The organism is Pseudomonas sp. MAG002Y (genome assembly GCF_019400845.1).
Lineage (GTDB): Bacteria > Pseudomonadota > Gammaproteobacteria > Pseudomonadales > Pseudomonadaceae > Chryseomonas > Chryseomonas luteola.
Window position 1 is genome coordinate 458,944 of record NZ_WOEJ01000001.1, and the last position, 56,764, is coordinate 515,707.

The 56,764-nt window shown below is 55.0% G+C and carries 55 protein-coding genes (2 of these 55 running past the window's edge); 25 read left to right on the top strand and 30 right to left on the bottom strand.

Annotated features, from left to right (window positions below):
• Positions 1–486 carry the 5' portion of a LysR family transcriptional regulator gene (locus GM154_RS02070; RefSeq protein ID WP_010797042.1) on the bottom strand. Its footprint begins 420 nt before the window's first position, so only the first 486 of its 906 coding nucleotides appear in the window; it begins with the start codon at positions 484–486; its stop codon lies off the left edge, out of view.
• A gap of 160 nt (positions 487–646) precedes the next feature.
• On the opposite strand from GM154_RS02070, the gene GM154_RS02075 reads away from it, so the two are divergent.
• Complete coding sequence (locus GM154_RS02075) at positions 647–1,963, top strand: MFS transporter (protein WP_122043464.1); 1,317 nt, start codon at positions 647–649, stop codon at positions 1,961–1,963.
• A 54-nt stretch (positions 1,964–2,017) separates the two neighbouring features.
• Here the strand turns inward: GM154_RS02075 and hemE are convergent, their stop codons facing one another.
• From hemE to GM154_RS02130, 11 genes are all read right to left on the bottom strand, one after another.
• Positions 2,018–3,085, bottom strand: a complete 1,068-nt coding sequence (gene hemE / locus GM154_RS02080) for a uroporphyrinogen decarboxylase (protein WP_122043465.1) — start codon at positions 3,083–3,085, stop codon at positions 2,018–2,020.
• 135 nt (positions 3,086–3,220) lie between these two features.
• The gene (locus tag GM154_RS02085; protein ID WP_219650788.1) at positions 3,221–4,639 is read right to left on the bottom strand and encodes an FAD-dependent oxidoreductase; all 1,419 of its coding nucleotides are present in this window, start codon (positions 4,637–4,639) and stop codon (positions 3,221–3,223) included.
• Between the two features lie 103 nt (positions 4,640–4,742).
• A complete protein-coding gene (gltB, locus tag GM154_RS02090) occupies positions 4,743–9,191 on the bottom strand; it encodes a glutamate synthase large subunit (protein WP_219650789.1) in 4,449 nt (1,482 codons plus the stop codon).
• Positions 9,192–9,405: 214 nt separating this feature from the next.
• A complete protein-coding gene (locus GM154_RS02095; protein ID WP_219650790.1) occupies positions 9,406–11,010 on the bottom strand; it encodes an AAA family ATPase in 1,605 nt (534 codons plus the stop codon).
• A gap of 10 nt (positions 11,011–11,020) precedes the next feature.
• A complete protein-coding gene (gene aroB / locus GM154_RS02100; RefSeq protein WP_219650791.1) occupies positions 11,021–12,124 on the bottom strand; it encodes a 3-dehydroquinate synthase in 1,104 nt (367 codons plus the stop codon).
• Between the two features lie 49 nt (positions 12,125–12,173).
• Positions 12,174–12,692, bottom strand: a complete 519-nt coding sequence (aroK, locus tag GM154_RS02105; RefSeq protein WP_219650794.1) for a shikimate kinase AroK — start codon at positions 12,690–12,692, stop codon at positions 12,174–12,176.
• A gap of 5 nt (positions 12,693–12,697) precedes the next feature.
• Entirely contained in the window at positions 12,698–14,824 is a 2,127-nt protein-coding gene (gene pilQ / locus GM154_RS02110) for a type IV pilus secretin PilQ (RefSeq protein ID WP_010797034.1), read from the bottom strand.
• A gap of 9 nt (positions 14,825–14,833) precedes the next feature.
• Positions 14,834–15,358: a type 4a pilus biogenesis lipoprotein PilP gene (gene pilP, locus GM154_RS02115; RefSeq protein ID WP_010797033.1), complete on the bottom strand. Its 525-nt coding sequence runs from the start codon at positions 15,356–15,358 to the stop codon at positions 14,834–14,836.
• Positions 15,355–15,978, bottom strand: a complete 624-nt coding sequence (gene pilO, locus GM154_RS02120; protein WP_019363987.1) for a type 4a pilus biogenesis protein PilO — start codon at positions 15,976–15,978, stop codon at positions 15,355–15,357. Before pilO ends, pilP begins: the two co-directional genes overlap by 4 nt.
• On the bottom strand, positions 15,975–16,562 hold the full coding sequence (locus GM154_RS02125; RefSeq protein ID WP_010797031.1) for a PilN domain-containing protein: 588 nt from the start codon (positions 16,560–16,562) through the stop codon (positions 15,975–15,977). The genes pilO and GM154_RS02125 overlap by 4 nt, the downstream gene beginning before the upstream one ends.
• Complete coding sequence (locus GM154_RS02130; RefSeq protein ID WP_019363985.1) at positions 16,562–17,626, bottom strand: pilus assembly protein PilM; 1,065 nt, start codon at positions 17,624–17,626, stop codon at positions 16,562–16,564. The genes GM154_RS02125 and GM154_RS02130 overlap by 1 nt, the downstream gene beginning before the upstream one ends.
• A gap of 181 nt (positions 17,627–17,807) precedes the next feature.
• Here GM154_RS02130 and GM154_RS02135 point away from each other — a divergent pair, with 181 nt between their 5' ends.
• The gene (locus GM154_RS02135; RefSeq protein ID WP_219650796.1) at positions 17,808–20,234 is read left to right on the top strand and encodes a penicillin-binding protein 1A; all 2,427 of its coding nucleotides are present in this window, start codon (positions 17,808–17,810) and stop codon (positions 20,232–20,234) included.
• 43 nt (positions 20,235–20,277) lie between these two features.
• On the opposite strand, the gene GM154_RS02140 is transcribed toward GM154_RS02135, so the two are convergent.
• Positions 20,278–21,546, bottom strand: a complete 1,269-nt coding sequence (locus GM154_RS02140; protein ID WP_219650798.1) for a malic enzyme-like NAD(P)-binding protein — start codon at positions 21,544–21,546, stop codon at positions 20,278–20,280.
• A 515-nt stretch (positions 21,547–22,061) separates the two neighbouring features.
• Positions 22,062–22,280, bottom strand: coding sequence for a 50S ribosomal protein L31 (rpmE, locus tag GM154_RS02145; protein WP_010797026.1), 219 nt, complete (start codon positions 22,278–22,280; stop codon positions 22,062–22,064).
• Between the two features lie 161 nt (positions 22,281–22,441).
• Here rpmE and GM154_RS02150 point away from each other — a divergent pair, with 161 nt between their 5' ends.
• From GM154_RS02150 to GM154_RS02175, 6 genes are all read left to right on the top strand, one after another.
• The gene (locus GM154_RS02150) at positions 22,442–24,661 is read left to right on the top strand and encodes a primosomal protein N' (RefSeq protein WP_219650799.1); all 2,220 of its coding nucleotides are present in this window, start codon (positions 22,442–22,444) and stop codon (positions 24,659–24,661) included.
• Between the two features lie 129 nt (positions 24,662–24,790).
• Positions 24,791–26,530 carry an arginine--tRNA ligase gene (argS, locus tag GM154_RS02155; protein ID WP_219650801.1) on the top strand — a complete coding sequence of 580 codons (1,740 nt, stop codon included), beginning with the start codon at positions 24,791–24,793 and terminating at the stop codon, positions 26,528–26,530.
• A gap of 10 nt (positions 26,531–26,540) precedes the next feature.
• Positions 26,541–27,236, top strand: a complete 696-nt coding sequence (locus GM154_RS02160) for an SPOR domain-containing protein (RefSeq protein WP_010797023.1) — start codon at positions 26,541–26,543, stop codon at positions 27,234–27,236.
• 86 nt (positions 27,237–27,322) lie between these two features.
• Positions 27,323–27,850: an ATP-dependent protease subunit HslV gene (gene hslV, locus GM154_RS02165; protein ID WP_010797022.1), complete on the top strand. Its 528-nt coding sequence runs from the start codon at positions 27,323–27,325 to the stop codon at positions 27,848–27,850.
• Positions 27,851–27,869: 19 nt separating this feature from the next.
• On the top strand, positions 27,870–29,213 hold the full coding sequence (gene hslU / locus GM154_RS02170; RefSeq protein WP_010797021.1) for an ATP-dependent protease ATPase subunit HslU: 1,344 nt from the start codon (positions 27,870–27,872) through the stop codon (positions 29,211–29,213).
• Between the two features lie 63 nt (positions 29,214–29,276).
• Complete coding sequence (locus GM154_RS02175) at positions 29,277–29,648, top strand: gamma-butyrobetaine hydroxylase-like domain-containing protein (protein WP_219650803.1); 372 nt, start codon at positions 29,277–29,279, stop codon at positions 29,646–29,648.
• A 3-nt stretch (positions 29,649–29,651) separates the two neighbouring features.
• Here GM154_RS02175 and GM154_RS02180 read toward each other — a convergent pair whose 3' ends face one another.
• Entirely contained in the window at positions 29,652–29,930 is a 279-nt protein-coding gene (locus GM154_RS02180) for a polyhydroxyalkanoic acid system family protein (protein ID WP_019363978.1), read from the bottom strand.
• Between the two features lie 192 nt (positions 29,931–30,122).
• On the opposite strand from GM154_RS02180, the gene ubiE reads away from it, so the two are divergent.
• The 9 genes from ubiE to GM154_RS02225 are packed head-to-tail and all read left to right on the top strand — an operon-like array spanning position 30,123 to position 36,059.
• Positions 30,123–30,893, top strand: a complete 771-nt coding sequence (gene ubiE / locus GM154_RS02185; protein WP_010797018.1) for a bifunctional demethylmenaquinone methyltransferase/2-methoxy-6-polyprenyl-1,4-benzoquinol methylase UbiE — start codon at positions 30,123–30,125, stop codon at positions 30,891–30,893.
• Positions 30,893–31,510, top strand: a complete 618-nt coding sequence (locus GM154_RS02190; RefSeq protein WP_219650805.1) for an SCP2 domain-containing protein — start codon at positions 30,893–30,895, stop codon at positions 31,508–31,510. The genes ubiE and GM154_RS02190 overlap by 1 nt, the downstream gene beginning before the upstream one ends.
• Before the next feature lie 3 nt (positions 31,511–31,513).
• Positions 31,514–33,112 (top strand): ubiquinone biosynthesis regulatory protein kinase UbiB, encoded by a 1,599-nt coding sequence (ubiB, locus tag GM154_RS02195; protein WP_010797016.1) that lies wholly within the window; start codon positions 31,514–31,516, stop codon positions 33,110–33,112.
• Positions 33,113–33,167: 55 nt separating this feature from the next.
• A complete protein-coding gene (hisI, locus tag GM154_RS02200; protein ID WP_010797015.1) occupies positions 33,168–33,569 on the top strand; it encodes a phosphoribosyl-AMP cyclohydrolase in 402 nt (133 codons plus the stop codon).
• Positions 33,562–33,894, top strand: coding sequence for a phosphoribosyl-ATP diphosphatase (locus tag GM154_RS02205; RefSeq protein WP_010797014.1), 333 nt, complete (start codon positions 33,562–33,564; stop codon positions 33,892–33,894). The genes hisI and GM154_RS02205 overlap by 8 nt, the downstream gene beginning before the upstream one ends.
• A 19-nt stretch (positions 33,895–33,913) precedes the next feature.
• The gene (locus GM154_RS02210; RefSeq protein WP_019363975.1) at positions 33,914–34,156 is read left to right on the top strand and encodes a twin-arginine translocase TatA/TatE family subunit; all 243 of its coding nucleotides are present in this window, start codon (positions 33,914–33,916) and stop codon (positions 34,154–34,156) included.
• A 9-nt stretch (positions 34,157–34,165) separates the two neighbouring features.
• Positions 34,166–34,567: a Sec-independent protein translocase protein TatB gene (gene tatB / locus GM154_RS02215; protein ID WP_019363974.1), complete on the top strand. Its 402-nt coding sequence runs from the start codon at positions 34,166–34,168 to the stop codon at positions 34,565–34,567.
• Positions 34,564–35,355 carry a twin-arginine translocase subunit TatC gene (tatC, locus tag GM154_RS02220; RefSeq protein ID WP_010797011.1) on the top strand — a complete coding sequence of 264 codons (792 nt, stop codon included), beginning with the start codon at positions 34,564–34,566 and terminating at the stop codon, positions 35,353–35,355. Before tatB ends, tatC begins: the two co-directional genes overlap by 4 nt.
• Positions 35,352–36,059, top strand: coding sequence for a 16S rRNA (uracil(1498)-N(3))-methyltransferase (locus tag GM154_RS02225; protein ID WP_219650807.1), 708 nt, complete (start codon positions 35,352–35,354; stop codon positions 36,057–36,059). Before tatC ends, GM154_RS02225 begins: the two co-directional genes overlap by 4 nt.
• Positions 36,060–36,125: 66 nt before the next feature.
• Here the strand turns inward: GM154_RS02225 and mdoH are convergent, their stop codons facing one another.
• The 4 genes from mdoH to pip all read right to left on the bottom strand — a co-directional run bounded on the left by mdoH (position 36,126) and on the right by pip (position 41,849).
• Positions 36,126–38,726 carry a glucans biosynthesis glucosyltransferase MdoH gene (mdoH, locus tag GM154_RS02230; RefSeq protein WP_219650809.1) on the bottom strand — a complete coding sequence of 867 codons (2,601 nt, stop codon included), beginning with the start codon at positions 38,724–38,726 and terminating at the stop codon, positions 36,126–36,128.
• Positions 38,719–40,218, bottom strand: coding sequence for a glucan biosynthesis protein G (locus GM154_RS02235; RefSeq protein WP_100217696.1), 1,500 nt, complete (start codon positions 40,216–40,218; stop codon positions 38,719–38,721). The genes mdoH and GM154_RS02235 overlap by 8 nt, the downstream gene beginning before the upstream one ends.
• A gap of 231 nt (positions 40,219–40,449) precedes the next feature.
• Entirely contained in the window at positions 40,450–40,887 is a 438-nt protein-coding gene (gene dtd / locus GM154_RS02240) for a D-aminoacyl-tRNA deacylase (RefSeq protein WP_010797007.1), read from the bottom strand.
• Positions 40,884–41,849 carry a prolyl aminopeptidase gene (pip, locus tag GM154_RS02245; RefSeq protein WP_010797006.1) on the bottom strand — a complete coding sequence of 322 codons (966 nt, stop codon included), beginning with the start codon at positions 41,847–41,849 and terminating at the stop codon, positions 40,884–40,886. Before pip ends, dtd begins: the two co-directional genes overlap by 4 nt.
• Positions 41,850–41,951: 102 nt before the next feature.
• Here pip and GM154_RS02250 point away from each other — a divergent pair, with 102 nt between their 5' ends.
• A complete protein-coding gene (locus tag GM154_RS02250; protein WP_010797005.1) occupies positions 41,952–42,377 on the top strand; it encodes a hypothetical protein in 426 nt (141 codons plus the stop codon).
• A 67-nt stretch (positions 42,378–42,444) separates the two neighbouring features.
• Entirely contained in the window at positions 42,445–43,269 is an 825-nt protein-coding gene (locus GM154_RS02255) for an isochorismatase family protein (protein ID WP_219650813.1), read from the top strand.
• Between the two features lie 47 nt (positions 43,270–43,316).
• Here GM154_RS02255 and GM154_RS02260 read toward each other — a convergent pair whose 3' ends face one another.
• From GM154_RS02260 to ftsY, 8 genes are all read right to left on the bottom strand, one after another.
• Positions 43,317–43,826: a YbhB/YbcL family Raf kinase inhibitor-like protein gene (locus GM154_RS02260; RefSeq protein WP_150348055.1), complete on the bottom strand. Its 510-nt coding sequence runs from the start codon at positions 43,824–43,826 to the stop codon at positions 43,317–43,319.
• A gap of 11 nt (positions 43,827–43,837) precedes the next feature.
• A complete protein-coding gene (locus GM154_RS02265) occupies positions 43,838–44,395 on the bottom strand; it encodes a lipocalin family protein (protein WP_150348056.1) in 558 nt (185 codons plus the stop codon).
• Positions 44,392–44,649 carry a hypothetical protein gene (locus tag GM154_RS02270; protein ID WP_019363965.1) on the bottom strand — a complete coding sequence of 86 codons (258 nt, stop codon included), beginning with the start codon at positions 44,647–44,649 and terminating at the stop codon, positions 44,392–44,394. The genes GM154_RS02265 and GM154_RS02270 overlap by 4 nt, the downstream gene beginning before the upstream one ends.
• A 38-nt stretch (positions 44,650–44,687) precedes the next feature.
• Positions 44,688–44,984 (bottom strand): hypothetical protein, encoded by a 297-nt coding sequence (locus tag GM154_RS02275; protein WP_139208711.1) that lies wholly within the window; start codon positions 44,982–44,984, stop codon positions 44,688–44,690.
• A gap of 113 nt (positions 44,985–45,097) precedes the next feature.
• Positions 45,098–45,952, bottom strand: a complete 855-nt coding sequence (gene rpoH / locus GM154_RS02280; protein ID WP_010796999.1) for an RNA polymerase sigma factor RpoH — start codon at positions 45,950–45,952, stop codon at positions 45,098–45,100.
• Between the two features lie 189 nt (positions 45,953–46,141).
• Positions 46,142–47,152, bottom strand: a complete 1,011-nt coding sequence (ftsX, locus tag GM154_RS02285; RefSeq protein WP_122043496.1) for a permease-like cell division protein FtsX — start codon at positions 47,150–47,152, stop codon at positions 46,142–46,144.
• A complete protein-coding gene (gene ftsE / locus GM154_RS02290) occupies positions 47,149–47,820 on the bottom strand; it encodes a cell division ATP-binding protein FtsE (protein WP_010796997.1) in 672 nt (223 codons plus the stop codon). Before ftsE ends, ftsX begins: the two co-directional genes overlap by 4 nt.
• Positions 47,817–49,268, bottom strand: a complete 1,452-nt coding sequence (ftsY, locus tag GM154_RS02295; RefSeq protein WP_219650814.1) for a signal recognition particle-docking protein FtsY — start codon at positions 49,266–49,268, stop codon at positions 47,817–47,819. The genes ftsE and ftsY overlap by 4 nt, the downstream gene beginning before the upstream one ends.
• 152 nt (positions 49,269–49,420) lie before the next feature.
• On the opposite strand from ftsY, the gene GM154_RS02300 reads away from it, so the two are divergent.
• From GM154_RS02300 to GM154_RS02325, 6 genes are all read left to right on the top strand, one after another.
• Positions 49,421–50,788 carry a pitrilysin family protein gene (locus tag GM154_RS02300; protein WP_219650815.1) on the top strand — a complete coding sequence of 456 codons (1,368 nt, stop codon included), beginning with the start codon at positions 49,421–49,423 and terminating at the stop codon, positions 50,786–50,788.
• Entirely contained in the window at positions 50,785–52,242 is a 1,458-nt protein-coding gene (locus GM154_RS02305) for a pitrilysin family protein (protein ID WP_219650816.1), read from the top strand. The genes GM154_RS02300 and GM154_RS02305 overlap by 4 nt, the downstream gene beginning before the upstream one ends.
• Before the next feature lie 2 nt (positions 52,243–52,244).
• Positions 52,245–52,817, top strand: a complete 573-nt coding sequence (rsmD, locus tag GM154_RS02310; RefSeq protein WP_074823203.1) for a 16S rRNA (guanine(966)-N(2))-methyltransferase RsmD — start codon at positions 52,245–52,247, stop codon at positions 52,815–52,817.
• 10 nt (positions 52,818–52,827) lie between these two features.
• A complete protein-coding gene (locus GM154_RS02315) occupies positions 52,828–53,853 on the top strand; it encodes a hydrolase (protein ID WP_219650817.1) in 1,026 nt (341 codons plus the stop codon).
• Between the two features lie 212 nt (positions 53,854–54,065).
• The gene (gene coaD / locus GM154_RS02320) at positions 54,066–54,551 is read left to right on the top strand and encodes a pantetheine-phosphate adenylyltransferase (RefSeq protein ID WP_010796991.1); all 486 of its coding nucleotides are present in this window, start codon (positions 54,066–54,068) and stop codon (positions 54,549–54,551) included.
• 116 nt (positions 54,552–54,667) lie between these two features.
• Positions 54,668–54,919: a YfhL family 4Fe-4S dicluster ferredoxin gene (locus GM154_RS02325; RefSeq protein ID WP_010796990.1), complete on the top strand. Its 252-nt coding sequence runs from the start codon at positions 54,668–54,670 to the stop codon at positions 54,917–54,919.
• 84 nt (positions 54,920–55,003) lie between these two features.
• Here the strand turns inward: GM154_RS02325 and GM154_RS02330 are convergent, their stop codons facing one another.
• The 3 genes from GM154_RS02330 to GM154_RS02340 form a co-directional block, all read right to left on the bottom strand.
• A complete protein-coding gene (locus GM154_RS02330; RefSeq protein WP_074823208.1) occupies positions 55,004–55,366 on the bottom strand; it encodes a multidrug transporter in 363 nt (120 codons plus the stop codon).
• A gap of 88 nt (positions 55,367–55,454) precedes the next feature.
• Positions 55,455–56,267: a prolipoprotein diacylglyceryl transferase gene (gene lgt / locus GM154_RS02335; RefSeq protein ID WP_010796988.1), complete on the bottom strand. Its 813-nt coding sequence runs from the start codon at positions 56,265–56,267 to the stop codon at positions 55,455–55,457.
• Positions 56,268–56,291: 24 nt separating this feature from the next.
• On the bottom strand, positions 56,292–56,764 hold the 3' portion of the coding sequence (locus GM154_RS02340; protein ID WP_219650818.1) for a sulfite exporter TauE/SafE family protein. It continues 310 nt past the right edge of the window; the window shows 473 of its 783 coding nt (coding positions 311–783); the start codon falls outside the window, past its right edge; the stop codon is at positions 56,292–56,294.

Here is a 56,764-nt window from a genome sequence, read left to right on the forward strand (position 1 = left end):
AAACAGCTCTATCGAGACCAGCGCATCCGACATGGTAATAGGCCGGATCAGTCCTACCTGAAGCTTGCGATCCATCAGCGCCTCGGTCTGCTCTCGGCTGCTCATTTCCTGCAAAGCCAGATGTACCGCTGGAAAGCGCTGGCGAAAATTGAAAATAGAACGTGGAACGGTAGCTATAAAGGGCGCGGAAACCGTAAAACCCACTTGCAACTCACCCAACTCTCCGCGTTGCGCTCGCCGTGCAATGTCGGTGGCCTTATCTACCTGCGCCAACACCTGCCGAGCCTCATCCAGAAAAAGCCGGCCAGCCTCAGTCAATGCAACACGACGATTCGTGCGCTCAAACAGGCGTGCCCCCAGCTCTTCTTCCAAAGCTTGTATCTGCTGACTCAGTGGTGGCTGTGAAATACCCAGGAGTTCAGCCGCTCGACCAAAATGCAACTCATCTGCGACGGCTACAAAGTACCGTAAATGTCTTAATTCCATAGCGCCTCGATTGATATTTAATACATATCAAATCGGTCGAATAATATATTGGAAAGAATAAACATCAGCTCTTATTCTTTCAGTAACCAATAATAAATTTCAGATTGTGCAGCGCTTTCGCTGCGCCGTCCTTTCGTTCGTCCAGATTTTGAGGTTTAACGTGAGTAAGTCTGCTTTACCTGCTCGTCACGAGCATGCCCAACCTGAAGAAGAACCTGCGCCTATTCAGGCAGCACGTGAAGCTGCCAACCAAGCAGTAGAAGATGCCGATTTGTACATTGAGAAAGGCACTCGCCAGTTCATCCATACAGCCCTTGCACTTTTCTGTGGCGGCTTCGCCACGTTTGCCCTGCTGTACTGTGTACAGCCCATGATGCCCATTTTTTCCGAAGCCTTTGGTATAACGGCGGCCAAAAGCAGCCTCGTGCTCTCCGTATCAACTGGGCTCATGGCGGTCGGGCTACTGGTTACAGGTCCTATTTCAGATGCCATCGGCCGCAAGCCGGTCATGGTGGTCTCACTCTTCGCCGCCGCTTTCTTTACGCTGCTTAGCGCCATCATGCCCACCTGGGAAGGTGTTCTTGTCACGCGGGCATTGGTTGGTCTATCGCTATCCGGTCTGGCCGCCGTTGCCATGACCTATCTGTCTGAGGAAATCCATCCCCAGCACATCGGCCTATCCATGGGGCTGTATATCAGCGGCAACGCGCTGGGTGGGATGAGTGGGCGCGTCATCAGCGGCGTTTTGGTGGACTTTGTCTCCTGGCGGATTGCTCTAGCAATCCTGGGCAGTCTGGCGCTGATTGCCGCTATCGTATTCTGGCGGCGTTTGCCGGAGTCACGTCACTTCCGCCCAACTCCCCTGAAGCCTCGCACACTGGTCAATGGCTTTACCCAACACTTTCGAGACGCTGGGCTACCTTGGCTCTTTCTCGAGGGCTTTCTGTTAATGGGCGCCTTTGTCACGTTGTTTAATTATATTGGCTATCGCCTGTTAGGTGAGCCTTATCATCTCAGTCAAGCCGTTGTGGGCGTCTTGTCGGTCGTCTACCTGTCAGGTATTTACAGCTCGGCCCAAGTGGGCTCGTTAGCGGACAAGCTTGGCCGCCGCCGCGTTTTCTGGGCAGTGATTCTTCTAATGCTGGGCGGCGTGGTGCTGACACTGTTTACACCCCTACCGCTGGTTTTGGTAGGCATGCTGCTGTTTACCTTTGGCTTTTTCGGCGCTCATTCAGTCGCCAGCAGCTGGATCGGTCGTCGCGCTCGGCAAGCAAAAGGGCAAGCCTCATCTCTCTACCTGTTCTGCTACTACGTGGGCTCAAGCATCGCAGGAACATTGGGCGGCGTGTTCTGGCACGAAGCGGGATGGAATGGTGTCGGACTGTTCATCGCCACACTTCTGGTCGGAGCGCTGGCTGTTGCGCTACACCTGGCTCGCCTGCCAGCTCTTCCTTTGAATGTGAAAGCCGCTCGATGAGCGGCTTTGCCTTTTTGATAGACCGGACGCATGGCCCGGTCTTTGTCGACCGCCTTATGCCTCGTGATAAGGCGCCGAGAGCTCATGAACAGCTTCGATGAAGGCACCTGCATGGGCAGGGTCTACCTCCGGCGTGATTCCGTGCCCCAGATTGAAAACATGCCCGGAGCCTTTACCGTAGCGAGCCAGAATCCGCGCCACCTCTGAACGGATCGCGTCAGGCTTGGCATACAGTACCGCCGGGTCCATATTGCCTTGCAGCGCCACCTTGTCACCCACACGGCTACGGGCATCGCCAATGTCGCATGTCCAATCCAGTCCCAATGCGTCTGCGCCAGAGGCCGCCATGCTCTCCAACCAAAGACCGCCATTCTTGGTAAACAGGATGACAGGAATCTTGCGGCCTTCACGCTCACGAATCAGGCCATCAACAATCCTGCGCATGTAGGCGAGAGAAAACTCCTGATAAGCCGCCGAAGATAGATTGCCTCCCCATGTATCAAAGATCTGTACCGCCTGGGCACCTGCCTGAATCTGACCATTCAGATAGGCGGTTACCGAGCGGGCCAGTTTATCGAGCAGGTTGTGCATGGCTTGCGGATTGTCATAAAGCATCGCCTTGCTACGCCGAAAGTCCTTGGATGAGCCTCCTTCGACCATGTAAGTCGCCAACGTCCAAGGACTTCCTGAGAATCCGATCAGAGGCACACGCCCATTGAGCTCACGGCGAATGGTGCGGACCGCATTCATGACATAGCCCAGATCCGCTTCCGGGTCAGGTACCGGTAAGGCTTCGATATCCGCAGCGGACTCAATACGCTTTTTGAAGCGGGGCCCCTCACCTGTCTCGAAATAGAGGCCTAATCCCATGGCGTCCGGGATGGTCAGAATGTCTGAAAAGAGGATGGCGGCATCCAGCGGATAACGCTCGAGCGGCTGCAGTGTGACTTCGCAGGCCAACTCAGGATTCATGCACAGACTCATGAAGTCACCGGCACGGCCACGCGTAGCGCGATACTCCGGGAGATAACGACCGGCCTGCCGCATCATCCAGACGGGCGTCACATCAACGGGTTGCTTGAGCAAGGCACGGAGAAAACGGTCGTTCTTCAAAGCAGTCATGGAAAATATCCGTCAAGAAAGTACTGTCATTTTCTCAGACACAAAAATAAAAGGCACGGAGAGATCCGTGCCTTTTATCTATCGAGCCCTTAACCGCTTTGCCCTTGAAATGCAAAGCAGCTTATGGCTGTTGCTTCAAACGCCCAGGTAATCCAGGATACCTTCAGCTGCAGTACGACCTTCGAATACTGCAGTCACCACCAGATCCGAACCTCGCACCATATCGCCGCCCGCAAAAATCTTGGGGTTGCTGGTTTGATGCTTGAACTGACCGACAGAGGGAGCGACTACACGGCCCTGATTATCCATTGCAATCGCATGTTGCTCGAACCACTCTGCGGGGCTTGGGCGGAAACCGAAGGCGATGACTACCGCATCTGCCGGCAGGATCTCTTCGGATCCCGGAATCGGTTCAGGGCTGCGACGGCCTCGGGCATCCGGCTCGCCCAAACGCGTTTCGACAACCTTAACGCCTTCCACCTTGTCTTCTCCAATGATCGCAATCGGCTGGCGATTGAAGAGGAACTTAACGCCCTCCTCCTTGGCATTCTTCACCTCACGACGCGAGCCCGGCATATTCTCGGCATCGCGACGGTAAGCACAGGTTACGCTCTTGGCGCCCTGGCGAATCGAGGTGCGGTTGCAGTCCATTGCGGTATCGCCACCGCCCAGAACCACAACGCGCTTGCCTTTCATATCGACAAACTCGTCAGCAGACTTCTCGAAGCCCAGGTTACGGTTGACGTTAGCCACCAGAAAATCCAGGGCATCATGCACCCCTGGCAAATCCTCGCCAGGGAAACCACCTTTCATGTAGGTATAAGTTCCCATCCCCATGAAGAGAGCATCGTATTCCTCGAGCAGCTGCTCCACTGTGATGTCCTTGCCTATCTCGGTATTGAGGCGGAACTCTATCCCCATACCGGTAAAGACCTCGCGGCGGCGCGCCATCACGCTTTTTTCAAGCTTGAACTCGGGAATGCCAAACGTTACCAGACCGCCAATTTCCGGATTCTTATCGAACACGATAGGCTTAACGCCGTTGCGGACGAGAATATCGGCGCAGCCAAGACCCGCAGGGCCTGCACCAATGATGGCAACCCGCTTGCCGGTTGGCACCACCTTGGACATATCCGGCCGCCACCCCATGGCAAAAGCGGTGTCAGCAATATATTTCTCTACCGAACCGATGGTAACGGCACCGAAACCATCGTTCAGGGTACACGCGCCCTCACACAAGCGGTCCTGCGGACACACACGACCACAAACTTCGGGCAGCGTATTGGTCTGATGGACCAGCTCGGCTGCAGCCAGGATATTGCCTTCCGAAACCAGCTTCAGCCAGTTTGGTATGTAGTTGTGAACCGGGCACTTCCACTCGCAGTAAGGGTTGCCGCACCCCAGGCAGCGGTGCGCCTGCTCAGATGCCTGCTGCGGCTTAAACGGATCGTAAATCTCAACGAATTCTTTCTTGCGCTGACGCAGGAGTTTCTTCTTCGGGTCCTTGCGGACGACCTCTATGAACTGGAAGTCGTTATTCAGACGTTCAGCCATTACCTAAACCTCATCACGGCAGCGTTCATGTCTCGCTGCTGCAGGAAAACTCACGGTCGCAACCAGCGCCTGACAAAATGTCAGGCGCTGGTTGCCTATAGCATTACTGCGGATTTGCCCGAGTAGTGGATAGCAGTGAGGCCAGGCTGGCAGCCTTGGGCTTCACCAACCAGAACTTGCGGAAATAATCATCCAGGTTTTCGAGCAGATAGTGTCCCCACTCACTGCTCGTTTCCTCGGCGTACTCGGTCAGCACGCGGCTCAGGTGACTGCGATAAGCCTCCATGGCCTCGTTGCTGATACGCTGAATTTCCACGAGTTCATGGTTAACACGGTCAACAAAGCTGTTATCCATGTCCAGCACGTAGGCGAAGCCGCCTGTCATACCGGAGCCGAAGTTGTAACCCGTCTTGCCCAGAACGCAGATGAAGCCACCGGTCATATATTCGCAGCAGTGATCACCGGTTCCTTCGACGACCGCATGGGCACCAGAGTTACGAACACCAAATCGCTCGCCCGCGGTACCCGCCGCAAACAGTTTGCCACCCGTGGCACCGTACAAGCAGGTGTTACCAATGATGGCCGACTCCTGACTCTTGAAGGCGCTACCCTTGGGCGGAGTGATGACCAGCTTGCCGCCTGTCATACCCTTGCCCACATAATCGTTGGCGTCACCCTCAAGATAGAGGTTCAGGCCACCGGCATTCCATACGCCAAAGCTCTGCCCTGCCGTTCCTGTAAAGCGGAACGTGATAGGCGCCGACGTCATACCCTGGTTGCCATGCTGACGAGCAATCTCACCGGATACACGTGCGCCAATGGAGCGGTCACAGTTGCTTACCTTCAGACTGAACTCACCGCCCGTCTTACCTTCGATAGCTGACTGGGCCAGGCGGACCATTTCCTCAGCCAGGAGACCCTGGTCAAATGGCGGGTTCTTCTCAACAAGGCAGTGCTGGGGCTTGTCTGCCGGAATATGGTCGCTACCCAGAAGTGGCGTCAGATCAAGGTTGTGCTGCTTGGACGTTTCGCCAGGCAGGATCTCTAACAGATCGGTACGGCCGATCAACTCACCCAAGCTTCTTACACCCAGGCGCGCCAGCCACTCGCGTGTTTCTTCTGCCACAAAAGTGAAGAAGTTGGTCACCATCTCAACGGTACCGATGAAATGGTTCTTGCGCAGCTTATCGTTCTGGGTCGCCACGCCGGTAGCGCAGTTGTTCAGGTGACAGATACGCAGGTACTTACAACCCAATGCAATCATCGGCGCGGTACCAAAGCCAAAGCTTTCTGCACCTAGAATCGCCGCCTTGATCACGTCAAGGCCGGTTTTGAGACCGCCATCGGTCTGTACGCGAACCTTTCCACGCAGGTCGTTGCCACGCAATGTCTGATGCGCCTCGGCCAGTCCCAACTCCCAAGGACTGCCCGCGTACTTGATGGACGTCACTGGTGATGCACCTGTACCACCGTCATAGCCGGAGATGGTAATCAGATCGGCATAAGCCTTGGCGACACCGGCCGCTACCGTACCAACGCCAGGCTCCGATACCAGTTTAACGGACACCAGCGCCTTCGGATTGACCTGCTTGAGATCAAAAATCAGCTGGGCCAAGTCCTCAATCGAGTAGATATCGTGATGGGGCGGAGGGGAAATCAGGGTTACGCCCGGTACGGCATAGCGCAACTGAGCGATCAGGCCATTCACCTTGCCGCCCGGCAACTGGCCACCTTCGCCCGGCTTGGCGCCCTGGGCCACCTTGATTTGCAGGACTTCGGCATTGACCAGGTATTCTGGTGTTACACCGAAACGTCCCGTGGCTACTTGCTTAATCTTGGAGCTTTTCAGCGTGCCGTAACGCGCCGGGTCTTCACCGCCCTCACCCGAGTTGGAGCGGCCGCCCAAGCGGTTCATTGCCTCGGCCAGTGCCTCATGCGCCTCTGGAGACAGGGCACCGAGCGAGATACCGGCGGCATCGAAACGCTTGAAAATACTTTCCAGCGGCTCGACTTCTTCAAGCGCCAGCGGCGTGTCGCTGACCTTAACCTTGAGCAAGTCACGAATCATGGCTACGGGACGCTGATCAACCAGGGCGGAATACTCACGGAACCGTGCATAGTCGCCTTGCTGAACAGCTGCCTGGAGCAGATTGACAACATCCGGGTTATACGCGTGATACTCACCACCGTAGACATACTTCAGCAGGCCGCCCTGCTGGATCGGCTTACGGTTGCTCCAGGCTTCGTTTGCCAGCAGCTTCTGCTCGACTTCGATGTCGGCAAAGCGGGCGCCCTGTATGCGGCTGGTGACGCCCGGAAAGCATAGATCCGTCACCTCACTGGACAGACCAACCGCCTCAAACAACTGGGCGCCACGGTAGGAAGCCACAGTGGAAATACCCATCTTGGACAGGATCTTCAGCAGCCCTTTGGTAATTCCCTTGCGGTAGTACTTGAAGACCTCATAAAGATCACCCAGGACTTCGCCCGTACGGATCAGGTCACCCAATACCTCATAGGCCAGGAAGGGATAAACCGCTGTCGCGCCAAAACCAATCAGCACCGCAAAGTGATGAGGATCGCGGGCAGTTGCGGTTTCAACCAGGATGTTGCAGTCGGTGCGCAGTCCGGTATGCACCAGGCGGTGATGAACAGCACCTACTGCCAGGGACGCATGCACAGGCAGCTTACCCGGCTCGATTGCACGGTCCGACAGTACAATCAGGACTTTTCCTGCACGAACCGCTTCTTCGGCCTGATCGGCAATATTTCGTACCGCCGCTTCCAGCCCCACGCTTTCATCATAGTTGAGATCAATGACGAAACGATCAAACCCGGGACGCTCCAGCGTCATCAGGGTACGCCACTTGGCGGGCGATATAACCGGCGAACTCAGGATTGCGCGGTTGGCATGTTCGGCCGTCTCCTCGAACACGTTGCGCTCGGCACCTAGACAAGTCTCGAGCGACATGACAATGGCTTCACGCAGCGGGTCGATAGGCGGGTTGGTCACCTGTGCAAACTGCTGACGGAAGTAGTCATAGTTCGAACGGATACGCTTGGACAGCACGGCCATCGGTGTATCGTCACCCATGGAACCGACGGCTTCCTGCCCCTGCTCGGCCAATGGACGCAGCACCTGATCGCGTTCTTCGAACGTGACCTGGAACATTTTCATGTACTGACGCAGACGATCCGAATCGTAGAAAGGCGATCCATGATCCTTATCGTCCAATGTAGCCTGAATACGCAGGGCATTCTTGCGCAGCCACTGCTTATAAGGATGGCGTGATTTCAGACGGTTATCGATATCATCTGCCTCAAGCACCTGTCCGGTTTCGGTATCGACCGCGAGGATCTGACCCGGACCGACACGCCCCTTGGCAATCACGTCACTGGGTTCATAATCCCAGACACCCACTTCCGAGGCCAGGGTGATATAGCCATTCTTGGTTGTTACCCAGCGGGCAGGACGCAAGCCGTTGCGATCAAGCAGGCAGACGGCATAGCGCCCATCTGTCAATACAACTCCAGCCGGACCATCCCATGGCTCCATGTGCATGGAGTTGAATTCATAGAATGCGCGAAGCCCTGAGTCCATCGTTTCGACGTTCTGCCAGGCTGGCGGAATGATCATGCGCACGGCACGGAACAGGTCCATTCCGCCGGTCACCAGCAATTCGAGCATGTTATCCATGCTTGAGGAGTCGGACCCTACGGTATTGACCAAATCACCCAGGCTATCCAGGTCAGGAAGCAGCTCATTGACGAACTTGGTACGCCGCGCTCGGGCCCAGTTACGGTTGCCCGTAATGGTATTGATCTCGCCATTATGCGCCAGGTAGCGGAATGGCTGCGCCAACGGCCACTTGGGCAGCGTGTTGGTCGAAAAGCGCTGATGGAACACGCAAATGGCAGTCTGCAAACGTTCATCGCCGAGGTCCGGGAAAAACGCAGCCAGATCTGCTGGCATCATCAAGCCTTTATAGATGATGACCTTACTGGACAAACTGCAGACATAATGCTCCGCATCGTTCTTGTTCAATACTGAAGAACGGCGGCGGGATGTGAATAACTTTACGGCGAACTGCTGATCATCGAGACCTTCGCCGCTAATGAATACCTGCTCGATCTTAGGTAGGCGTTCAAGCGCCAAAGGTCCTAATACAGAGGTATCCACGGGAACCTTGCGCCACCCGACCACGGTAAGGCCAGCAGCAGCAAATTCGGAATTCATGTGGTTTCTGGCCACATCGGCCTTTTGGTCGTCCTGATTGAGGAAAACCATGCCAACGGCGTATTGGGCGGGTAGCTCAACGCCGAATGTTTCTAAAGCGACAGCGCGAAGGAATGCGTCGGGCTTTTGTATCAACAGACCGCAACCGTCGCCGGTTTTGCCGTCTGCATTGATACCGCCGCGATGCGTCATGCAGGTCAGGGCCTCGATGGCCGTTTGCAGCAAATGGTGACTCGCCTGGCCCTGCATATGGGCAATCAGGCCGAAGCCGCAGTTATCCTTGAACGTTTCAGGATTGTACAGGCCTGCTTTCATGGGAACTCTCACCGGCAATCTATTTCTAGTCAATCCACTTGTCACTGCCAGGCGCTTGGGCACGCTACTTTTACGGCAGGCAAAGGGATGACATTGTATACCGGATATCAGAACAAGACAAAGTTTTTGTCGCTATCCTGAACCTAAGAGTCCTAAAAATGAAATACACCCATGTCGCAAAATGATATATGCAACATGGGCGCTGTCTAAAGAATTATCGCGTTGAAGCGATATCCTGCTGGATACTGGCAAACGTGCGAGGCCATGGCTTGGCCGACTGAACCTTGGCAGGCAATTGTTTCACAGCTGCCTCAGCTGCCGCACGGTTAGCGAAACTACCATAGGTCACAACATAAAGCGCCTTACCTTGGTACTGCTTTTTGAAATAACGATAATTGGCGCTATCGCTTTGCTGCTGAATAAAGGCCTGCGCACTGCTTTCAGAGCTGGTTCCTAACACCTGAAGCGCATAGTGCGTTCCACCCTGAGTGCTGTACCAGCCACCGCCATTGCCCTGAGCTGCCTTGGGTGTTTCCTGAGCTGCAGGCTTTGCCGGCGCAGGCTTGGGCTCAACCTTGACTTCAGGCTTGACCGGCGCAGAAGCAACCTGTCTGGGTGCTGTATGTGCAGGCTCGGCTGGAACAGGCGTTGCGGCCGGCGCCAGGGGACGCGTTGGAGCCGTTACACTGACAGGCGCCTGGGCAGAAGGCATCTCAGGTGGCGTTGAGGAAAAATCGTCTTCGCCAGACTGAATAGAGCCGCTCACGCCATTGCCTTCAGACTCCTCCTGCCCTGCTGCCTGAGCCAGCGGCTCACGGATGACGGGCTGGGCCTCACCGACCAAAGGCAACGGCAAAGGCTGGGAAGAACCATCGAACTTAATTGCCGTTCCCGACTTGCCATCCCCTTGGGATTGTTCGGTCCCGTCAGTCGAGGCCATCTTGGGCGATGAATCATTACCCTTCATGAGCAACGCCGCCAAGACACCGACAGCGATGACTGCCACAATGATCAGGTGCTTGCGAGGCAGGTTAGCCAATAGCTGTTGACCACCCTTGAATTTGCTACCACCACCGCCACGCTGACTTAGCATACCGCTGATCAACACGTCTCGCGCAGCTTCGTTGATCTCCCCCGGCCATCCACCGGAGGTCTGATGAATGGTCTCGATCTGCTCTGGCGTAAAAATATCAATACTTTGGCCAGCACCTTCCAGGCGCTGCGCCAGATACCCTTGAGTTTCCTCTTCGGTATAAGGCAAAAGCTCGATGGCGTGGTAGCGCTCCTCGCCTTGCGCAAGGCTTTCCAGCTTGCCTGTCAGCTCGGCGTCCCCAAACAGGAATACATGAGGGCGATTCTTCTCATCACCTTCTGCCAATGCCAACAGGGCTTCCAGTGCGTCATCATCCAACTCATGGGCATCGTCGACCAGGAAATAGACTTCCTGGCCAGTCAATGTTACTTGACCAACCTGAGATAGCACCGCTTCGATGCTCGCTTGAGGCGTGCCCAATCCCTGACTTAACTTGCGCAATAGTGTGTTCTTGTCCTGCACCTCACGTGCCGACACGACAACATTATGGACCGCATCCTTTTTGGTACTGGCAACAAGCGCCTGTCTCAGCAAGGTTTTCCCGCTTCCGGCAGGCCCTGTTACCGCAAGCAGAAGATGGCTATAGCGAGCAAGATGATGTAGCTGCCCGAGAACCGTTTTGCGCTGGGCAGGATAAAACTTGAATCCTGGCACGCGTGGCGCAAAAGGATCGTGAGTAAATTCGTAATGGCCGAGGAAGGCCTCGTCGGCATGCAGACTGGACATAAGACTTCTTTCAATCTCCGAGCTGTTCCGCCAAAGCCTGATAATCGGCACTTAGCGTCTGCTTGAGGGTGTCATAAGGGAAATCACTGGTTACCACGGCCTCGCCCAACCGCTTGAGCAGCACAAGGCGCAACTGGCCATCCAGAACCTTTTTATCAACCGCCATGTATTTCATGAAATCGTCAGGCGACATGCTAGCAGGAGGAACGACAGGAAGCCCCGCACGCTTGAATAACCGTAGGGCTCGAATCTGATCATCACGGCTCAGCCAACCCAGACGACAAGACATTTCCAGCGCCATCGCCGTACCGGCAGCAACCGCCTCACCATGCAGCCATGAGCCATACCCCTGGTGCGCCTCGATTGCATGCCCAAACGTATGCCCCAAGTTCAGCGTGGCTCGAATGCCGGACTCCCGCTCATCCGCGCCAACCACATCAGCCTTCGCTGCACAGGAGCGCTCTATAGCCTCGCTCAGCTTGGATTGATCCAGCAAGCGTAATTGATCGATGCTTTCTTCCAGCCATACCAGGAAAGGCTCATCGCAGATCAATCCATACTTGATGACTTCAGCAAGCCCAGCTGACAGCTCACGTTCAGGTAACGTAACAAGGCTGGAGGTATCGATCACTACAGCCTTAGGTTGATAGAACGCGCCTACCATGTTCTTGCCAAGCGGATGATTGATTCCGGTTTTACCCCCCACGGAGGAATCCACCTGTGACAACAGAGTGGTTGGAACCTGAATGAAATCAACGCCCCGTTGATAACATGCGGCTGCAAACCCTGCCATGTCACCGATCACACCCCCGCCCAGGGCAAGGATAGTGGTGGCACGGTCATGTTTGTCCTCAAGCAAGGCATCAAAGATTTTTTGTAGAACTTCCCATGTCTTATAGCGCTCTCCATCAGGCAGCACGACAGCGGTTACTTCTTTACCCTGCAGTGTGGCTTTGAGCTTTTCCAAATAAAGAGGCGCTACCGTCTCGTTGGTAACGACGGCGACCTTTCGGCCTTTTATGTAAGGCAGAATGTACTGCTGCTGGGACAGCACGTCCTGACCTATGAAGATGGGATAACTACGCTCGCCCAAATTGACGTTTAGTGTTCGCATAAATCCCCCCAATGAAAGGCCGCTAGGATAACGCAGAACGCCAGAGCCTTTAACGAGGGATGAGTGCTTTTAAACGCTCAAGTATTTGCTGAACGACCAGTCGAGGGGGCCGCTCGTCCGTTTCTATGATGGTAGTCGCTATCTCACGATAGAGCGGATCGCGAATGGCCATCAGATTACGCAAGACCTGCGCAGGATCAGGCGTCTGCAAAAGGGGGCGGTTCCGATCACGGGCCGTTCTTTCGATCTGCTGCTCAACGGAGGCATGTAAATAGATCACATGCCCGCTTGCTTTCAGGATGCGCCTGTTATCTTCATGCAGTACCGAGCCGCCTCCGGTAGCAAGCACCAGCCCTGATGATTTACAAAGGTCCTCCAGAACCAGGCGTTCCCGCTCACGAAAGCCCTGCTCCCCCTCAACATCAAAAATCCAGGGAATATTAGCCCCGGTCCGCTGCTCGATTTCTCTGTCAGCGTCTTTGAACGGGAGATGGAGCTCTTTAGCGAGCAGGCGTCCGATGGTGCTTTTACCAGCACCCATCGGACCCACGAGAAACACATTCAGCACTTCAATCAACGACCAACGGCAATAGCTTGGTTGTTCATGATACGCGGAGTGAGGAAGACAAGCAGCTCTACTTTTTCATCCGTAACCGAGTCGCGTCTAAATAGGCGACCGACATAGGGAACATCGCCCAATAAAGGTACTTTACTCGTCGACTTGCTTTGAGTATTCGAGAAAACGCCCCCGATTACGATAGTTTCACCATCAGCCACCAGTACTTTGGCATTCACCTCGTTTTTTGAAATAGGCGGAGCGCCATTATCCAGGCGATTCTGATAGTCAGGTGCATCCTTATTCACCTTAACTTCCATGATAATTCGATTATCAGGCGTGATCTGAGGCGTTACCTCTAACGAAAGCGCCGCTTCCTTAAAGGAGGTACTTGTTGCACCGCTCGAACTGGCCTCCTGATAAGGAATCTCGGTACCACGCAAGATTTTTGCTGTTTCTTTATCAGACGTTACTACCTTTGGTTGAGAGACTATCTCACCATTACCAGTAGCCTCCATGGCAGACAACTGAAGATCCAAAGTAGTACTGCCCGTCAAGAACCCGATCCCAATACCGGACGTTGCACTACCTACACCCAAATCTACAAAAGGTGAAGACGTCCCAGTAGTAGAGCCAGCGCCTCCACTAATAGTAAAGTTGCCATTGCCAGACCGAGAACCTGACCAGTTAACACCTAGCTGTTTGTTGTAGTTGACGTTTGCCTCAACGATCCTCGCCTCGATCATCACCTGACGAACCGGAATATCGAGCTGAGAGACAATTCGTCTTAGCTCATCCAGGCGATCTTGGGTCTGGTAAGCAATGATGCTATTGGTTCGATCATCGACAGTGATAGAGCCACGCTCGCTTTGCCCCGCATCAGCCTTAGTAACCGACTGGAACAGCTTGGCCATATCGGCAGCCTTGGCGTAATTAACCTGGATCAGCTCTCTGCGTAGCGGCGCCAGCTCCTGAATCTGCTTTTGTGACTCCAATTCCTGGCGCTCACGCGCCGCAATCTCATCCGCTGGCGCAATCAACAGCACGTTGCCTATTTGTCGCTTGTCGAGTCCCTTGGTTTTCAGAACAAGGTCAAGCGCTTGATCCCACGGCACGTTCTGCAGGCGCAGCGTGATGTTGCCTTGTACAGTGTCACTGGCCACTAGGTTCAAACCGGTGAAGTCAGCAATTAACTGAAGGACCGAGCGAACATCGATGTCTTGGAAATTCAGAGACAATTTTTCACCGGTATAGGTGAAACGCTCAGCGGCACGCTGTTCCTTTTCCTTGGCAGTCAGTGGCTTGACGCTAATGGTCAGCTTGTTATCTGTCTGGTAGGCCAGATAGTCATATACGCCTGTAGGCTCAATTGTAATGACCGTGTCACCAGCCTGACTTGAGGCGTTTACAAACTGTACTGGCGTAGCAAAGTCTTTGACGTCAAGCCGAACACGTAGAGCATCAGGGAGCTGCGTCTTGCCGAAGTTAAGGCGAATCTTTCCACCCTGCTCCTGTATGTCAGGGCTGATACCTGTTTCTGAAAGATCAATGATAACGTTACCTTCTCCGTCATCACCTCGCTTGAAGTCGATATTCCTGATGGCTTTCCCAGCCAATCTCGGCACGCTGGAAAAGACACGGCCGGCAGGGTTGGTTGCAGGCGCTGGGGCTTGCGCAGCACCGGAGCGCGGCAAGGATGGTGCCGGGACAGAAGCACTAGTCGTGCGAGCAGCCTGGTCGCCGCCAATGACAACGAACAGGTCGTTACCCTGAACGCGGGTCGAGTAAGGCGCCAATGCAGTCAGATTCACGATAAGACGCGTGCGGTCACCCGCCTCGACTACGGTAACGCTTCTGGCATTCCCCGATCCCAACTCCTTGTTGCGAACGCCTAGCTTGTTATTAACGCCAGGCAGATCCAAAGCGATGCGCGCAGGTTGCTCAATGGTATAGCCCTTGGGGGCTGTTACTGGCTGATCGAACGATAGTTTGAGTTCGACTCTGTCGCCCGGCAAAGAGGCCACGTTCAAGGCCTTGAGATCTGCCGCCAGCAGCAAAGAGGGACAGATTCCGCTCAAGAGTATGGCCAGCGTGAGGGCGCTCTTCCCTGAGACCCTTTGTAGAATAGTTTTGTGCAACATCATGCCCCGTCCTTAAGAACTCTCTATTAGCGAAAGAGTACGGGGTCTTTCGAGCCAGCCGCCCTCTCCATCAGGAACGATCTCAATCACATCAATCTGACTTTCGGTAATAGAAACGATACGCCCATCGTTTCTACCCAGATAATCACCCACCTTGACGCGGTGAACTCCTCCAGCTCCCTTGATCAAGGCAAAACGACCTGATGCATTGGAAAGCGTGCCCACCATCTGGAAGGTTTCAATATTGAAGCCTTCCAGAAATTGTTTCGGCCTGGTTTCATCAGGCTTGATGTTCTTTGATCCTCTCTGCTTCGCCGTTAAATCAATTTTTATAGGTGGCTGGAATGGGCTTCGCATATCAGCCGCACCATAAGCAAATGGCTCATAAGGCTGAAACTGGGGCAATGGCTCTATGCTCCCCTTCGGCCTTGCCCGAACTTCATCCATATAACTTTGAAGATCAGACACATCATCCCCACCACCGCACCCTGACAGCGCAGCAAGCAAAAGCCCACACATCAGAATTCGGGCTCTCATTGGTGCAATCCCTTGTCGTTATAGCGATACGTCTTGGCCAGAATGTTCATTCGCAGCTGCGCTCCGCTGTCAGGCGATACACGGCTGATATCGAAATCATGCAACGTCACGATACGCGGCAGGCTTGAGGCACTGCTGACAAACGTCGCCAGATCGTGATAGCTCCCCACCACCGTAATCTGGATGGGCAACTCAACGTAGAACTGCTGTACGTTTTCAGGAAGCAAACGAATCTGCTCGAACTCAAGACCGCTTTTCAACCCGGTACGCGTAATATCTTCGAGCAGTGCGGGTACCTCTGTATCGCTGGGCAACTGACGCAGCATGGCACCAAATGACTCCTCCATTTCAGTCATTTGAACCTTGTACGCATCCAGGTTAGCGGCCTGAAATGCCTTGCTCCCAAATTGCTGTTTGAGGGTTTCTTCTTGAGCCTGCTTGTTTTCCAGCTCTGTCTGCATGTCCTTCAGATAGAAGTTATAGCCCAGCGCCAGCACCACAGCGACAATCAGAATGCAGGTAATCACCTTGGCTGCCGGGGGCCATGCACCCAGGTTATCCATATCAAGATCATTCAGATCGATCTTGCGAAGGCTTGCCAGAGTATCGGCCAAACTCATGACTTACCTCCTTGTGCGGGCACCGCAGGCGTTGGCACAGCTGGCTTTGTCTGTTTTACCGTCATTTGGAAGGCATTGTTCTGATCAACTGCACCTGACGTCAGCGCCTTGACCTCTGTCAGATTAGGCGAAGCCAGCCATTCGGAATTTTCGAAGTTACGCATAAGGTTGGAAACGCGGTTGTTGGACTCCGCTTCACCAACAATGGAAATGGTATCGCCCTGCATTTTAAGACCAGTAAAATACACGCCATCCGGCAACGTACGTACTAACTGATCAAACACATGGCCAATGACAGGCCTGTTGCCCTGCAAGTCCTGAATGATCTTCATTCGCTCAAGGAGCTGCTGTCTGCGTGTTTTCAGCTCACTGATTTCCTTAATGCGAGAATCCAGAACGGCAATTTCGCCTTGTATATAGGCATTACGGGCGTCCTGGTTCTCAATTGCAGAGGTAAAGTACTTATCACCTAGAAAGATGATTGCGGCCGACAGGACAAACATCCCGCCAATAACCACCAGAAAGCGCTTCTTGCGCTCTTCCCTTAGCTGTTCACGCCAAGGTAATAGGTTAATATGGGCCATCAGTCGAAGCTCCTCATAGCCAGACCGCAGGCAATCATGAGCGCCGGAGCGTCACTGGCCAGAGCACTTGCATTGACTTTGCTATTTAGCGTCATATCAGCAAACGGATTAGCAACTAGGGTCGGAGTGCCAATTTTCTGTTGGATCAGCCGATCCAGGCCGGAAATTGACGCGGTTCCTCCCGCAAGCAAGATATAGTCCACATCATTGTATTGCCCGGCTGCAAAGAAGAATTGCAGCGAGCGGGCAACCTGCTGGACAACCGCATCCCGGAAGGGGGTCAATACTTCGACCTGATAATCATCAGGCAGTCCACCCTGCTTTTTGGCAAGACCGGCTTCCTCGATGGAGAGTCCGTAACGACGCTGGATTTCTTCGGTCAGCTGCCGTCCGCCAAAGAGCTGCTCGCGCGTATAAATGGTACGGCCATTATGTAGAACGCTAAGGGTAGTCATCGTGGCGCCAATATCAACAATCGCAACCGTCAATTCATCGACATTACCGCCTAGCTGCCCGGCCATTAGCGTATAAGCACGCTCAAGAGCATAAGCTTCTACATCAATAACCTTGGCAGAAAGCCCGGCCAACGCTAACGCGGCCTCACGAACTTCAACGTTTTCCTTACGACATGCCGCAAGGAGTACTTCAACACGGCCTGGATTACGCGCCGACTGCCCTTGAACCTCGAAGTCAATCGCCACTTCCTCAAGGGGATAAGGAATATACTGATCCGCCTCAAGCTTGATCTGGTTTTCAAGCTCGTCATCCGAAAGACCCGCATCCATTTCGATGGTCTTTGCAATAACAGCCGAACCCGCTACCGCCACTGCTGCATTTCGAGCATTCGTTCGAGCCTTGGCCAGAACCCGACCCAGCGCTTGCCCTACGCCTTCAAGCTCGGCAATGTTCTTTTCCACCACGGCGTTTGGCGGCAACGGCTCAACGGCATAGGCTTCGACCCTATACCGTCCACCAGCACGACTCAGCTCAAGCAACTTGACAGACGTTGAGCTGATATCGATTCCCAGTAGCGTATTCGTCTTCTTTTTGAATAGCCCTAGCACAACAGTTTCCCTATCTGTATTCGCCACGCATTGGGCGATTCGTATTCATCGGCATTAGCTGGCAGACTTGACATGCGCGCAAATAGCGATCTGTCCCAAAAACTGCCTATAATGCGCCTACTTCTTGGCTCGCAAAATTGTTGCCAGATTCACTTCTTTATAGCTGAAAAAGCCATATCCAATGCGTTTGTTAAAATTTATCTGGTGGTCTTGCCTTGGCATCGTCTGCAGCGTCTTTCTTGGGCTTAGCGGCGCCTTCCTCTACCTTAGCCCGAGCCTACCCTCGGTAGATGCCCTGCGGAACGTGCAGTTGCAGATCCCCCTTCGCATTTACAGCGCAGATGGAAAGCTGATTGCCGAATTTGGAGAAATGCGGCGCTCGCCTTTACGTTTCTCCGAAATCCCCCCCGATTTCATCCATGCACTGCTTTCGGCTGAGGACGACAATTTTGCCAACCACTACGGTGTAGACGTTAAAAGTCTGATGCGTGCCGTAGCACAATTGGTCAAAACAGGTCACATTCAGACCGGCGGCAGCACCATCACCATGCAGGTGGCCAAGAATTATTTCCTGACCAGCGAACGCAGTTTTTCACGTAAATTCACCGAGATACTGTTGGCCTTGCAAATTGAGCGCCAGCTTACGAAGGATGAAATTCTGCAGCTCTATGTCAACAAGATCTATCTGGGCAACCGCGCCTATGGAATCGAGGCCGCTGCACAGGTGTACTACGGCAAATCAATCAATGAGCTGACGCTAGCCCAAAAAGCGATGATTGCCGGCCTGCCAAAAGCACCGTCACGCTATAACCCGATCGTAAACCCCGAGCGCAGCAAGGAGAGACGAAACTGGATTCTCGAGCGGATGCTAAAGCTGGGTTATATCGATCAGCGCGCCTACGAAACGGCCGTGGCTGAAGTTATCGACGCCTACCATCACGTCGCCGTACCGGAGCTCGCAGCGCCCTATGTCGCTGAGATGGCTCGAGCGGAAATGGTCGGACGGTATGGTAGCGATGCCTATACAGAGGGCTATAAGGTTACGACGACTATCGATAGCCACCTGCAGAGCGTTGCTAATGCCGCCGTGCGCAGCGGCTTGATCGACTATGATCAGCGCCATGGTTACCGCGGAGCTGAGGCGCACTACCCGAATAAGTCACGTAGTGAATGGTTAAGCCTGCTGCAATCCCATCGTACTGTTGGGGGATTGGAGCCAGCCATCGTCACCCAGACCGAAAAAAGCGGCATATTGGTCCTGACAGCAAACGACAAGGAAGAAGCTATCGCTTGGGAAAACATGAAATGGGCTCGCCCTTATATCAGCGCCAATAGCATGGGACCCAAGCCGAATACGCCCAGCGATGTCGTTAAAGTAGGTGATTTGATCCGTATTTTGCGTCAAGAAGATGGCAGCTTACGGTTTGTTCAGGTCCCCAAGGCCCAAAGCGCGCTGGTATCGCTTGATCCACAAGACGGTGCCATTCAGGCCTTGGTGGGTGGATTCTCGTTCGAGCAGAGTAATTACAATCGCGCCATTCAGGCCCGCCGCCAGCCGGGCTCGAGCTTCAAACCGTTCATTTACAGTGCCGCCCTGGATAAAGGCTATACCGCCGCCTCCCTCGTTAATGATGCACCTATCGTGTTTATGGATAGCAGCATGGACGAGGCGTGGCGTCCCAAGAACGATACGAACACCTTCTTGGGCCCTATACGCCTGCGTGAGGCACTGTATCGCTCGCGCAACCTGGTCTCCATTCGCCTTCTGCAGGCCATTGGTATCGATTATGCGATTAACTATGTAACCCGCTTCGGCTTTGAAAAGGATCTTCTGCCACGCAACCTTTCACTGGCGCTGGGTACACCCGGCCTTACGCCAATGGAAATTGCCAATGGTTGGACAGCTTTTGCAAACGGCGGCTACAAGGTCAACTCTTACATTATCTCGAAGGTTGAGAGTCGCGACGGACAACTGCTTTATCAGGCTAATCCGCCACGTGTTCCGCAGAAAGCGAATACTGCGGCAGCTGCCCCGGAGAATGTTCAGGTAACACCTGCCAGCGTAACCAACGCCGACGGCACGATGAGTCAGACACCTGCCATTGCACCGCAAATCATTGATCCGCGTAACGCCTATATCATGACCAGCATGCTGCAGGACGTGATCAAGCGCGGCACGGGTCGTCGAGCGCTTGAGCTGAAGCGCGGGGACTTAGCAGGTAAAACCGGAACGACAAACGACTCAAAAGACACATGGTTCTCCGGCTATAACGCTGATTACGTTACTACGGTATGGGTAGGCTTTGATCAGCCTGACACGCTGGGTCGTCATGAGTTTGGCGGTAATGTGGCACTTCCTATCTGGATGCAGTACATGGGCAGTGCTTTGGAAGGTAAACCCGACCACCTGCCAGCGGAACCACCGGGAATTGCCACACTGCGCATTGATCCTGTCAGTGGCCGAGCGGCTCCGCCTGGTACCCCTGACGCGTACTTCGAGCTGTTCAAGAATGAAGACACACCGCCGCCCATGGATGAGCTAGGCCCAGGCAGCTCGCCTGGCACACCACTTCCGTCCGATGAGTCTGCCCCAATGGACCTGTTCTAAAGGACAATAAAAACCCCGCCTAAGCGGGGTTTTTATTGTCCGGTTAGTGACTAAAAACGTCACTAACCGACTTGAGCGGATAGTGTGCCGGGTATGCACGGGTCGCTACGCCCGACTCAATAGCCGCCTTGGCGACTGCATCGGAGACCAGTGTGATCAGACGAGGATCCATGGGCTTTGGAATGATATATCCACGGCCGAAGCTCAACTCATCAACACCATAGGCCTCACATACCTCCTTCGGTACTGGAAGCTTGGCAAGATCCCGTAGCGCATGAGCCGCTGCAATCTTCATTTCCTCATTGATAACCGTAGCCCGCACATCCAGTGCGCCTCGGAAAATGAAGGGGAAACCCAACACGTTGTTCACCTGGTTCGGATAGTCGGAACGGCCAGTGGCCATAATGACATCTGAACGGGTTTCATGAGCCAATTCCGGCTTGATCTCCGGATCCGGGTTAGAGCAGGCGAATACGATGGGGTTCGGCGCCATGCGCTGCAAATCCTCAGCGCTCAGCAGGTTCGCACCAGACAGACCAACGAACACATCAGCGCCATCCAGCGCGTCAGACAAGGTACGCTTGTCAGTCTCGGTCGCAAAGATAGCCTTGTACTGGTTGAGATCGGTACGACCAGAATGGATCACACCCTGACGATCCAGCATGAAAATATTTTCGACCTTGGCTCCCATGCTAATTAGCAGCTTCATGCAGGAAATGGCTGCCGCACCTGCCCCCAGGCAAACGATCTTGGCATCTTCTAAATTCTTGCCAGCAATCTCCAACGCGTTCAGCATGCCGGCCGCGGTCACGATAGCCGTACCGTGCTGATCATCATGAAAAACCGGAATATTGCACTGGTCGATCAGAGCCTTTTCGATCTCGAAGCACTCAGGCGCTTTGATGTCTTCCAGGTTGATACCGCCAAAGGTAATGGAAATACGCTTTACGGTATCAATGAACGCCTGTGGACTTTCGGCATCGACTTCGATATCGAACACGTCGATACCGGCAAAGCGCTTGAACAGGACACCCTTGCCTTCCATAACCGGCTTTGACGCCAATGGTCCCAGATTACCCAGACCAAGGATGGCTGTACCGTCAGAGATCACAGCAACCAGGTTACCTTTACCGGTGTACTGGTAGGCGAGCTCGGCATCACGAGCGATTTCGCGGACAGGCTCTGCTACACCCGGGCTGTAAGCCAGAGATAGATCACGAGCGGTAGCGGTAGGCTTGGTCAGTTCAACGCTCAACTTACCTGGACGGGGTTGAGCATGGTATTCGAGAGCGGCTGTTTTCAAGTCAGACATTATAAGTATCCGCTATGGCGTGTTGGGTCAAAAGTGGATGGAGGATACGCAAGAAGATTACGCCCCACAAGCAATGGCCCCAATAGTCAATAGCTGCTGTATACGACTTTAGGCCAATCCTGTGTAGCCTTCATCCACATGTAACGAGACGAACCGCCTTGAGGCTAAAACGTGCCTTGCAAGACAGGCTCAGGTAGATCGGAACATCGATAACAGGCGTGAACGGTTTGTTCTGCCAGCAGCGCATTGCAAGGGTAACAGCCAGCATTTCAAACCTGACTGCGACAATGCCCTATCGCGTATATGTTCTCATTGTGTGAGGTTGCAGAGCGGCTACGGGATAGGTGAGCCAAGCCCCTGAACTGATTATGCGTCATCAATGCGGATTTGACACCTGCCTCAATGTCACAGCCGACCTTGACGATACAATTCGTCTTTTGCAAGGCAATAAAAAAGGCGTCCATATGGACGCCTTTTAGTCGATCGCTCAGGTACGACATGAGCGATCAAACGTATTACTTCTGAGCAGTACCGAAAACACCGAAGCGCTGCTTGAAGCGATCGATACGACCACCTGCATCCAGCACCTTCTGCTTACCTGTATAGAACGGGTGGCATTCAGAGCACACGTCCAGGTTGATGTTCTTAGCCAGTGTGGAGCGTGTCTTGATGACATTGCCACAGCTGCAGCTTGCTTCGATATTAGTATACGTAGGATGAATATCGGCTTTCATTACGAAATCCTCGAGTTCGTGCCGTGCCGCCACCCGGCGTCATTGCCGAATACCGCACGGATAATAGGCCGCGCATCATAACAGAGGCTTACGACGATGCAAGCCGTTACGTCTACCAATGGTCTGCTAATATCTGCCTCTTTTTGCCTCCGAGTCCAGACGTGTCTGAAGTCCTGCTGCGCCTTGCGCTGCCCTCTCCTTTACGCCGGCTATTCGACTACCGAGCGCCAGCCGGCGTCGACGCCTCGGAACTGACCCCAGGTGTTCGGCTACGCGTACCCTTTGGGCGCAGGGAGATCGTGGGTATTCTGGTGCAGATCGTGTCCGAGACCGATGTTCCGCGAGATAAACTAAAGCCCGCCATTGCGCTGTTGGATACCACCCCCCCAATGCCGGCCAGCCTGATCGAGCTTTGCAAGTGGACAGCCCAGTATTACCAGCACAGCCTGGGCGATACCTTTACGTGTGCCCTGCCAGGACTCCTGCGACAGGGCGACCCTGCCGAGCGGCGGGTCCAACGGTTCTGGATAGCCAGGCCCGAAGCTGATGTATCAGACCCACGTCTCGTACGAGCGCCACGCCAGCGCGAAGCCTTGAAAGTCGTCAAACAGCACCCACATGGTGTTGCCCATGAATTGCTCAGCCAGCTCGGCCTTGCCAAAGATGCACTCGATACCTTGCAGGCAAAGGGACTGGTGGACGTCGAGTCCCGCCAAATCATGCCAGCCAAGCATCACGGCGCTTGGCTGGCACAAGCAGAGCTCCCGTTTAACCACGAGCAGCGTATTGCCTACGAAGCGGTCAAAGCGAGACTTGGCAGCTTTCACTGCTTCTTATTGGATGGTGTGACGGGAAGCGGCAAAACCGAGGTTTATCTTCAGCTCATACGCCGGACACTCGAAACAGGACGGCAGGCCCTGGTCCTGATCCCGGAAATCAACCTGGGACCACAAACACTGTCCCGCTTCGAGAAACGCTTCAATGCCCGTATCGTGCTGATCCACTCGGCGCTGACCGACCGGGAGCGCACGGACGCCTGGTTGGCTGCACGCGACGGCGATGTCGATATCGTCATAGGTACACGCTCCGCCCTTTTCACTCCGCTGAAAAACCCAGGCCTTATCATTGTCGATGAAGAGCACGATGCGTCTTATAAACAGCAGGAAGGCTTGCGCTACCATGCCCGCGACCTGGCTGTCGTCAGGGCTCGACTTGAAAGAGTCCCGCTACTTCTAGGCTCCGCTACTCCTTCCCTGGAAAGTCTTCATAACGCTGAAATCGGTCGCTATGGCCTGCTTCGCCTCACTCAGCGTGCCGGCAGTGCTACTGCCCCGAAGTTTCAGCGCCTGGATGTCAGGAGCCGCCCTCTTGATTCAGGTCTCTCACAGCCATTGGCGCAAGCGATTGGCGACACGCTGAGCAAGGGCCAACAGGTCCTGGTCTTTTTAAATCGCCGTGGCTTTGCGCCTACGCTGCTGTGTCATGACTGCGGCTGGATCGCCCAGTGTCCACGCTGCGATGCCCGTATGACCATTCACCAGCGGTCAGGCGAGCTGCGTTGTCACCATTGCGATCATCGCCAACGCCCGTCACAACACTGTCCTGCCTGCGGCAAGTTGGATCTACGCCCATTGGGTGCGGGTACGGAGCGTGCGGAAGAGCGGCTTCGGATTCTCTTCCCGCAATTTCCAGTGTTGCGTATCGATCGGGATAGCACCATGCGCAAGGATGCCATGGCCAATATCTTCTCCATCATTCAGCGCGGCGAGCCCTGCATCCTGGTAGGAACACAAATGCTGGCCAAGGGACATCATTTCCCCCGCGTCACGCTGGTAGCCATCCTGGATGCCGATGGGGGCCTCTTTTCAGCAGATTTTCGTGCCAGCGAGCGCATGGCTCAACAAGTGGTTCAGGTAGCCGGTCGCTCAGGCCGTGCAGAAGTACAGGGCCAAGTGTTGATTCAGACTCATCTGGCAGATCATCCCCTGCTGGTACAACTAACCGAGCAAGGGTACGTTGCCTTCGCTCAGCAAGCCCTGGCAGAACGTCGTGCAGCTGGCCTTCCCCCGTTTACTCACTTGGCGCTGTTACGTGCCGAAGCTTACAAGCCTGGTCAGGCAGAAGAATTCCTGGAGCTGGCCTATGCTGAAGCTGATCAGCTGGCAGCAGAGCTGGACTTGCCCCATATTGAGCTTCTCGGTCCTGTCCCCGCACCCATGGAACGTCGGGCGGGCCGCTTTCGTGCACAGCTTTTATTACAAGCATCACTCCGGGCCCCGCTTCACCGGTTACTGACCAGCTGGGTCTTACGTCTGGAAAGTCTGCCAGCGGGAAGGCAGGTGCGTTGGTCACTGGATGTTGATCCCATAGATCTTTATTAGGACTTTTTTCACCTTAATTTCGGGCTCCGCAGGCCTCAATGACGTCTACACGTTGGCAAGTGATCCTAGCCTGCGGATAATGCAGGGTTTTCATTACGCGCCCAGGCGCGAGCCAAAGGCCAGACGATCATGAAAGACACTATTCGACAGCTTATTCAGAACGCCTTGGAGCGCCTTACTGCCGAAGGCATCTTGCCAGATGGTCTGACGCCGACCATCCAGGTCGAAAATACCAAGGACAAAAGTCACGGCGACTTTGCGAGCAATATCGCCATGATGCTGGCAAAACCTGCCGGCATGAAGCCCCGTGACCTTGCAGAAAAACTGATTGCAGCCCTGCCTGCCGACCCGAGCGTCAGCCAGGTGCAGATTGCGGGCCCGGGTTTTCTGAACTTCTTCCAGAATCACGAGCAACTGGCCCAGCGCCTGGATGATGCGCTGGCTGATACGCATCTGGCCATTCAGAAGGCCGCGCCCAAACAGCGGGTTGTTGTAGACCTCTCCTCTCCCAACCTGGCCAAGGAAATGCACGTGGGTCATCTGCGCTCCACCATCATTGGTGACGCCGTTGCACGTGTACTCGAATTTCTAGGGGATGATGTTATCCGGCAAAATCATGTCGGCGACTGGGGAACCCAGTTCGGCATGCTTCTCGCCTATCTTGAAGAACAGCCTGCGGCAGCTGAAAGCGAGCTTTCCGACCTGGAAATATTTTATCGAGCCGCTAAGAAGCGCTTCGATGAGTCTCCTGAATTTGCCGATCGCGCTCGCGAGCTGGTCGTCAAGCTGCAAGCGGGCGATGAAGCCTGCCTGAAACTATGGCACCGCTTCAATGAGATCTCCCTGAGTCATTGCCAGAAGGTCTATGACCGTCTGAACGTCAAACTCACACCTGCGGACGTAAAAGGAGAGAGTGCTTACAACAGCGAGCTACCTGGTATCGTGACCGAACTCGATGCCAAGGGCCTGCTTACCGAAAGCGATGGCGCCCGCTGCGTTTTCCTTGAAGAGTTCAAGAATGCGGAAGGCAATCCACTTCCGGTGATTGTGCAGAAGGCAGGAGGCGGCTACCTGTACGCCACGACCGATCTGGCAGCCATGCGCTACCGTAGCCAGGTTCTGAATGCCGATCGCGTCCTTTACTTTGTCGACCAGCGCCAGGCACTGCACTTCCAGATGGCCTTTGAAGTTGCTCGTCTGGCTGGTTTCGTTGCTCCATCCATGAGTCTTGAACATATGGGGTTCGGGACCATGAATGGCGCAGATGGCCGCCCTTTCAAGACGCGCGACGGCGGCACGGTCAAGCTAATCGACCTGCTTGATGAAGCAGAAGAGCGCGCCTACACCTTGGTCAAGGAAAAGAATCCCTCCCTGGAAGAAACCGAGCTGCGTGAAATTGCTCGCGCGGTGGGTATCGGCGCCGTCAAATACGCTGACCTGTCCAAGCACAGAACAAGCGACTATAGCTTCAACTTCGAGCTGATGCTTAGCTTTGAAGGCAATACGGCACCCTATCTGCTCTACGCCTATACCCGCGTCGCCAGTATCTTCCGCAAGCTTGGCCAGGAGTACGATGAGGTCGAAGGCCAGATTCGCCTGGAAGCTCCTCAGGAGCAAGATCTGGGTGCTCGTCTGGCCCAGTTTGGCGAAACCCTGAATTCGGTAGCGGAGAAAGGTGTGCCGCATCTTCTATGCGCCTATCTCTACGACATTGCTGGTCTCTTCTCCAGCTTTTACGAAAACTGCCCCATTCTCAGCGCAGAAGATCCTGCTCAACGGCAAAGCCGCCTACGCCTGGCCGCCTTGACCGGGCGCACCCTTAAACAAGGTCTCGAACTGCTAGGCCTGAATACACTGGAACGTATGTAAACGGACGTATATGGCAAAGAAAGCAGCACCTAAACGAGGCGCAAGCCGAAATCAGCCAGCCGCCAAGAAGCAGCCTATTCCCGGTTGGGTATGGCTGGCTTCAGGTCTTGCCATTGGTGGCTTCGTAGTCTTTCTGATGAAGCTTGAGCCGGGCAACGATGCCGTTCGTCGCTCCAAGGGTGAGGAGGCACAAGTTGCGTCCAAGACCAAGCAGGAGGCTCCTACTACGCCAACCCCGGTCAAGCCCAAGTATGACTTCTACACACTGCTACCGGAGTCCGAAGTAATCGTGCCTCCGGACGCCGTGCCGCAGACGAGTCCAACCCCTACTCCGCCCAAGCCTGAAACGTCGCCTGCGACGACAGCTCAGCTGCCTGCAGGCTCGCCACAGCAAGCTCAGACACCTGCGCAGGCTGCTACGCAGACACCTGCTCAACAGCCCAAGACAGCAGCACAGCCACCCGTGACGCTGTTCTTCCTCCAGGCAGGCTCGTTTAGAACACAGGCTGACGCTGATCGAGTGCGAGCGCAGATCATCCTGATCGGTCAGGATGTACGGGTAGAGTCAGGCAAGGTCAAGGATGACACATGGTATCGTGTCCTGGTCGGCCCCTTCAGAGATCGCAACCAACTGACCCAAGCTCAGAGCCAGCTGGCCAGCAACGGTTTCAAGAACCTGCTGCTCCAGCAACGCCAAGGTCGATGACACATGGCGGCCGGAAAAGGCTTGAAGCCTTGGAAGGCCGTCCCCATATCTCCGGCAATCGCTTAAGGCATAGCAGGAGAACACCCTTGACCACTATCGTTTCAGTGCGTCGCAACGGCAAAGTCGTCATTGGCGGCGATGGCCAGGTATCCCTGGGTAATACCGTCATGAAGGGTAACGCACGTAAAGTCCGTCGCCTTTACCACGGCCAGGTGCTGGCAGGCTTCGCCGGCGGCACCGCGGATGCGTTCACTCTGTTCGAGCGCTTCGAGCAGCAACTCGACAAACATCAGGGCCATCTGGTCCGTGCCGCGGTAGAACTGGCCAAAGACTGGCGTACCGATCGTGCACTTCGCCGCCTGGAAGCCATGCTGGCAGTAGCCAACAAGGATGCCTCGCTGATCATTACCGGTAACGGCGATGTCGTCGAACCAGAAGAAGGCCTGATTGCCATGGGCTCCGGTGGCCCCTATGCACAAGCGGCCGCTCGTGCCCTGCTCACGCATACCGAGCTGAGTGCTCGAGAAATTGCCGAGACTGCGTTGAACATTGCGGGAGACATTTGCGTCTTCACTAACCGTAACCTGACTATTGAGGAGCTGGACGCTTCCTGAGTCCGGCCGGAATAACGACATGTCTATGACTCCACGTGAAATCGTTCACGAACTTAATCGCCATATCATTGGCCAGGATGATGCAAAGCGCGCCGTAGCCATCGCTCTGCGTAATCGCTGGCGTCGCATGCAGCTTCCACTCGAGCTGCGCGCTGAGGTCACGCCCAAGAACATTCTGATGATTGGCCCGACAGGTGTAGGTAAAACCGAAATCGCCCGTCGACTGGCCAAACTGGCGAATGCACCCTTCCTGAAGGTAGAAGCCACCAAGTTTACTGAAGTGGGCTATGTAGGCCGCGACGTTGAGTCCATCATCCGCGATCTGGCTGATGCTGCCGTTAAAATGCTGCGTGAGCAGGAAATCGTCAAAGTCCGTCATCGTGCAGAAGATGCTGCCGAAGAGCGGATTCTTGATGCACTGCTACCGCCTGCACGTGCAGTAGGTTTCAGTGAAGAGCCGACTCGCAGCGAAGACTCCAACACGCGTCAACTCTTCCGCAAGCGCCTGCGTGAAGGCCAGCTGGATGACAAGGAGATTGATATCGAAGTGGCTGAAGCGCCAGCAGGTATCGAGATCATGACTCCGCCCGGCATGGAGGAAATGACCAGCCAGTTGCAAAACCTCTTCTCCGGCCTGAACAAAGGCAAGATGAAGGCTCGCAAGCTCAAGGTTAAAGAAGCCTTCAAGCTGATCCGTGACGAGGAAGCTGCTCGTCTGGTCAACGAGGAAGAACTCAAGGCACGTGCCCTGGAAGCAGTCGAGCAGAACGGTATCGTCTTCATCGACGAGATCGACAAGGTTGCCAAGCGTGGCAACACCAGTGGCGCTGACGTATCCCGCGAGGGCGTACAGCGCGATCTGCTGCCACTGATCGAAGGTTGCACGGTAAATACCAAGCTGGGTATGGTCAAAACCGACCACATCCTGTTTATCGCCTCGGGCGCGTTCCACTTGTCCAAGCCCAGCGATCTGGTACCTGAGCTTCAGGGACGTCTGCCAATCCGTGTAGAACTCAAGGCTCTAACACCTCAGGACTTCGAGCGCATTCTCACTGAACCGCACGCTTCACTGACAGAGCAATACCGTGAACTGCTCAAGACTGAAGGCCTGGACGTCGAGTTCACGCCTGAAGGGATCAGCCGCATTGCGGAAATTGCCTGGCAGGTCAATGAGAAGACGGAAAATATTGGTGCGCGCCGCCTGCATACGCTACTGGAGCGATTGCTGGAGGAAGTCTCGTTCAGCGCTGCTGATCTGGCAGGCCAGCAGAATGGCGAGCCTATTCGGATCGATGCTGCCTATGTCAACGGCCACCTGGGCGAGTTGGCACAGGACGAGGATCTGTCGCGCTATATTCTGTAAGGACGTCGACAACCTATCGCTCGCAGCCTCAAGGCTGCGAGCTTATCAGCGAGACCTATTGCCATGCGTTTGCCCACGGCCATCCAGCTGCACAAAGCATCCAAAACCCTCACCGTTCAATACGATACCGAGTCCTTTACGCTGCCTGCTGAATTTCTGCGCGTTCACTCGCCTTCTGCAGAAGTACAGGGTCACGGCAACCCCGTCCTGCAATTTGGCAAGAAGAACGTAGGCATCAGCCAAATCGAGGCAGCCGGTCAGTACGCATTGAAAATTACGTTCGATGACGGTCACGACAGTGGCTTGTTCACTTGGGAATACCTGTATGAACTCGGCCGCAATCAGGAGCAGATGTGGGCCGAGTACCTGTTTGCACTGGCCCGGGAAGGCAAGTCCAGAGATCCGAATGTATCCGTCGTCAAACTGATGCTATAACGCTCAAGCCTGTAGCGCTTTATCCAGCTTCTTCTCGATTTCATGCTCAATCTGTGAGCTTAGGGCCGAGAAGAAGAACCCCAAGGTTGCGTCGACACGCACCTTGTCTTCGCCTACCTCGATACGCCCATCAACACCTGTACGGGAAAATTGCAGCGTATCACCCTCCCAACGGCACTCCACACCGTAATCACGCGTTAGCTTTTCGGCCAGCGCCCCCGCCTTGGCACGCGCAGTTTCAAGGCCTAGTGAATGGGAACGTTCGACACTGATTTGGGACATAGGAAGTACTCCAGCGAATTCGCCTGCGACTATAGCGGGGGCTGTCATGCACGAAAAGCACGAGAACTACCAAGTCAGGATGACCCATCTCATGGAATACCTATTTTCTAATGACTTTATCCGGCAAGAATGGACATCTCAGCGCATCAGCACTGCTAGAATGGTCGCTTATTCAAATGCAGGTGAAGCGTCATGAGCGATCAGCGCAAGGGCCCGGAGGCCGATCCCGTCACTCATTTCGGCTACCAGAGTGTGCCGGAAAGTCAGAAAGCTCAAAAAGTGGCCGAAGTGTTCCACTCGGTTGCAGCCAAATATGACGTGATGAATGACTTGATGTCTGCAGGCGTTCATCGCTTGTGGAAACGTTTCACGATCGAACTGTCCGGGGTTCGAAGTGGTAACCGCGTGCTGGATATCGCCGGCGGCACAGGCGACCTGACTAAACAGTTTTCCCGCCTGGTGGGCCCACGTGGTGAGGTCGTGCTGGCAGATATCAACGACTCGATGCTAAAGGTCGGTCGTGATCGCCTGATGGACGAAGGTATTGCCAACAATGTCAGCTTCGTACAGGCAGACGCTGAAAAGCTGCCCTTCCCAAACAATCACTTTGATTGTGTGACCATCGCCTTTGGATTGCGTAACGTGACCCACAAGGAAGCCGCTATCGCATCCATGCTACGCGTACTCAAGCCGGGCGGGCGTCTTCTGGTACTGGAGTTCTCCAAGCCGACCAGCCAGCTCCTGTCCAAGGCCTATGATGCTTACTCCTTCAGCCTTCTGCCGTTCATGGGCAAGCTGATCGCCAATGATTCGGCCAGTTACCGTTACCTGGCGGAGTCGATTCGCATGCATCCTGATCAGGACACGCTTAAAGCCATGATGGAAACCGCTGGATTTGAGCGCGTGACCTACCACAATATGACAGGTGGCATTGTTGCCCTGCACCGTGGCATAAAACCCTGATGATCCTACTGACCCAGGCCGTACTGGCTGCGCTGGAGCGCGGCCTGAATCCCTTACTGGCAATGGACGCTGTGGCGGGCCGCCGTCTTGCACGCCTGCAAGGCAAGGTCATTGCCATAGATTGTGCGGCTCCCCGTTTCACGCTGTTCATCCTTCCGGCCTATGATGGTCTGCATTTTGCCGCCCACCATGAAGCAGAAGTCGACTGCACGCTGAAAGCACCTGCGTCTCGATTGGCTCAGCTGGCCTTGAGTCAGAACAAAACAGCGATCTTGCACAGCGCCGATGTAACGCTTGAGGGGGATAGTGCAGCACTGATAGAGCTATCCGATATCCTGCAGAGCCTGGAGCTGGACTGGGAATACGAGCTCTCTCGCTGGCTGGGTCCAGTGCCTGCTGCACTGCTTGGACAATTCGTCCGAAAAGGGCGCGGGTGGACGGATCAAAGCTATGAGAGTTTGCGTCAAAGCCTGTCTGACTGGCTAGCTGAAGAAAGTCGCACCCTGGTTGGACGTCGGGAAGGTGATGCTCGCTTTGCGGAAATCGATGCCTTGCGTCTAACTGTAGATCGTCTCGAGGCGCGTATCGCCCGCCTTGCTCAACGCAGACATAAATAACCAATGAAGCTGTTTGCTGCCCTTCGACGCCTGCTGCGTATTTTCCTGGTTGTTGTTCGCTACCGCCTGGATGATCTGGTTTATGCGCTTCCACTGCCCTGGTATTTACGCTTGACAGGTTACTTTCTGCCATGGCGTTGGTTGCCTCGCCCTCGCAAGTCGCTGTCCCGAGGTGCTCGGTTGCGCCTTGCGCTAGAAGGTCTGGGCCCTGTTTTCATCAAGTTTGGCCAGATTCTTTCTACGCGCCGCGATCTTTTACCGGAAGACGTGGCCAATGAGCTTATGTTTCTCCAGGACAAGGTTCCTCCCTTTCCTGGGGAGAAAGCCATTGCGCTGATCGAGTCTCAACTGGGCGCGCCCATTGCCCAGGTTTTCAGCCGCTTCGATATCACGCCGCTGGCCTCCGCTTCCGTCGCTCAGGTACATGCAGCACAGCTCCGAACAGGTGAAGAGGTAGTCGTCAAGGTCGTGCGACCAGGCCTGAAGCCTGTCATTTCTCAAGACCTGGCCTGGCTGTTTCTGCTGGCACGTATGGCAGAACGCGTTTCGGCCGAAGCGCGCCGTCTGCACCCCGTCGAAGTCGTCACGGATTATGAGAAGACCATCTACGATGAGCTCGATCTCTTACGTGAAGCAGCCAACTCCAGTCAGCTCAGAAGAAACTTCGAAGACTCTTCTCTGCTTTACGTTCCGCAGGTTTACTGGGACTGGTGCCGCCCTCGGGTACTGGTCATGGAGCGCATCTATGGCATTCCTGTGACCGACCTGAATGCCCTCCGAGATCAAGGCACAGATTTCAAGCTCCTGGCCGAGCGAGGGGTCGAGATCTTTTTTACCCAGGTGTTTCGCGACAGCTTTTTCCACGCGGACATGCATCCTGGCAATATCTTTGTCAGTACGGCGCACCCCTGGGATCCGAAATATATCGCGGTAGACTGCGGCATCATCGGGAGCCTTACACCCGAGGATCAGAATTATCTGGCCAGAAACCTGATGGCGTTCTTTCAGCGCGACTACCGCAAGGTAGCCCAGCTCCATATCGATTCAGGCTGGGTGCCGGCAACTACGCAGGTCAACGAGTTCGAAGCAGCGATTCGAACCGTGTGCGAGCCGATTTTTGAAAAACCATTGAAAGATATTTCGTTTGGCCAATTGCTACTGCGTCTGTTCCAAGTGGCACGCCGGTTCAACATGGAGATTCAGCCTCAGCTGGTACTGCTTCAAAAAACGCTGCTGAATATTGAAGGGCTTGGACGCCAGCTTTATCCTGACCTGGACCTGTGGGCGACAGCCAAACCCTATCTTGAGCGCTGGATGCGCCAACGCATGGGACCAACCCAGGTACTACGCAATATCCAGCAGCAGATCGAGCAGATCCCGCACTTGGCCCAGATGACCCGTGACACACTGGAGCGCATCACCCAACCCCACCGCAATGATCCACCCAACCCGTGGGGAAGACGAGACAACGCCTGGTTGCCCCGGCTATTTGGTGTCCTGCTGATTGGCGGTGCCTTCCAGACTGGATTTCAGTCCACACCTGAAGGCTGGCCCGCCTGGATCATGCTGGTAACAGGCATCTATCTGGTCATTCGTGGCTAGGCAGGTCGTGCCAGCGCTGTCAGACTAATAATGTGTGTAATTTGCCGGGTAGACCATGAAAGACTGGCTTGAAGAAATCAACTGGAACAGTGACGGACTCGTACCGGCAATCGCTCAGGATTATCAGAGCGGGCGCGTCTTGATGATGGCTTGGATGAACCGTGAGTCCCTCGCTTTGACGGTAGCTGAGAATCGTGCCATCTATTGGTCACGTTCAAGGCGTAAGCTATGGCGTAAGGGGGAGGACTCGGGTCATGTACAGAAGCTGCATGAGCTGCGTCTGGACTGCGATGCTGATGTCGTCATCCTCATAGTTGAGCAGTTAGGTGGTATTGCCTGTCACACAGGACGTGAAAGTTGTTTTTATCGTCGGTTTGAAGAGGGAGCCTGGAAAACGATTGATCCGGTTCTGAAAGATCCCGACGCGATATACACGCCAGGTCATAGCCATGAGTGATACGCTAAACAAAATTGCAGAGGTGCTTGAATCCCGCAAGGGCGCAGCGCCTGAAAGCTCCTATGTCGCCAGCCTCTACCACAAGGGGCTGAACAAGATCCTTGAAAAGGTAGGAGAAGAATCCATAGAAACCATCCTGGCGGCCAAAGATGCGGCCAGCAATGGAGACTCGACGGACCTTATCTATGAAACAGCAGATCTCTGGTTTCATAGTATGGTCATGCTGGCTGCGCTAGGCCAACATCCGCAGGCAGTGCTTGATGAGTTGGATCGCCGCTTTGGGCTATCTGGACACGCTGAAAAAGCTGCTCGATCCGAATCCTGATTCTTGATGAGGTAATGTTATGGGTATTTTTGACTGGAAACACTGGATCGTCATCCTGATCGTTGTGGTACTGGTATTTGGTACCAAACGCCTTAAAACCCTAGGCACCGATGTAGGCGAGTCGATCAAGGGCTTCCGTAAGGCGATGAATACGGAAGAAGAGGAGAAACCTGCGCAAGATCAGCAGAAGCCTCCACTCAATCAGCCCCATACGATTGACGCTCAACACCACAAGGTTGAAGAGCCCGTCCGTAAGGATTGAGTACCTATTATGTTTGGCATCAGCTTCAGTGAGTTAGCCCTGATAAGCCTGGTCGCCTTGCTGGTTTTAGGCCCAGAGCGCCTGCCAGGCGCTGCACGCACTGCAGGCCTGTGGATCGGTCGTCTCAAGCGTAGCTTCAATAACATACGGCAAGAGGTGGAACGTGAAATTGGTGCCGACGAAATACGGCGCCAGCTTCACACTGAGAATCTCTTGTCCTGGGAGCAACGCGACAAGGCCCGCCAGGAGACAGGTAATCCAGCACCGTCGGCTGAAACACCTACGCCGCCTAGCGATGACTCATCTGTCGTCAAGGATGACTTACCTGTCGTCAAATCGGCTCCGCCCAGTAACGTGACTCCGCCCCCCAGCGAGTCAAAGGATCAGCCTTCTCCACCGCGAGCCCCATGAGCGAAAAAAAACCTGAATATGAAGACCAGGAAATGCCTCTGGTCTCTCACCTGACTGAACTGCGGTCACGCTTGCTGCGCTGTGTGCTGGCGACGTTCCTGATTTTCGCCTGTCTGTTCTACTTCGCCCAGAAGATCTACGCTTTCGCGTCGGAACCTATCCGCAGGTTTCTGCCCGAAGGCGCTACGATGATCTCGACAGACGTCACGTCGCCGTTCCTTGCGCCCTTCAAGTTGACGCTTATTGTTTCCCTTTTTCTGGCCATGCCCGTCATCCTTTATCAGGTCTGGGGATTCATTGCGCCAGGTCTTTACAAGCATGAAAAGCGCGTCGCGCTTCCCTTGCTGATTTCAAGTATTTTGCTGTTTTACGCTGGAATGGCGTTTGCCTATTTCCTGGTCTTCCCGCTGATTTTCCACTTTTTCTCAAGCATCACGCCGGAAGGCGCCATGATGATGCCGGACCTGAACAGCTACTTGGATTTCATACTGACGCTATTCTTTGCATTTGGCGCTGCCTTTGAAATCCCTGTCGCAACCGTTCTGCTGATCTGGATCGGTATCGTCGATGTGGCCTACCTCAAGAAGGTACGTCCGTACGTCATTATCGGATGCTTCGTAGTAGGCATGATCCTGACGCCACCGGATGTGCTTTCCCAGACCATGCTGGCGATTCCCATGTGGCTCCTGTTTGAAATTGGCCTCCTGTTTGGACGCTTCGTTCGAAAACGTGAGCCACACGAAGAAAAGACCTCGCACGAGGATCAGCCACCAGCGACTCATTCGTGAATCTGCTGCTGCTAGAACAGGAGGACTTCGTCGGAGACAATGAAGTCCTCCTTAAAGACCGGCGCTTTGCCCACCTGAAAGACATTCACCAAGCTGAGCGTGGTGATTCACTGAGGGTCGGCATGTTGAATGGTTTGATGGGCGGAGGCGAAATTCTTGACCTCACGCCTGATTCAGCACGCATCAAACTTCAGCTGCACCAACCTGCCCCGCCTAAACTGCCCATAACACTCATTTTGGCGCTGCCGCGACCCAAGATGCTGCGTCGAGTATTGCAAGGCATCTCTTCGATGGGTGTAGCCCGGTTGGTTCTCATCAACAGCTATCGGGTTGAAAAGAGCTTCTGGCAAACCCCCTTTCTTGACCCCTCCGCTATTCGAGAGCAGCTGATTCTTGGCTTGGAGCAAGCACGAGATACCGTTTTACCTGAAGTCATCATAGAGAAACGGTTCAAGCCCTTTGTCGAGGATCGTCTTCCATCATTGGCGAAAGGGACGATTGGGCTGACTGGCCATCCTGGCAACTACCCACCCTGCCCTCGTGAAGTAAAAGGCCCCGTAACGCTGGCAATCGGCCCGGAAGGCGGCTGGATCCCTTATGAGGTGGATAAGCTGCAAGAGGCAGGGCTTGACCCTGTTCAACTGGGTGAACGTATCCTGCGTGTAGAAACAGCCGTTACAGCGCTCCTGGCCCGCCTGTTCTAACTTCTGTCGCCAATAAAAAAGCCCCAGCCATATTCTGACTGGGGCTTTTCATATGCCTTCTCAACCTTAGCGAGCAGGATTCACTGCAAGTGAAGCACTGTCTGCGTCAGGAAGCGAACTTGTTTCGGCAGATGCAGGTGCGGGCAGAATGCGTCGGTACGCCTCCACCCAACGATCACGTGCTTCACCTGATTGCCACACCTGCAGATGCAGACGCGACATTCCAACAGGATCGCTCAAGATAGCCCACTGTGCATCCGAGTGCTTCTCGGGGCCGTCTGCTAGCACTTTTTCCAGGCGCTGCTGACGTAGTGCTTCGGCCTGAGGCACGACCTTGGCATGTCTTGCCTTGGCCATTCCACATGCCAGTGCGTTGATCAGCGGATCGACTACGGCCTGCAGGAAACCATGACGAAGAACGGTTTGGTTGTTCTGCTGCAAGTACTCGTCGGTCGCCACCAGCTCACGAGGCGGATTGTATTCTTCCGGAATCAGGAAGAAGCTGGAACGACGCGCCGCCATGCCGTAATTGGTACGGCTTGAGATGACTGACACCGGAGCGGAAAGCATCAGTGACACCACAATAGGCGATAGCCACCAGAGGAAACGTGGGTCCAACCAGGCTACACCGGCCGTCCAGATAATACCTAGCAGCATTTGTGAGCCATGACGCTTGAAGGCCTCGCTCCAAGGCGTGGCATCATCGTCACGCTGAGGCGAATTCCATTGCACTGACCAGCCCAGGAAGGCAGCAGTCACGAATACCGTATGGAACAGCATGCGTACAGGCGCCAGCAGAACCGAGAACAGCATTTCCAAGAGCATCGAACACAGCAACTTGAAACCGCCGCCGAATTCTTTTGCCCCCTTGGCCCAGATCAGGATGACGCTGAGCAGCTTTGGCAGGAACAACAGAATCAACGTGGTCGAGAACAAGGCAATTGCCTGCTCGGGATGCCACTGTGGCCAGACTGGGAACAACTGCCTTGGCTGCAGGAAGTACTGCGGCTCCATGAGCTTGTGTACGGCTAGAAGTGCAGTGGATAGCACCAGGAACAGGAACCAGAGCGGTGCCGACAAATAAGACATCACACCGGTCAGGAACACGGCCCGGTGTACCGGGTGCATACCCTTTACCAGGAACAGCCGGAAATTCATCAGGTTGCCATGGCACCAACGGCGGTCACGCTTGAGCTCATCCAGCAGGTTAGGCGGAAGCTCTTCGTAGCTACCGGGCATGTCGTATGCAATCCAGACTCCCCACCCTGCACGACGCATCAATGCAGCCTCAACGAAGTCGTGGGAAAGGATGGCACCTGCAAACGAGCCTTTACCGGGTAGAGGCGCCAATGCGCAATGCTCGATGAACGGCTTTACGCGAATGATTGCGTTATGTCCCCAATAGTGGGATTCACCCAGCTGCCAGAAATGCAGGCCCGCCGTAAAGAGCGGCCCGTACACCCGGGTAGCAAACTGCTGGAGACGCGCATAGAGCGTATCCATACCTGAAGCTTTGGGTGCGGACTGGATGATACCTGCTCGCGGATTAGCTTCCATCAGGCGTACAAGGCCCGTGAGACATTCACCGCTCATGACGCTATCAGCATCCAGCACGACCATATAGCGGTACTGGCTGCCCCAACGGCGGCAGAAGTCATCGATATTACCGCTCTTGCGCTTCACACGGCGGCGGCGACGGCGATAGAAAATCTTGCCGTAACCTTTTACCGCATGGCAGAGCTCAAGCCAGGACTTCTGCTCGGCAACACATTTGTCCGGATTGTTACTGTCACTCAGGATAAAGAAGTCGAAATGCTCAAGCTGCCCGGTCGCCGCTACAGACTCATAGGTCGCACGCAAACCGGCAAACACCCGGGCGACGTCTTCGTTGGCGATCGGCATGACAATGGCGGTACGCGCCTCAGGCGCAATCACTTCGTCCCCGACAGTACTGGCGGAAATACTGTACTTATCCCGTCCGGTCAGTAGCTGCCAGAAGCCCATCAGGGCCGTCCAAAAACCGGCAGAAACCCAGCAGAACAAGGTTGCAAACAGCAGAAGGATACTGGTCTGCAATACATAGGGAAGCACCTGCCTGGCAGACTCCAGAAGCCCTTGATCCCAGACCTCTCCAAGATCGACCAGTGACCACCCTTGATAGGGCAGAACAGCTTTCATGTACCAGGTAGCGATACCTGTTTGAAGGAGCATGAGCACCAGCAGGATGAAACGACGGAAAGCCCCTACTTTGCGCCAGTGAGCGTGTGCGTCCGCCTCCTCATCAGGTACCTGACGAGCCTCCTGTTTGCGACCCAGCAGACGATGCCATATACGTACCACGGGATTAGTACGCCATGGCTCTGGCAACATCTGGGACCGCGTGATGGCAGGCATGGTACGGATATTGGTCCGCCCCTGAGCATCAACGGTAAGCAGGTCACCTTCGGACAGGGCATCACCCCAACCCATTTTCAAGCGTGCTTCTACAGAACTCAGTGCAGGATCATTTCCAACAGACTCAGTGGACGCAAGCTTTCCATGCAGGGAAGCCAGGCCCTCAGCGTCGGTACTGCCTACACCGCTCGCGAGTTGCTGCCGCTCGGCCTCCCCGAGCGGCAAGCGCTCGAGGTAGTCCTGAACGGGTGTTGTTTCTTTACGGTTATTCATTGGCAGGCAACTGATAGCTCCAGGTTTCGGTCAGCGTCTTATCGCCTTCCGCCAACGCAGCACGTATTTCTACGGGCTTGGTAGCGTCCTTGACCTTCAGACGCAGCGTCAAACGCCAGCCTTTGGTGACAGGGTTATAACGAACATTGTTTTCAATTAGATCACCATTGTCGTTAAGACTGACCTGCGAGGCCACCTGTGCACTTTCCGGCAGGTTCTTGAGAACAGGGCCTTCAAAGTCAATGATGAAGGCGGTGCTTCCATCTGCCTGGCGAACCAGATTGGGCTGCTTGACGTCGCCGGTCGAGAGGCGAGTTTGCTGAACCCAGGCCACATCAGGCGAATGCAGAGCAGGCTCGTCCATGGTGAAATGCAGACGATAGCTCAGATCAATTGGCTCACCGGCCTGAGGTATGGTGTCTGGTGTCCAGAAGGCAACGATGTTGTCGTTGGTTTCGTCTGGTGTCGGTATCTCGACCAGCTCGACTTTGCCCTTGCCCCAGTCACCCTTGGTTTCAACCCAACCGCTTGGCCGCAGATCGTAACGATCATCCAGATCTTCGTAACGGCTGAACTCACGGCCGCGCTGTAGAAGACCGAAGCCCTTGGGGTTTTCGACTGTATAGGTGCTGATGGAAAGACGCTTGGGATTATTCAGCGGACGCCAGATCCACTCGTCATTACCCGCATGAATGGCCAGGCCATTGGAATCGTGCAGGGCTGGACGATAGTTGACCTGCGGGCTTGGCTGATTGGGTCCGAACAGGTACATGCTGGTGAGTGGCGCAATGCCCAGCTTGCCTACATTATCGCGCAGGTAAACGCGCGCCTGCACATCAACTGTGCTGTCGCTACCAGGGGTAACGACCATCTTGTAGGCACCCGTAGCACGGGGAGAATCCAGCAAGGCGTAAATCACCAGGTTACGGCGGTCCGGCTGTGGGTGCTCGACCCAGAACTCACGGAAGCGAGGGAATTCTTCGCCGGACGGCAGGGCGGTATCGATCGCCAGGCCACGCGCAGACAGGCCATACACCTGATCCTTGCCTACTACACGGAAATAGCTGGCGCCCAACATGGTCACAAACTCATCCTGCTTGTCGGGCTTGTTCAGCGGATAGGTTATGCGGAAACCGGCAAATCCCAAATCCTTGAGGGCAGCCTGATCCAGCTGCAGATTGCCGAAATCGAAATAGGATGGATCGTACTTGACCTCGTTGACACCCGTTGCCGTGACTTCATTGATCTTCACTGGCACGTCGAAATGCATGCCCTGATGATAGAGGTTCAGCTGGAACGGCGTTTTCTCTCCAGACCAGAGCGCCTTGTCCTGGCGGAAACGGATCTGCTGGTAATCAGCGAACTTCATGTCACGGAGAACGGCAGGCAGATTGCTCTTGGGCGCAGCGAATTTTTGTTCGGCAAGGCTTTTGGCCTGCACTGATACGTCATCGAGGCTAAACGCCCAGGCCTTGGCCCCAAACATTGCCATGATGGCCGTAAAACTCAGCACGATAGCCTTAGCCTTACCTGGCTTGGAATTAGTATTCAAATACAACGCAGCCCCCTTAATCAGCGTACGAATCGTTGAACGACGCATGGCCATTCACGGATAAGCAGTCGTCGGACTGACAAGATCGCGAATGATTCCGCACAAAGCGTGTCGGTCGTTCCAAACTGCGCAATCATAGACACTTCCAGAAAACCTGTAAGAGTCTGTTGCTCAAATAGATAATAAAAATGTTACCGGACCATCATTGGTCAGTGAAACTTGCATATCGGCCCCAAAACGACCTGTTGCCACATGGGCATGGCGGTAACGCGCAAGTCCTACCAGATGCGAGAACACCGCCGCGCCCTGTGCAGGCGGCGCTGCGGTCGAGAAGCTTGGACGCAAACCACTTTGCGTATCCGCCACCAGCGTAAACTGCGAAACCAGTAGCAACCCACCTCCTGCATCCGTAAGCGAGCGATTCATTCGCCCTTCCGCGTCCGAAAAAACCCGGTAATTAAGAACTTTGTGCAGCATTTTTTCGCAAGTTACTTCATTGTCCGTCGGTTCTATGCCCACCAAGGCCAGAAGCCCCTGGTTGATCTCACCGACTATCTCACCGTCTACCTCTACACGCGCCTGCGTGACGCGCTGTATAAGGACTTTCATTCAGCCTCCGGGGGAACATCGAGCAACTGTCGTGCCATGGCATCGGTTGCACGTACCAAGGCATCACAGATGCCCGGTTCGCCACCGGCATGACCTGCGTCGCGCACGATTTGCAACTCACTATTAGACCAGGCCTTGTGCAAGGCCCAGGCATTATCCAGCGGACAGACCACGTCATATCGTCCATGAACGATGACACCGGGAATATGGGCGATCTTGGGCATATCCCTGATCAATTGGTTGGGCTCAAGAAACGCATTGTTGACAAAGTAGTGGCACTCTATGCGCGCAATGGACAATGCGTGCTCTGAAAATCGCTCGACCACATCAGGATTTGGTCGAAGCGTCGCCGTACGCCCCTCCCAACAGGACCAGGCTCTGGCAGCGCCCATCTGGGCAATTTCATCAGGGCAACTGAGCCGCTTGTAATAGGCCTGCATCAGGTTGCCTCGCTCCTGTTCAGGAATCGGTGCGAGATAGTCTTGCCAGTAGTCGGGGAACAGACGGCTCGCCCCATCCTGATAGAACCAGTGGAAGTCCTCAGGCCGACATAGAAAGATGCCTCGAAGGATCAGGGCATGTACACGATCCGGGTGCGTCTGCGCATAGGCCAGCGCCAGAGTCGATCCCCAAGAGCCGCCAAAAAGTACCCATTTTTCAATTCCCAGATGCTCACGGATACGTTCCATGTCAGCAACCAGGTCCCAGGTTGTATTGCGCTCCAGACTGGCATAAGGGGTTGAGCGCCCGCACCCACGCTGATCGAATGTGACAATCCGGTAAAGACCTGGATCAAAGAACCGCCGGCTCAACGCGTCGCAGCCTGCACCGGGTCCTCCATGAATGAACAGCACAGGTAGGCCATCCGGTGAACCGCTTTCGTCCAGATAAAGGACATGAGGATCATCTACAGCAAGTGTGTGGCGGGCGTATGGCTTGATTTCCGGATAGAGGCTGTGCATGTTACTCCCCTTCGGGCTTGTCAGTGGCGATAAAGCATCGTCGTGTTTGTCCGTGCTATAGCCATCATAGCGCTAACCTAACCAGGAAAAGGAATTCTCGTGATGCGTTTGACCACCTGTCTGCTCATTTCTTCACTTCCGTTATTTATCGTGGGCTGCAAAAGCGATCCTCAGCAAGCACTCGACAAGGCAGCTGATCAATTGCAAGCCAGCCTGGAAGCCAAGAAAACCGGAGCGGTATATGAGCAACTGCACCCACAGTTTCTGGCCCAGCAACAGAACGATCGTGCGTGGGCCCGCCAAACCATGGCAGGTATGTTTCTAAAATATCGCAATATCCATATCGTTACCTTCCGCAAACACAGTCAGATCGATGCCACTTACCAGAACAAAGGCTATACGGATGCCGAGGTAGGCATGACAGGGGCTGAAGGCCTTCTGCCTGATGCGGCCCGCCACTACAGTGTAAGGCTGGAGTGGTGGAAAGAAGGCGACGACTGGAAGCTGGCGCGAGCGGATTGGCAGTAAATGATTGTTATACCCCACGTGTACACTCACGTACGAGACACACTCATTCTCTGATCGGAACGTTTCCATGTCTTCAGCCGACTCTGTACACCTGCTGATTATCGATCCACAAAATGACTTTTGTGATATTGCGGATGCTGCGCTTCCTGTCCCAGAGGCAAGTGCTGATCTCCGAAAGGTTGCCAGCTTGATACACATGTGGGGACACAGACTGGACGCCATTCACGTCACGCTGGATTCTCACCAACCTTTGCACATAGCGCATCCGTCCTGGTGGCAGGATGCCGAAGGGCACTCCCCTCCTCCGTTCACGGTTATTTCTGTAAATGATATCGAGCAGGGCCGCTGGATAGCCTGCGTGTCGGAAAAGCAGAGCTATAGCCTTGAATATGTGAAAGCTCTGGCCGAACGTGGACGATATCAGTTGACCATATGGCCGGAGCATTGCCTGATCGGAAGCTGGGGGCATAATGTCTATACGCCCCTGCTTAAAGCACTCAATGAATGGGGCAGGACGCGCTTGAAGACGGTCCATTACATTCCGAAGGGCAGCAATCCCAACACAGAGCATTACTCCGCTATTGCCGCTGAAGTGCCAGATCCTGACGATCCAGGTACACGATCCAATACCCCTCTATTGAATCAACTGGAACAGGCTCAGACTGTACTGATCGCCGGCGAAGCCCTCTCTCACTGCGTCGCAGGAACCGTAAGAGATATCGCGGATCACTTGGGCGAGACCAATCTTCACCGCCTCGTGCTGCTCACCGACTGCTCGCATGCAGTACCCGGCTTCGAACATCTGGCGGAATGCTTTATTGAAGAAATGAAGACCAAGGGCGTCAGATGCCTGACTAGCAAAGAGGCTGAGCCCCTACTCGCCGCGTCATAAAGCGTACATAACGATCGGCCATCGCTTCGTGCAATGGCCGATACGCTTTATTTCAACTCATACAGACCGGTATAAGTTGCGGAAGCGATCTGGTTCAGATGCGTCATGAACCGTGCTACTGCATTGGTAGCCTCTGCCGGCACAGGCAGGCTTTCGACTGCCAGCGCATGGATTTGAAAGATATACCGGTGCGCTTTATCGCCTTTTGGCGGCGCGGCACCACCAAATCCAACGGTTCCATAGTCATTGCGCAGCTGTAGAGCCCCTTTTGGCAGCAGGCTTCCATCCGCGTGGCCTGCGCCTTCCGGCAAGTTTGTGACATCGGCAGGTATGTTCACCACAACCCAGTGCCAGAACCCGCTGCCGGTTGGAGCGTCGGGATCGTACACCGTCAAGGCGAAACTCTTGGTTCCCGGCGGAGGATTCTCCCACATGAGCACAGGTGAAATATTTTCACCCGATACGCCAAAGGCCTCGACATCAAATTCCTGGCGCTTTGACATCAAACCATTATCAGCGAACGCATCGGTCCACAGGCGAAACTCCGAATCGGCCATGCTTGCCCCCTTTAGTTGGATGACTGGCCTCGCCAGACCAGCCTGGATGTATCAAATCCTTTGGCTTTAGCGATGCCAAGAAAGGTGTCGCGCTGCTGCTGGGTGATCTCGGCTGAGCGAGATAGGAACCAGAGATACTTGCGATCAGGGCTCCCTACCACGGCATTATGGTATTCAGGGTCAATATAAAAGACCCAATAAGGGCCCTTGGCTATATTGGGAAATACGCCGCTGAACCAAGTATCGAAGCGCACTTCCAGTCGGTCCGTTACACCAGGCTTCATTGGCGAGGCGACACCGGTCGCCTGATCCCAGTCGCCAGACTTCGTCAGACAGCGATTGAGCACCGCAACATTTCCATCGTCACGCAGATGGTAATGCGCCTCGGACTGAACGCAACTGCGCTGGAAAAACATGGGCAGGCGCGCCTGCTCATACCATGTCCCCTGATAGCGCTTCAGATCAAGCGAACCGACGGTTTCAGGCGGTGGTGTCTTGGTCGAACTGGCACAGGCGACCAACAATCCTGCTGCGCCAGCCAGTAGTAAAAGCTTGGTAGATGTTTTCATCGCAACCCCTGTCCTGCATACATGACAACCTTGTCGTTGACATACTGCACGCTGATGAACGCGGAAGACTGATCACCCCATGTGCAGCTTGATAACCCCAACGCACCGGAACACTCTGTAGGCTTGCCCAATAGTTCTTCGACTTCGGCCTTGGTTTGGCCAGCCTTGAGCCGATTGTAATTTTCCTGATTGATCTTGCTGCAGCTGATCAGCCACAAGCAACTCAGCATCACTGCAAACACGCGAAACTTCATTCTGACTCCTAACCTGGACCGGAGGGCTGACACCATCCTCACTCTCTGATGAACTCCTGACCGAGCCCTTTCAAATGCCCGTTATCATCTATGGTCCAGACTTCAGAAGTAGGCGGCATGTCGACGCGCAGCCCCTCATCGACCAGGGTAGCACCATAGGTTTGTGGGGAAAGCGCATCGCCCGTGACCGTCACACGCCATGCGACTTCCTCCGGCGCGATTTGTAACTTGACCTGACCTGTATTGAGACTTTTCCACTTGCCTTCAAAATCGTCATGACTGCCACAACCGGCGAGAAGAACCGATGTAAAAAGCATCAGTAAAAATGATTTCATAGCAGTCCCCATCTCCCTTAGCAGCATTTAGAACCTAACCTTATACAAGGGGTTCGGTATTTCCGGGCAATAAAAAACCCCGCCTGAGGCGGGGTTCGCTTTTGAATCAACCCTTAGGCAGCGATCTTGCCCTTGAGCTTGTTCATTGCATTTTTTTCGAGCTGACGAATACGCTCAGCCGATACGTTGTACTTGGCAGCCAACTCGTGCAGTGTAGCCTTGTCTTCAGCCAGCCAGCGCTGGTAAAGGATGTCACGGCTACGCTCATCCAGGCCTTCCAACGCCTCATGCAGATTGGCCGAAGAGTTATCGCTCCAGTCAGACTCCTCCAGCTGACGAGCCGGATCGTAGCGATTGTCTTCAAGATACTGCGCGGGCGATTGGAACGCCGTATCGTCGTCTGCATCGGAAGCTGGATCAAAAGCCATATCCTGGCCCGTCAGACGACTTTCCATTTCGCGTACTTCACGCGGCTCGACGCCCAGCGTGCTGGCAACCGCCTGAACCTCGTCATTGTTCAGCCAGGCAAGACGCTTCTTTTGGCTACGCAGGTTGAAGAACAACTTGCGCTGGGCCTTAGTAGTAGCCACTTTCACGATGCGCCAGTTACGCAGGATGAACTCGTGTATCTCAGCCTTGATCCAGTGGACGGCAAACGATACGAGACGAACACCCATTTCAGGGTTGAAACGCTTTACAGCCTTCATCAGGCCGACGTTACCTTCCTGGATCAGATCTGACTGGGCCAAACCATAGCCCGAATAACTTTTGGCAATATGTACGACAAAACGCAGGTGCGCGAGCACCATTTGCCGTGCCGCCTCTAAATCCTGGTTATAGAAGAGGCGTTCGGCCAGTTCGCGCTCCCGCTCCGGCGTCAGCATGGGAATGCTGTTTACAGAGTTGACATAGGCCTCCAGGCTAGCGCCAGGAACCAATGTTGGAACAGGTTGCAGAGAATTGGTCATGCGAATCCTCCGATTCACTTATGCACAGGGCAGTGTATCACTGAAGAATCAGACAGAAAACAAGACTAACAGTTCCCTAAAAAAGAACCTATAGCCTTTAAAATCAATCACTTAAATAGTCACTATCAATCAAATCGATAGCTTTACATCATAATTTGAGACAGTTGTTTGATTCATGAATCGGCGCCCTTATCGGGGCGCCAACTCTCTCAGATGGCGAGCCACCGCCAGCCAGGCGCCAATGTAACCCAGCAGTATTGCACCAATAAGTAACTGGATGCCTTCATCCATGGACACGCTGGCCAGCGCAAAATCGCTGCCGTAAAGACCGGCCAGCTCGATGACAGCCTCGTTAAGCCAGTTCAAGCCAAAAGCCAGTAGTGCCCAGGCTGCAATACCGGCGCCTATCCCATACATGGCGCCCATGTACAGGAAAGGTCGCCGCACATAACCGTCAGTACCGCCTACCAACTTTATGACCTCGATTTCGGTCCTGCGGTTTTCGATGGCCAGACGAATTGTATTCCCGATGACGAGTAGCAGGGCTACGATCAGAACGACTGTAAGCCCAAACACGAACCGCTCACCCAGCTTCAGAATGGCGGTCAGTCGCTCGACCCACTGCATATCGAGCTGTACCTGCTGTACGCCAGATAGCTCAGCCAGACGACTGCGCAGCATGTCCAGCCGACCTTTATCAATCTCCTGCGGCGTCACGGAGATCACCGAAGGCAACGGATTTTCTGGCAGTTCCTTCAAGGCTTCGCCCAGACCAGCTTGCTGTTGAAGCTCTTGCAGAGCCTCGTCACGTCCGATCCAGTGCACCTCACTGACATCAGGTAGCGCTGCAATCTGTTCCTGTAATTGCTTGCCTTGAGCTTCGTCCAGATTAAGGTCAAGAAAGACAGAAATTTGGGCCGCGCGCTGCCATGAGCCGCCGAGCCGCTCCACATTGTTCAGCAGCAGCGATACACCCATCGGCAACGCAAGGGCAATTCCCATAACCAAGCAGGTCAGAAAGCTTCCGATCGGCTGTCGGCCCATCCGCCACAGACTGTCACGCAAGCCAATGAGATGCGCTTCGAAATAGGCATGTAACGGGCTGCGCCAATCCTGCTTCGGCTTGGCTGTCTTGCGACGTTTGGGCTTTTCCGGTTTTTCACCCTGTACGTCGCCGCGTGGAAGTTCCTTGGCACTCATGTAGGACTCTCCTCATCCCCGATCAGACGGCCACGCTGCAGCGTCAGCATACGATGACGCAGGCGTGCGATCAGGGCATGGTCGTGGCTGGCAATCAGTACAGTGGTGCCAAGGCTGTTGATGTCCTCGAACACACCCATGATTTCGGAGGCAAGCCGCGGATCGAGATTACCGGTTGGCTCATCCGCCAGCAGCAAGGCTGGTCGATGTACGACAGCCCGCGCGATCCCGACGCGCTGTTGCTGGCCGGTAGACAGGTCCGACGGATAGTCTTCGAGCTTGTCCTTCAGGCTGACCCGCTCCAGCGCCATGGTCACACGTTTGGCAATCTCGGCCTTGGACAACCCCAGGATCTGTAGAGGCAAGGCTACATTGTCGAACACGGTACGGTCGAACAGGAGCTGGTGGTTCTGAAACACCACACCAATCTGACGACGCAGGAATGGAATCTGCGCATTGCTAATCCGCGAAATATCCTGTCCAGCCAGCGAAAGCTTGCCACTGGTGGGTCGCTCCATCGCCAGGATCAGGCGCATCAGGGTGCTCTTGCCGGCACCGGAGTGACCGGTAATGAACAGGATCTCCCCGCGCTCCGCACGGAACGATAATTCATGCAAACCGATATGCCCGTTCGGGTAACGTTTACTGACCCGATCGAAATGAATCATGTCGTCTCCCGCTCAGCGAACAACGCTCGAACGAAGGGCTTGGCTTCGAACTCACGCAGATCGTCAATGCCTTCACCTACACCGATGTAACGGATAGGCAGGCTCATCTGCTTGGCCAGCGCGAAAATGACGCCACCCTTGGCAGTACCGTCAAGCTTGGTCAGCGCAAGGCCGGAGAGCGGAACGGAGGCATGGAATTGCTTGGCCTGATTCATGGCGTTCTGGCCGGTACCTGCATCCAGCACCAATAAAGTCTCATGCGGGGCGGATTCGTCCAGCTTGCCAATGACGCGGCGCACCTTGCGCAGCTCTTCCATCAGGTTGTCCTTGGTGTGCAGGCGACCGGCCGTATCGGCAATCAGAACATCGACACCGCGAGCCTTGGCAGCTTGTACAGCGTCATAGATCACCGAGGCGGAGTCAGCGCCGGTATGCTGTGCAATCACTGGAATCCGGTTACGCTCCCCCCAGACCTGTAACTGCTCGACCGCTGCGGCACGGAACGTATCGCCAGCGGCCAGCATGACCTTCTTGCCCTCAAGCTGGAGCTTTTTAGCCAGCTTGCCGATGGTCGTGGTTTTGCCAACACCGTTCACGCCAACGACCAGGATAACGAATGGCTGTGTGGACTTATCGATGACCAACGGCTGCTCGACAGGTATCAACAAGCCGGTCAGCTCTTCCTGCAACGCCTGATAAAGGGCCTCACTGTCCGCAAGCTGTTTACGTGCAACCCGCTGGGTAAGGTTCTTCATGATGGTGGTAGTCGCCTCGACCCCCACATCAGCCGTCAATAGCCGGGTCTCCAGCTCATCGAGCAAATCATCGTCGATAGCTTTCTTGCCCAGAAACAGGCTGGCCATCCCTTCGCCAATGCTGGCGCTGGTCTTGCTCAGCCCTTGCTTGAGGCGAGCAAAGAAGCCCAGTTTTGTCGGTGCCGCGGGCTGTGGTGCCTGCTCCGGTTCCGGTTCTGCGTCTACTCCTGGTTCTGGCTCAGGCTCAGGCTCAGGCTCAGGCTCAGCAACAGGTTGGAGCTCGGCCGTCCTCGATTCATCCAGCCGCTCGGGCTCAATGAATACAGGCTCAACAGGCGCCAGCATAGCAGGCTTAGGCTCTGGCTCAACTGCAGGCGCTTGCAAAGAAGGCTGCACCGTTTCAGGCTGGCGTGGCGGCTCAACCGGCTGCGCCTGAATCGGTTCCGGCTGAAAGGTTTTTACGCTTTCGTCCTGCTCGGCTACCGGTGCGGGTGCCTCGGTTTCCTCAGCAGGAGGTAGCTGAGTTGAAGGAATAGCGTCAGCCGGCTCGGGGACCGGCTCCGGGTGTACTACCGGCTCGACAGCCGTTTCTGGCTTAGCCTCGGTTGTCTCCTGCGGCTTCTTGCGAAACCAACTGAAGAACCCTTTCTTTTCCCCTGCGGGAGGGGACTTTTTATCGTCGGAACCAAACATGCAAAGGTCTATCTCAAGGGGCGGGCACGCTGTGGCAAATCCATAAAGATGTGCTGCCAGGCGTGGCCGGCATGAAAAGGGATGCGTATCCTAGCACCTCATCGCTTGCTGGCGCTAAAGACCGGCAAGCCCTGGAATGAGTTCATAGATTGATGACAGTCTTCTCTCGACGTACTACTGGTCTGCTGTTCAGCCTGCTCTGCGCGCCGCTTACCGTCCTGGCCGCCGAGACCCAACCCACGCACGAATACACACTCGACAATGGTTTGAAAGTCGTTGTTCGGGAAGATCATCGTGCTCCTGTCGTGGTTTCACAACTCTGGTACAAGATCGGCTCAAGCTACGAGACGCCCGGATCGACCGGCCTTTCCCATGCCTTGGAACACATGATGTTCAAGGGCAGCAGCAAGATGGGTCCTGGAGAGGCCTCCCTGGTTCTGCGTGATCTCGGAGCAACCGAGAATGCCTTCACCACGGACGATTACACGGCCTATTACCAAGTGATGGCCAAGGATCGTTTGCCTGTGGCGCTTGAGCTCGAAGCCGATCGCATGGCCACCTTACGCCTACCTGCCGATGAATTCAGCCGCGAGATAGAAGTCATCAAGGAGGAGCGTCGCCTGCGCACTGACGATCAGCCAATGGCACTGGCCTACGAGCGTTTCAGCGCGGCGGCCTACCCGGCCAGTGGCTACCGCACGCCAACCATTGGCTGGCCTGCTGATCTTAAACGCATGAACATCGACGATCTGCGGCACTGGTATCAATCCTGGTACGCGCCCAACAATGCGACCCTGGTTGTAGTGGGCGATGTGACCGGAGAAGACGTAAGACAGATGGCTCAACAGTACTTTGGCCAGATTCCCAAGCGGGACCTGCCACCGGCCAAGCGCCCGCTTGAACTCCAGGCACCAGGTGAACGCCGTCTGATCCTTCCCGTTCGTACGCAAATCCCCAGCCTCATGATGGGATTCAATGTGCCCGGTTTTGCCAGTGCAGAGAATCAACGGGATGTGCATGCCTTGCGCCTGATCTCAGCGCTGCTCGATGGTGGCTACAGCGCCCGTCTCTCCACTCAACTGGAGCGTGAGCAGGAGCTGGTTACCGGCGCCTCGGCCTCATACGAGTCCTACACTCGCGGCGACAGTCTGTTCATGCTCAGCGCCATGCCCAACCTGCAAAAGGGCAAGACCCTGGCAGATGTCGAAGCCGGCCTTTGGGCGCAACTGGATGCGCTCAAGCAAACGCCACCGAGCACCGCCGAACTGGAGCGCGTCAGAGCGCAGGTGATCGCCAGCCTTGTCTATGAGCGCGACTCAATTACAGCCCAGGCCAGCAATATTGGTCAATTGGAAAGCATCGGCGTGTCCTGGCACGAGATGGATAACGAGCTTGCAGATTTGCAATCTGTCACTCCGGCTGATCTACAGCGTGTTGCACGCACTTACTTCACTCGCGATCGCCTGACAGCCGCCCACGTGATTCCCGAGACCCAGACACAGCAGGAGGCTCGCCCATGAACGTCCGCTTTTCTTATGCATGGGGCACCTTGCTCAGCCTGACGCTGCTTGGCGGCTGCCAGAACACTTCTCCTGTGGCAGACAGTGCAGCGGCCCATCCCAAATTGGAATCACTGCAGGCGCTAAGCAAGACAGCTCCGGTTACCCGCAAGCTCGATATCCAAAGCTGGAGAACTCCAGAAGGCGCGCGCGTCATGTTTGTGGAAGCCAATGAGCTGCCCATGTATGACCTCCGCCTGACATTTGCAGCCGGTAGCAGCCAGGACGGCAACACACCAGGCATCGCCACGATGACCAATGGCATGCTCAACGAAGGCATTGCAGGAATGGACACTACCGCAATAGCCATTGGCTTCGAAAATCTGGGTGCCAATTTCTCAAACGGTGCCTATCGCGACATGGCCGTTGCCGGGCTGCGTACCCTGTCCGACCCGACTAAAAGTGACCCGGCGCTCGATCTCTTCACCAAGGTGGTAGGTCATCCTACGTTTCCTGCCGCCCCGCTGGAGCGTATTCGAAATCAATTGTTGACCAGCATCGAATACAAGAAACAGGACCCCGGCGCTCAGGCAGGTGATGCGCTGATGAAACAGCTCTACGGCAGTCACCCCTATGCGCACCCTAGCATGGGTACGGCTGAATCACTGAGGTCGATCACACCTGCTCAGTTACGCGCCTTTCATCAGCGTGCGTATACAGCAGGCAATGTCGTCATCGCGTTGACAGGTAATCTGACCCGCCCCCAGGCCGAAGCCATTGCCGCCAAGGTATCCCGTGCTCTACCCAAGGGCCCTGCCCTGCCGTCGGTAGCCAAGCCGCAACCACCTAAACCGGGCGTTACGCATATCGAGTTTCCCTCGCAGCAGACGCACCTTATGCTGGCCGAGCAGGGAATCGACCGCCGGGACCCTGACTACGCCGCGCTATATCTGGGCAACCAGATCCTGGGTGGGGGCGGGTTCGGCACTCGCCTGATGACCGAAGTCCGCGAAAAGCGCGGATTGACCTATGGTGTTTATTCCGGCTTTACGCCGATGCAGGTCGCGGGGCCCTTCACGATCGGCCTGCAAACCCGAGCCGAGATGAGCCAGAATACATTGGGGCTTGTGCAAAATATTGTCCGCCAATACCTCAAGGAAGGGCCGACACAGAAGGAGCTGGATGATGCCAAGCGTGAAATATCAGGCAGCTTCCCGCTCTCGACCGCCAGTAACAGTGCGATCGTCGCCCAGCTCGGCATGATTGGCTTCTACGACCTGCCACTCGACTTTCTGGACACCTTCATGAAGCAGACGCAAGCCGTGACTACGGGTCAGGTGCGCGAAGCCATGGCCCGGCATTTGAATCCTGATGGCTTTGTCATCGTGACGGCAGGCCCAACCGTTGCCCAGCAACCCTTGCCAGCGCCGGTTGAGCGCGGCAATACACCGCCTCCCAGCGTACCGGAGCATTGAGCATGGCGCAGAGTAAAGGCAGCAGCCAGCTGCGTATCATTGGAGGCGACTGGCGCAGCCGACGCTTCAGCTTTCCAGAAGCACCAGGGCTCAGACCAACCCCTGACCGGGTCCGCGAGACGCTGTTCAACTGGCTGATGCCCCATGTACCCGGCGCACGGGTACTGGATCCGTTCCTGGGCAGTGGTGCGCTATTGCTTGAAGCGCTGTCCCGGGGTGCCAGTCAAGCGCTGGGGCTGGACTTGAACCCTGCAGCGGTAGGCTCGCTGCGCGGTCATCTGGCGTCACTCGGATGCACCAATGTTCAGGTCGTACAGAACGATGCCCTGCACTACCTTCAGCACAATGAGGCCACACCTTTTGACGTAGTGTTCCTTGACCCTCCCTTCCAGAAAGGTCTGCTTGAGCCCGCCTGCCAGCTGCTCGAGGAGCAAGGCTGGCTGGCCAGGGATGCATGGATTTACACTGAAAGCGAAAGTCAGCCCTCATCGCTTCCCATGCCCGCCAACTGGCACCTGCACAGGGAAAAGAAGGCGGGAAGCGTACATTACGCGCTCTGGCATCGAACCGCGTAACGGGATGCCCATGCACCCTATCGTGGAGGACCTATCAGCTCAGACAGATGCTTTCCGGCCCGCTTGGTGGCTGCCAGGTCCTCACCTGCAGACCTTATGGGGGTCACTCTGGCGTCGTCTTCCCCTGATGACGCGCCCACGCGAGCGTATCTGGCTAGACGACGGTGATTTTCTCGACCTTGACTGGTACGGACCGGAAGATCCTTATGCGCCGCTGGTACTGGCTATCCACGGACTGACAGGCAGCTCTTCGTCACACTATATTCTGGGTTTGCAACTGGCCCTTGCCGAGCATGGCTGGGCCAGCGTTGGATTGAACTGGCGAGGGTGCTCAGGCGAGCCGAACCTGTTACCGCGGGGCTACCACTCAGGCGTCACCGAAGACCTTGCCGCTGTTATCGCCCACCTTCAGGCCAAGCGCCCTTTGGCACCGCTCTATGCTGTTGGCTACTCGCTTGGCGGTAACGTGCTGCTCAAGTACCTGGGCGAAGCAGGCTTGAATTGCTCACTCCAGGCGGCTGCCTCCGTGTCGGTTCCTTTCCGGCTCGACCTTTGCGCAGACCGTATCGCCATTGGATTTTCCCGTGTGTATCAGGCGCACTTCATGCGAGAACTGGTGAGCTATGTAAAGCGCAAGCGAGAGGCTTTGCAGCAGCGCCAGCAACACGACCATGTAGCCTCGCTGGATGCCTTGGGTAGCCTGGAGGACATGAAGAGCTTTTGGGATTTTGACGGACGCATCACCGCCCCGCTCCACGGATTCAAGGATGCTCACGATTACTACCGGCAGGCATCAAGCCGTTATTACCTGAAAGACATCCGAATACCGACCCTTATGATTCAAGCGGAAGATGATCCTTTCATTGGACGTGAAAGCCTGCCAACACCAGGAGAGCTATCCAATACGATATGCTTCGAGCGCCATGCTCATGGAGGGCATGTAGGCTTTGTCGCAGGTACATGGCGAAACCCTGAGTACTACCTGGAGCGCCGCATACCGCAGTGGCTCTTGTGGCAGCAGGAGAAACTGACATAGACGTGGCGGCTATAGCCGATCAGCGAACGCTATCCGCGTCAGATGAAAACAGGCAACCCGAGAAGGCTGCGTTTTTCGACAATTTTTTCTACACTCCTCAACGCTTAAAGCTCACCTTTGATGAATACCAGGCCGCTTATCCACCTTTCGACTTGGACATCTGATCTGGCTGAGCTACCATCCAAGCCCCCACGGACCGTAAGGACGCCGCGATGAATCGAGTGCTGTACCCGGGAACCTTCGACCCGATCACCAGGGGTCATGGTGATCTCGTCGAACGCGCCTCACGTTTGTTTGAGCATGTCGTCGTCGCCGTAGCGGCCAGTCCGAAGAAGAATCCGCTGTTTCCGCTGGAAAGGCGGGTAGAGTTGGCTCGAGCGGTTACGGCACACCTGCCTAATGTCGAGGTCATTGGCTTTTCTTGCCTGCTGGCCAATCTCGTCAAGGAGCAGAAAGCCACGATCCTCCTGCGAGGATTGCGTGCTGTTTCGGATTTCGAATTCGAGTTTCAGTTGGCCAACATGAACCGTGTGCTGGCGCCTGACGCAGAAAGCATGTTTCTTACTCCGTCGGAAAATTACTCCTACATCTCTTCGACGCTGGTACGTGAAATTGCAGCACTGGGTGGCGACGTCACCAAGTTCGTGCACCCGCTTGTCAAGGAAGCGCTGGCCGAACGTTTCAAGCCAGCCCCTTGAAATTTTGCCGTTAGGGCACATATATCGGCGCAGACGTGCACCACGCGCGCCGATAAGGCACAATTCGCGTTTACTTTTTCTGTATCGCCGTCATCCGTGAGCGGCGGGAGCAATTCATGTCCCTCAAGATTACTGAAGACTGCATCAATTGCGATGTATGTGAGCCTGAGTGCCCTAATGGTGCCATCTCCCAGGGCGAAGAGATTTATGTGATCGACCCTAATCTCTGTACCGAGTGTGTAGGTCATTACGACGAGCCGCAGTGTCAGCAGGTTTGCCCGGTGGATTGCATCCCGCTCGACCCGGAAAACGTCGAGAGCAAGGAAAAACTGCACGAAAAGTATCTGAAAATCAGCGGTCAGGCCTGATCCAGGCTATTGGCAGCGCGACACTATCAGGTATTTACAGGCGCCATAAAAAAGCCGGTCAATTGACCGGCTTTTTTATGGGATTCAGTCCGACTGGCCATATCCTGTGCGGGTACAGCCCAGGCAACGAACAAAAGCAGCCTTACCCGGCTCAACGACCAAGGCCCTGCCCGCCTCGCCTACATTACCGCCTGCAGCGGTAAAGGGCAGACTGACTACAAAGGCACCCGCGCCAATAACAGTGGCAGCAATCAAAAGCGGCCGGGCAATCAGCAGATCACCGATCATCGAAAAGGCTTTTGGTGCATTCGCTTGGTAGTTCGGATCGCCACTGACATTGTTAACGGTTTCCGTCTCATAGCCCGAATCGGCTAGTGCCGGTGCGGCAGCACTCCATAAAGCCATGGAGAAGGCCAACGTGGTGGCCAATGCGCGGAACGGGCTCATACTTCTGTCCTTTAAGTGAGAGGCGATTAACCATTAACTATAAGCACCACCTCTCGACTTGTCAGTGACCTTTCACCTGAAGATCAGGTCATTCCGTCAGAGTTCTGGTCTTTCCCTGATGCCGATAGGCCAGAACCATCAGGAAGGCCCCACCCAGAATCATCGGTACGCACAAGACCTGTCCCATCGTGAGCCAGCCCCAGGCCAGATAACCCAGCTGCGCATCCGGCATGCGGACGAATTCCACCAGGAAACGGAAAATGCCGTAACACAGGACGAAAAGCCCTGATACCGCCATTGTTGGACGTGGCTTGCGTGAGAAGAACCAGAGAATAACGAACAAGGCGACTCCTTCCAGCGCAAACTGATAGAGCTGGGAAGGATGGCGCGGCAACTGGGCCGGATCGCTGAAGGGCGGGAAAATCATTGCCCACGGCACATCGCTCGGCTTGCCCCACAGTTCGGCATTGATGAAGTTACCAATCCGCCCGGCGCCTAGGCCGATTGGAACCAGCGGGGCGATGAAATCCATCAGCTCGAAAAAGCTCTTGTTGTTGCGGCGACCAAACCACCACACCGCCAGAATCACGCCCAGCAAGCCGCCATGAAAGGCCATGCCGCCCTTCCAGACCTCAAAGATCAGCGTGGGATTGGCAAGGTACTCATCCAGGTTATAGAAAAGGACATACCCCAACCGCCCCCCGATGATGACGCCGCACGCCACCCAGAAGACCAGATCCGAAAGTTTGTCTTTATTCCAGGTGGGATCGAATCGGTTCAAACGACGTGAGGCCAGTAGCCAAGCCCCGCCAATACCAATGAGGTACATCAGACCGTACCAGTGAATCTTGAGTGGACCGATCGCGACCGCTACCGGGTCGATCTGTGGATAAGGCAGCATTACGACTCCTTGATAAAAGGGTTCTCAGACCAGAAAGCTGAGCCCTACACTGAACAACAACAACGCAAATAGCCGCTTGAGCAGCCGTGGAGAAAGCGTGTGCGCCAAACGCGCACCAAAACGGGCAAAGAACATGCTGGTCAGCGCAATACCTACCAGGGCCGGCAGGTAGACATATCCCAAGCTCCACTCAGGCAGGCCAGGCTCACTCCAGCCCACCACCATGAACGAAAGGGCTCCGGAGAGCGCGATCGGCAACCCACACGCAGATGAGGTTGCCACCGCCCTTTGCATACTGACGCCTCGCCAGGTCAGGAAAGGCACAGTCAGCGAGCCGCCTCCGATGCCAAAGATGGCAGACGCCCAGCCAATGACCACACCGGCGAGTGTCAGAACCGGCTTGCCCGGTAACGGTCTGCCGCTTTTGGGACGAAGGTCAAGCACCATCTGTAGCGACACGAGGATGGCAAAGGTACCGATTATTTTCTGCAGAATTG

What these genes read in the sequence shown, in the direction of transcription:
- hemE (WP_122043465.1), bottom strand. Translation starts at nt 3,085, where the DNA reads ATGACTGCTTTGAAGAACGACCGTTTTCTCCGTGCCTTGCTCAAGCAA.
- GM154_RS02085 (WP_219650788.1), bottom strand. Translation starts at nt 4,639, where the DNA reads ATGGCTGAACGTCTGAATAACGACTTCCAGTTCATAGAGGTCGTCCGC.
- gltB (WP_219650789.1), bottom strand. Translation starts at nt 9,191, where the DNA reads ATGAAAGCAGGCCTGTACAATCCTGAAACGTTCAAGGATAACTGCGGC.
- GM154_RS02095 (WP_219650790.1), bottom strand. Translation starts at nt 11,010, where the DNA reads ATGTCCAGTCTGCATGCCGACGAGGCCTTCCTCGGCCATTACGAATTT.
- aroB (WP_219650791.1), bottom strand. Translation starts at nt 12,124, where the DNA reads ATGCGAACACTAAACGTCAATTTGGGCGAGCGTAGTTATCCCATCTTC.
- pilQ (WP_010797034.1), bottom strand. Translation starts at nt 14,824, where the DNA reads ATGATGTTGCACAAAACTATTCTACAAAGGGTCTCAGGGAAGAGCGCC.
- pilP (WP_010797033.1), bottom strand. Translation starts at nt 15,358, where the DNA reads ATGAGAGCCCGAATTCTGATGTGTGGGCTTTTGCTTGCTGCGCTGTCA.
- pilO (WP_019363987.1), bottom strand. Translation starts at nt 15,978, where the DNA reads ATGAGTTTGGCCGATACTCTGGCAAGCCTTCGCAAGATCGATCTGAAT.
- GM154_RS02125 (WP_010797031.1), bottom strand. Translation starts at nt 16,562, where the DNA reads ATGGCCCATATTAACCTATTACCTTGGCGTGAACAGCTAAGGGAAGAG.
- GM154_RS02135 (WP_219650796.1), top strand. Translation starts at nt 17,808, where the DNA reads ATGCGTTTGTTAAAATTTATCTGGTGGTCTTGCCTTGGCATCGTCTGC.
- GM154_RS02140 (WP_219650798.1), bottom strand. Translation starts at nt 21,546, where the DNA reads ATGTCTGACTTGAAAACAGCCGCTCTCGAATACCATGCTCAACCCCGT.
- rpmE (WP_010797026.1), bottom strand. Translation starts at nt 22,280, where the DNA reads ATGAAAGCCGATATTCATCCTACGTATACTAATATCGAAGCAAGCTGC.
- argS (WP_219650801.1), top strand. Translation starts at nt 24,791, where the DNA reads ATGAAAGACACTATTCGACAGCTTATTCAGAACGCCTTGGAGCGCCTT.
- GM154_RS02160 (WP_010797023.1), top strand. Translation starts at nt 26,541, where the DNA reads ATGGCAAAGAAAGCAGCACCTAAACGAGGCGCAAGCCGAAATCAGCCA.
- hslU (WP_010797021.1), top strand. Translation starts at nt 27,870, where the DNA reads ATGTCTATGACTCCACGTGAAATCGTTCACGAACTTAATCGCCATATC.
- GM154_RS02175 (WP_219650803.1), top strand. Translation starts at nt 29,277, where the DNA reads ATGCGTTTGCCCACGGCCATCCAGCTGCACAAAGCATCCAAAACCCTC.
- GM154_RS02180 (WP_019363978.1), bottom strand. Translation starts at nt 29,930, where the DNA reads ATGTCCCAAATCAGTGTCGAACGTTCCCATTCACTAGGCCTTGAAACT.
- ubiE (WP_010797018.1), top strand. Translation starts at nt 30,123, where the DNA reads ATGAGCGATCAGCGCAAGGGCCCGGAGGCCGATCCCGTCACTCATTTC.
- GM154_RS02190 (WP_219650805.1), top strand. Translation starts at nt 30,893, where the DNA reads ATGATCCTACTGACCCAGGCCGTACTGGCTGCGCTGGAGCGCGGCCTG.
- ubiB (WP_010797016.1), top strand. Translation starts at nt 31,514, where the DNA reads ATGAAGCTGTTTGCTGCCCTTCGACGCCTGCTGCGTATTTTCCTGGTT.
- hisI (WP_010797015.1), top strand. Translation starts at nt 33,168, where the DNA reads ATGAAAGACTGGCTTGAAGAAATCAACTGGAACAGTGACGGACTCGTA.
- GM154_RS02205 (WP_010797014.1), top strand. Translation starts at nt 33,562, where the DNA reads ATGAGTGATACGCTAAACAAAATTGCAGAGGTGCTTGAATCCCGCAAG.
- GM154_RS02210 (WP_019363975.1), top strand. Translation starts at nt 33,914, where the DNA reads ATGGGTATTTTTGACTGGAAACACTGGATCGTCATCCTGATCGTTGTG.
- tatB (WP_019363974.1), top strand. Translation starts at nt 34,166, where the DNA reads ATGTTTGGCATCAGCTTCAGTGAGTTAGCCCTGATAAGCCTGGTCGCC.
- tatC (WP_010797011.1), top strand. Translation starts at nt 34,564, where the DNA reads ATGAGCGAAAAAAAACCTGAATATGAAGACCAGGAAATGCCTCTGGTC.
- mdoH (WP_219650809.1), bottom strand. Translation starts at nt 38,726, where the DNA reads ATGAATAACCGTAAAGAAACAACACCCGTTCAGGACTACCTCGAGCGC.
- GM154_RS02235 (WP_100217696.1), bottom strand. Translation starts at nt 40,218, where the DNA reads ATGGCAATGTTTGGGGCCAAGGCCTGGGCGTTTAGCCTCGATGACGTA.
- dtd (WP_010797007.1), bottom strand. Translation starts at nt 40,887, where the DNA reads ATGAAAGTCCTTATACAGCGCGTCACGCAGGCGCGTGTAGAGGTAGAC.
- pip (WP_010797006.1), bottom strand. Translation starts at nt 41,849, where the DNA reads ATGCACAGCCTCTATCCGGAAATCAAGCCATACGCCCGCCACACACTT.
- GM154_RS02250 (WP_010797005.1), top strand. Translation starts at nt 41,952, where the DNA reads ATGCGTTTGACCACCTGTCTGCTCATTTCTTCACTTCCGTTATTTATC.
- GM154_RS02255 (WP_219650813.1), top strand. Translation starts at nt 42,445, where the DNA reads ATGTCTTCAGCCGACTCTGTACACCTGCTGATTATCGATCCACAAAAT.
- GM154_RS02260 (WP_150348055.1), bottom strand. Translation starts at nt 43,826, where the DNA reads ATGGCCGATTCGGAGTTTCGCCTGTGGACCGATGCGTTCGCTGATAAT.
- GM154_RS02265 (WP_150348056.1), bottom strand. Translation starts at nt 44,395, where the DNA reads ATGAAAACATCTACCAAGCTTTTACTACTGGCTGGCGCAGCAGGATTG.
- GM154_RS02270 (WP_019363965.1), bottom strand. Translation starts at nt 44,649, where the DNA reads ATGAAGTTTCGCGTGTTTGCAGTGATGCTGAGTTGCTTGTGGCTGATC.
- GM154_RS02275 (WP_139208711.1), bottom strand. Translation starts at nt 44,984, where the DNA reads ATGAAATCATTTTTACTGATGCTTTTTACATCGGTTCTTCTCGCCGGT.
- rpoH (WP_010796999.1), bottom strand. Translation starts at nt 45,952, where the DNA reads ATGACCAATTCTCTGCAACCTGTTCCAACATTGGTTCCTGGCGCTAGC.
- ftsX (WP_122043496.1), bottom strand. Translation starts at nt 47,152, where the DNA reads ATGAGTGCCAAGGAACTTCCACGCGGCGACGTACAGGGTGAAAAACCG.
- ftsE (WP_010796997.1), bottom strand. Translation starts at nt 47,820, where the DNA reads ATGATTCATTTCGATCGGGTCAGTAAACGTTACCCGAACGGGCATATC.
- ftsY (WP_219650814.1), bottom strand. Translation starts at nt 49,268, where the DNA reads ATGTTTGGTTCCGACGATAAAAAGTCCCCTCCCGCAGGGGAAAAGAAA.
- GM154_RS02300 (WP_219650815.1), top strand. Translation starts at nt 49,421, where the DNA reads ATGACAGTCTTCTCTCGACGTACTACTGGTCTGCTGTTCAGCCTGCTC.
- GM154_RS02305 (WP_219650816.1), top strand. Translation starts at nt 50,785, where the DNA reads ATGAACGTCCGCTTTTCTTATGCATGGGGCACCTTGCTCAGCCTGACG.
- rsmD (WP_074823203.1), top strand. Translation starts at nt 52,245, where the DNA reads ATGGCGCAGAGTAAAGGCAGCAGCCAGCTGCGTATCATTGGAGGCGAC.
- GM154_RS02315 (WP_219650817.1), top strand. Translation starts at nt 52,828, where the DNA reads ATGCACCCTATCGTGGAGGACCTATCAGCTCAGACAGATGCTTTCCGG.
- coaD (WP_010796991.1), top strand. Translation starts at nt 54,066, where the DNA reads ATGAATCGAGTGCTGTACCCGGGAACCTTCGACCCGATCACCAGGGGT.
- GM154_RS02325 (WP_010796990.1), top strand. Translation starts at nt 54,668, where the DNA reads ATGTCCCTCAAGATTACTGAAGACTGCATCAATTGCGATGTATGTGAG.
- GM154_RS02330 (WP_074823208.1), bottom strand. Translation starts at nt 55,366, where the DNA reads ATGAGCCCGTTCCGCGCATTGGCCACCACGTTGGCCTTCTCCATGGCT.
- lgt (WP_010796988.1), bottom strand. Translation starts at nt 56,267, where the DNA reads ATGCTGCCTTATCCACAGATCGACCCGGTAGCGGTCGCGATCGGTCCA.